Here is a 56,523-nt window from a genome sequence, read left to right as displayed (position 1 = left end):
CGGCGTTCCTGCTGGACGGCCTGAGCGCCATCGACGCGCCGGTGGCCCAGCTGTCCTTCACCACGTCGACCAAGCCGGCGCTGCTCAGCGGCCGCCCGGCGGTGGACGCGGAGGCGGACGAGGCCTACAAGTACCTGATCATGCCGGTGCGCCTGAGCGGCTGAGGCCCGCCCCGGTCGCGGGCGGCGCCCGGCTGTCCACAGGTGTGGAGAAAAACCGCAGGTGAAGGCGTGTGCGGATGAGCGCGTATGCCCACAGATGTGCGTGAGCGTCCGGGTTTAGGCTCGGGGCGGTACGTCAGTGCCGCGGCACACCCGTGCCGCCACGTCACGTCGCAACCTAAGGAACTCATCTGATGGAGCTCGGTCTCGTCGGCCTCGGCAAGATGGGCGGCAACATGCGCGAGCGGATCCGCCGCGCCGGCCACACCGTCTACGGATACGACCGCAACCCGGAACTCGCCGATGTCCACAGCCTCGAGGAGCTTGTGGGCAAGCTCGCCGCCCCGCGGGTGGTGTGGGTGATGGTTCCGGCCGGCGAGCCCACCCAGTCCACCATCGACCGGCTCGGCGAGCTGCTGGAGCCCGGCGACGTCGTGGTGGACGGCGGCAACTCCCGCTGGACGGACGACGAGAGGCACGCCGAGGAGCTGGCCGCCAAGGGCATAGGCTTCGTCGACTGCGGTGTCTCCGGCGGCGTCTGGGGCCTGGAGAACGGCTACGCGCTGATGTACGGCGGCGACAAGGAGAACGTCGCCAAGGTGCAGCCGGTCTTCGACGCGCTCAAGCCGGAGGGCGACTTCGGCTCGGTGCACGCCGGCAAGGTCGGCGCCGGCCACTTCGCGAAGATGGTCCACAACGGCATCGAGTACGCGATGATGCAGGCCTACGCCGAGGGCTGGGAGCTGCTGGAGAAGGCCGGCTCCGTGACGGACGTCCGGGAGGTCTTCCGCTCCTGGCAGGAGGGCACGGTCATCCGCTCCTGGCTGCTCGACCTCGCGGTGAAGGCGCTGGACGAGGACGAGCACCTGGACGGGCTCCGGGGTTATGCACAGGACTCCGGTGAGGGACGCTGGACTGTGGAGGCCGCGATCGACAACGCGGTCCCGCTGCCGGCGATCACCGCCTCGCTGTTCGCGCGGTTCGCCTCGCGTCAGGAGGACTCGCCGCAGATGAAGATGATCGCGGCGCTGCGCAACCAGTTCGGCGGCCACGCGGTCGAGAAGAAGTAACAACACGGCAGGCAGGAAGCAGGCCGTCACCACCGAGGTGACGGAGCGGAAAGCCACCCAGAGGTACCGGGAGGTCGGCGAACGACCATGCACGTCACGCATCTGTCGCTGGCCGACTTCCGCTCCTATCCCCGGGTCGAGTTCCCGCTCGACCCGGGGGTGACGGCGTTCGTCGGCCCGAACGGGCAGGGCAAGACGAACCTGGTCGAGGCGGTCGGCTATCTCGCCACCCTCGGCAGCCACCGGGTCTCCTCCGACGCCCCCCTGGTCCGGATGGGCGCCGACCGCGCGATCATCCGGGCCCAGGTGCGCCAGGGTGACCGGCAGCAGCTGGTGGAGCTGGAGCTGAACCCGGGCCGGGCCAACCGCGCCCGCATCAACCGGTCCGCGCAGGTCAGGCCCCGGGACGTGCTCGGCATCGTGCGCACCGTGCTGTTCGCGCCGGAGGACCTCGCCCTGGTCAAGGGGGACCCCGGCGAGCGGCGCCGGTTCCTGGACGAGCTGATCACCGCCCGCTCCCCGCGCATGGCCGGGGTGCGCTCCGACTACGACCGGGTGCTCAAGCAGCGCAACACCCTGCTGAAGTCGGCCGCGCTGGCCCGCCGGCACGGCGGCCGGACCATGGACCTGTCCACCCTCGACGTCTGGGACCAGCACCTCGCCCGGGCCGGCGCCGAGCTGCTCGCCCAGCGCCTGGACCTGATCGCCGCGGTGCAGCCGCTGGCCGACAAGGCGTACGAGCAGCTGGCGCCCGGCGGCGGACCGGTGGCCCTGGAGTACAAGGCGTCCGCGCCCGGCGAGGCGCACACCCGCGAGGACCTGTTCGAGCAGCTGCTGGCCGCGCTCGCCGAGTCCCGCAAGCAGGAGATCGAGCGGGGCGTCACGCTCGTCGGCCCGCACCGCGACGACCTGCTGCTCAAGCTGGGCCAGCTCCCCGCCAAGGGCTACGCCTCCCACGGCGAGTCCTGGTCCTGCGCCCTGGCGCTGCGCCTGGCCTCCTACGACCTGCTGCGCGCCGAGGGCAACGAGCCGGTGCTGGTGCTCGACGACGTCTTCGCCGAGCTGGACACCCGCCGCCGTGAGCGCCTGGCCGAGCTGGTGGCGCCCGGTGAGCAGGTCCTGGTGACCGCGGCCGTCGACGACGACGTCCCCCATGTGCTGTCCGGGGCGCGCTTCGCCGTGGCCGAGGGGACGGTGGAGCGCGTATGAGCGAGCCCGAGACGCCCCGGAGCGGCACGGACCGCCCGGACGGCACGAAGGACCCCGGCAGAACACCCGAGCCCTCCGGTGTCGACCTCGCGCGGGTGGCCCTGCGCGCGGCCAGGGAGGCGGCGCGCGCCCGGGGAGAGGCGGCACAGCAGAAGCAGCAGGCGCGCCGCGGCGGCGGCCTGCGCTCCGGCGCGCGCACCGACCGGCGCGACCCGATGCCACTGGGCCCGGCGATCAACCGGCTGATCGCGGAGCGCGGCTGGGAGGCACCGGCCGCGGTGGGCGGGGTGATGGGCCGCTGGCCGGAGATCGTCGGCGAGGACGTGGCCAAGCACTGCGAGCCCGAGCGGTACGACGAGGACGAGCGGGTGCTGTTCGTCCGCTGCGACTCCACGGCCTGGGCGACCAACCTGCGGCTGCTCGCCCCCACCCTGGTCGCCCGGCTCAACGAGGACCTGGGCCACGGCACGGTCCGCCTGATCAAGGTCAACGGCCCCAGCGCCCCCACCCGTCGCTACGGCCCCCTCCGCGCCCCGGGCAGCACCGGCCCCGGCGACACGTACGGCTAGGTGTATTGATCACGAAGTACGGCCCCCGGCGCGTGCCCGGGCGGTCCCGCACGCCGGGAGGACCTCGGCAGAACTGGGACGACGCGTTCTGCGGGCCCCCTTTCGCGCCGTTTCGGAACCCCTCGTTCCGGCCCCCGGGCGTCCCTTCGCACACCCCGCCGGTGAGCCGTCGCGGAAGGTTGACGGGCGGAAGCGCTGAGTGCCCTTGTGAGCCCCTTGGAGCCCCCATCCGCATATCGGGAGTCGGCCGAGGGCGGTTCAGGGCGGCATATGAGGGCTCAGGGACCCGCAAAGCCCCATCGATGTCAGCGCTACCGGTAGACTGGAAGACGATCCCGCCCCAAACGTGGGGACCGTCCGGGAGAAGCTGAGCAACGCTGATCAAGGCTTACCGACGCAACATGCCGCAGCCGCTCACGGCGACCGCCGACGAGCCCGGCTCGTGCTGTGCCAGAAAGGGCGCTTCGTGGCCGATTCCGGCAACCCCAACGAGAACATCCCGTCCACCGAGGCCCCGGCCGGAGTCGCCGAGGGCTCAGACGCCGTGTCGTACGACGCCAGTGCCATCACCGTCCTCGAGGGTCTGGACGCGGTCCGCAAGCGACCCGGCATGTACATCGGCTCGACCGGTGAGCGTGGCCTGCACCACCTCGTGTACGAGGTGGTCGACAACTCCGTCGACGAGGCGCTGGCCGGGCACGCGGACACCATCGATGTGACGATCCTCGCCGACGGCGGCGTACGCGTCGTCGACAACGGCCGCGGCATCCCGGTGGGCATCGTGCCCTCCGAGGGCAAGCCGGCCGTCGAGGTCGTGCTGACCGTGCTGCACGCGGGCGGCAAGTTCGGCGGCGGCGGCTACGCGGTCTCCGGTGGTCTGCACGGTGTCGGCGTCTCCGTCGTCAACGCCCTCTCCAGCCGGGTGTCCGTCGAGGTCAAGACCGACGGCTACCGCTGGACGCAGGACTACAAGATGGGCGTGCCCACGGCTCCGCTCCAGCGGCACGAGCCGACGGACGAGACCGGCACCTCCGTCACCTTCTGGGCCGACCCGGACATCTTCGAGACCACCGACTACTCCTTCGAGACGCTCTCGCGGCGTTTCCAGGAGATGGCGTTCCTCAACAAGGGCCTGACCATCCGGCTCACCGACGAGCGGGAGTCGGCCAAGGCCACCGCCGGTGCGGACGAGGCCGGCGCGGACGAGCTGGCCGAGGAGCAGAAGGCCAAGACCGTCACGTACCACTACGAGGGCGGCATCGTCGACTTCGTGAAGTACCTCAACTCCCGCAAGGGAGACGTGGTGCACCCCAGCGTGATCTCCCTCGAGGCGGAGGACAAGGACAAGAGCCTGTCCCTCGAGGTGGCCATGCAGTGGAACACCGGCTACAGCGAGGGCGTCTACTCGTTCGCCAACATCATCCACACCCACGAGGGCGGCACCCACGAGGAGGGCTTCCGCGCGGCGCTCACCTCGCTGATCAACAAGTACGCGCGCGACCGCAAGCTGCTGCGCGAGAAGGACGACAACCTCACGGGTGACGACATCCGCGAGGGCCTGACCGCGATCATCTCGGTCAAGCTGAGCGAGCCGCAGTTCGAGGGCCAGACCAAGACCAAGCTGGGCAACACGGAGGCCAAGACCTTCGTCCAGAAGGCGGTCTACGAGCACCTCAACGACTGGCTGGACCGCAACCCGAACGAGGCGGGGGACATCGTCCGCAAGGGCATCGCCGCGGCCACCGCGCGGGTGGCGGCCCGCAAGGCGCGCGACCTGACCCGCCGCAAGGGCCTGCTGGAGACCGCCTCCCTGCCGGGCAAGCTCTCCGACTGCCAGTCGAACGACCCGACCAAGTGCGAGATCTTCATCGTCGAGGGTGACTCCGCGGGCGGCTCGGCCAAGTCCGGCCGGAACCCGGAGTACCAGGCGATCCTCCCGATCCGCGGCAAGATCCTCAACGTGGAGAAGGCGCGCATCGACCGCATCCTGCAGAACCAGGAGATCCAGGCGATGATCTCCGCGTTCGGCACCGGCGTGCACGAGGACTTCGACATCAGCAAGCTCCGCTATCACAAGATCATCCTGATGGCGGACGCCGACGTCGACGGCCAGCACATCAACACCCTGCTGCTGACCTTCCTGTTCCGCTTCATGCGCCCGCTGGTCGAGGCCGGGCACGTGTACCTCTCCCGTCCGCCGCTCTACAAGATCAAGTGGGGCAAGGACGACTTCGAGTACGCGTACTCCGACCGCGAGCGGGACGCGCTGATCGAGATGGGCCGCCAGGCAGGCAAGCGCATCCGCGAGGACTCGGTGCAGCGCTTCAAGGGTCTCGGTGAGATGAACGCCGAGGAGCTGCGCATCACCACGATGGACCAGGAGCACCGCGTCCTCGGCCAGGTCACGCTCGACGACGCCGCCCAGGCCGACGACCTGTTCTCGGTGCTGATGGGCGAGGACGTCGAGGCCCGCCGCGCGTTCATCCAGCGCAACGCCAAGGACGTCCGTTTCCTCGACATCTGAGTCGGTCTCAGCTGACCGCACCCGGAAGGACTTTCACCAGCAATGACCGACGAGAACACCCCTGTCACCACGCCCGAGGGCGAGACCCTGGCCCTGCGTGTCGAGCCCGTCGGGCTCGAGACGGAGATGCAGCGCTCGTACCTCGACTACGCGATGTCCGTCATCGTCTCGCGTGCGCTGCCGGACGTCCGGGACGGCCTCAAGCCCGTCCACCGGCGCGTGCTGTACGCGATGTACGACGGCGGCTACCGCCCCGAGCGCGGCTTCTACAAGTGCGCCCGTGTCGTCGGCGACGTCATGGGCAACTACCACCCGCACGGCGACTCCTCGATCTACGACGCGCTGGTCCGCCTGGCGCAGCCGTGGGCGATGCGGATGCCGCTGGTGGACTCCAACGGCAACTTCGGCTCCCCGGGCAACGACCCGGCGGCGGCGATGCGCTACACCGAGTGCAAGATGGCGCCGCTGTCGATGGAGATGGTCCGTGACATCGACGAGGAGACCGTCGACTTCACGGACAACTACGACGGCCGCTCCCAGGAGCCGACCGTCCTGCCGGCCCGCTTCCCGAACCTGCTGATCAACGGCTCGGCCGGTATCGCGGTCGGCATGGCGACCAACATCCCGCCGCACAACCTGCGCGAGGTCGCCGCCGGTGCCCAGTGGTACCTGGAGAACCCGGAGGCCTCGCACGAGGAGCTGCTGGACGCGCTGATCGAGCGCATCAAGGGCCCCGACTTCCCGACCGGCGCCCTGGTGGTGGGCCGCAAGGGCATCGAGGAGGCCTACCGCACCGGCCGCGGCTCGATCACCATGCGCGCGGTGGTCGAGGTCGAGGAGATCCAGAACCGCCAGTGCCTGGTCGTCACCGAGCTGCCCTACCAGGTCAACCCGGACAACCTCGCGCAGAAGATCGCCGACCTGGTGAAGGACGGCAAGATCGGCGGCATCGCGGACGTCCGCGACGAGACCTCCTCGCGCACCGGCCAGCGCCTGGTGATCGTGCTCAAGCGGGACGCGGTCGCCAAGGTCGTGCTGAACAACCTGTACAAGCACACCGATCTGCAGACCAACTTCGGCGCCAACATGCTGGCCCTGGTGGACGGCGTGCCGCGCACGCTGTCGCTGGACGCGTTCATCCGCCACTGGGTGAACCACCAGATCGAGGTCATCGTCCGCCGCACCCGCTTCCGGCTGCGCAAGGCCGAGGAGCGCGCCCACATCCTGCGCGGTCTGCTGAAGGCCCTCGACGCCATCGACGAGGTCATCGCGCTGATCCGGGGCAGCGAGACCGTCGAGGTCGCCCGCGGCGGCCTGATGGACCTGCTGGAGATCGACGAGATCCAGGCCAACGCGATCCTGGAGATGCAGCTCCGCCGCCTGGCGGCCCTGGAGCGGCAGAAGATCGTCCAGGAGCACGACGACCTGCAGGCGAAGATCAACGAGTACAACGAGATCCTCGCCTCGCCGGTCCGCCAGCGCGGCATCGTCAGCCAGGAGCTGGCCGCGCTGGTCGAGAAGTACGGCGACGACCGCAAGACGCAGCTGATCCCCTACGAGGGCGACATGTCCATCGAGGACCTGATCGCCGAGGAGGACATCGTCGTCACGGTCACCCGCGGCGGCTACATCAAGCGCACCAGGACCGACGACTACCGCGCCCAGAAGCGCGGCGGCAAGGGCGTGCGCGGGGCGAAGCTCAAGGAAGACGACATCGTCGACCACTTCTTCGTCTCGACCACCCATCACTGGCTGCTGTTCTTCACCAACAAGGGCCGCGTCTACCGGATCAAGGGCTACGAGCTGCCCGACGCCGGACGGGACGCGCGCGGGCAGCACGTGGCCAACCTGCTGGCCTTCCAGCCGGACGAGACGATCGCCGAGATCTTCGCGATCCGCGACTACGAGGCGGCGCCGTATCTGGTCCTGGCCACCAAGGGCGGCCTGGTCAAGAAGACCCCGCTGAAGGACTACGACTCCCCGCGCTCCGGTGGTGTGATCGCGATCAATCTGCGCGAGCGCGAGGACGGAACCGACGACGAACTGATCGGTGCCGAACTGGTCTCGGCCGAGGACGATCTGCTGCTGATCAGCAAGAAGGCGCAGTCGATCAGGTTCACCGCCTCGGACGAGACGCTGCGTCCCATGGGCCGTGCGACCTCGGGCGTCAAGGGCATGAGCTTCCGCGAGGGAGACGAACTGCTCTCGATGAATGTTGTCCGACCCGGTACTTTCGTGTTCACTGCCACGGACGGCGGGTACGCGAAGCGGACCGCCGTCGACGAGTACCGCGTCCAGGGTCGCGGCGGCCTCGGCATCAAGGCCGCCAAGATCGTGGAGGACCGGGGTTCGCTCGTCGGCGCGCTGGTGGTCGAGGAGAACGACGAGATCCTCGCCATCACGCTGTCGGGCGGTGTGATTCGCACGCGAGTCAACGAGATCAGGGAAACCGGCCGTGACACCATGGGCGTTCAACTGATCAACTTGGGCAAGCGCGATGCCGTGGTCGGCATCGCCCGGAACGCCGAGGCGGGACGCGAGGCGGAGGAAGTCGACGGCGAGGCCGGAGACACCGCCGAGGCGACGACCGGCACGGACCAGGGCGGGGAGCCCTCGTTCGAGTAGTACGAGGAGTGAGTCAGCGTGAGCGGAGCCACGGGCACCGGACCGACCGGTACCGGCAGGGGAACGGACGGTGGTGGCCGTGGCTCCGCCGCACAGGCACCCGACCCGCACACGACCAACCTGAAGCCGGTGAGGGTGCCCGCGAACGACTCGTCCTCGCCGAAGCCACAGCCATCCCAGGGGGGAACGGTGACGGACACCCGAGGCCCGCAGCGGGCCGCGCCGGACCAGGGCGCCGCCGCTCAGGCGGCCTCACCGCTGCCCGGGGAGCGGCACCCGCAGCAGCCGGCGGGGCCCTACCACCCGCCGCAGGCCTACCCGGCGCAGCCCGCGGCGGGACCGGCCGGCGCGGTACGGCGCCCGCGCACGGGGGCGACCACCACCCCGCGCGTGCGCAAGGCCAGGCTGCGCGTGGCCAAGGCCGACCCCTGGTCGGTCATGAAGGTCAGCTTCCTGCTCTCCATCGCGCTGGGCATCTGCACGATCGTCGCCTCCGCCGTCCTGTGGATGGTGATGGACGCCATGGGCGTCTTCTCGACCGTCGGCGGCACCATCTCCGAGGCGACCGGCTCCAACGAGTCGAACGGCTTCGACCTGCAGTCCTTCCTGTCGCTGCCGAACGTGCTGCTGTTCACCACGATCATCGCGGTCATCGACGTCGTCCTGGCCACGGCCCTGGCGACGCTCGGCGCCTTCATCTACAACCTCTCCGCGGGCTTCGTGGGCGGCGTCGAGCTGACCCTGGCCGAGGACGAGTAGCCCGCTCCGGCGGGCCCCGGGTAACCGATTTTGGGACTCCCCCTCTCGTGCGCTAATCTTCAGGGGTCAGCGCGCGGGACACACACCGCAGAGCGCGGCGGGGCTATAGCTCAGTTGGTTAGAGCGCATCCCTGATAAGGATGAGGCCACAGGTTCAAATCCTGTTAGCCCCACCAGCGAAAAGACCCCCGGTCCGATTGGGCCGGGGGTCTTTGGCGTCCGGTGCTGTCAGTGCTGCCGGCTGCTGTCCGGATGCGTATCGCAGAGTTCCCCGGCAATGGCCGAGGCCCGCGTCTGGTACGAGTCCCCCGAGTACCAGCAGATCCTCCGCCTGCGGACCGACCGCATCGACGGAGATGTCGTACTCGTCGAGGGCGTAGGCCCGGGGTGCGACCCGCGGGAACGCGCGGAGAAGCTCGGGGCGGAGGCGGCTGAGGAGCGCGCATAAGCGCATAGGGCTTTGCTGGACAGAACTGTGCTGGACAGAACCGTGCTGGACAGAACCGTGCTGGACATGGAAAGGCCCGGCTGCTCCGGGGAGGAGCTGCCGGGCCTGCGTGTGCCGTGGGGCTGTACGCAAGTTCGCCAGGACTTTCAACTGCCGGACGGCACGAGATGGCTGGGGTGCTGGGGGTGGCCGGAGTAGGAGCGGCCGGGGGTCAGCGCTGGAGTGGGGTGTTGCTGGTGGTCGAGGGGCCCGATGGGGAAGCGGCGCCGGACTGGGGTGCGGTGCCGGGCTGGGGTGTGGTGCCGGGCTGGGACGTGGTGTCGGATGGGGCCGCCGTGTCGGGGGCGCACATCAGCAGGTCCGCGTTGGTGCCCATGGCGAGGAGGTGCCGGCAGCGGGGGGATTTGCCGTGGGCCTCGGCGTGGATGCGCTGCTTCATCGTGGGGGGCAAGGCGCTGGGCCGGGGCGAGAACCGCAGGAGCACCGCCGGGGCCGCCGTGGTGTCGGCGGCGCGCTCCGTGTTGCGCGCCGTCTCGGTCTGCGGTACGGCCGCCGAGGCGGTGGTGGTGGACAGGCCGAGCGCCGTGCAGAGCGCGAGGAAGGCGGTGACGATGACGGTCCACAGCTTCATGACCTTGTTCTTGGCCATGGTCCCCTCACTTTCGGGTTGGGCGATTTGCGTACTTTCCTCATGATGTGTATGAGGGCCGCGAAGTGGTGGACCGACGCCCGTGGCGCGTGGATGTTCAGATGAACACCACCCGGATGGACGCAAGGCGGCCGAGAAGAGGAGAAGCACGGAGCAAATCGGCTAAATCAACGGTCCGTGAGGGTGTGATCACCCTCCGATCGGATCGAGGTGATCAGCGGCTAAAGAGCTGCGGCGGGCGGGAGTTGAGGGCCGACATAGGTCACCGATCGGTATCGGTCGGTGTGTATAGTCGGGCGCCAGAGGTCCCCTACGTCAAGGAAAGACGAGGTCGCGCGGTGAAGAAGCTTCTCCTGGTCGCACTGGCCGCCATCGGCGGGCTCCTCGTGTACCGCCAGATCCAGGCGGATCGCGCCGAGCAGGATCTGTGGACGGAGGCGACTGACTCCGTGCCCACGGGTTCGTGAGTACCGACAACCGACTCTGAACAGACCCCGGCCGCGCTTGCGGTCGGGGTTTTGTGTGCGGTGAACCTTGCTCACGGGCCGCCGTCGCGGGGCAGGATGGGCGGCGGCGCGGCGTATGAATGATCACGTACGGGCCGACGCCTAGGCAGAGGGACGCCCCGGCAGGAAGCGAGGAGTGGCGCGTGAGGGGACGGCGGTGCAGGGCGTGGGGGCGGCGCGCACGGCTCGTACAGGGGCGTCCGGTGGCTCGCGGGCGCGCGGGCGTGGCGTTGCTCACGACTGCGCTGCTGCTGGCCCCGGCCGCGGCTCCGGGGTCGGGGCAGCCGGCGCACGCTGCCGCCGGTGGCACGCGGTTCTCCGGGTGGCACAAGGCCGCGAGTGGTGCTCCGAAGACGTTCGGGGCGGCGTTGGGAACGCCGGGGGGCTATGCCTTCGCCGATGACGCTCAGCGCGTCGAGGGTGCCGCGAGCACGGGGGCGGCGCCGACGCTGACGGCGGGCCGGAGTTATCGCAGCACCCTGCCGGCGTCCGGCCCGGTGCACTACGGCGTCCAGCTCGACGGGACGTCGAATGCGTACGTCTCCGTCACCGCCGTTCCGCCGGCGGGCGGCACCGCCGCGGTCTCCGACGGCCTCAAGGTGTCCCTGCGGGACGGCGACGGCCGCTCGTGCGATCTCGACACCGCGACCTTCGGAGCCGGCCGCAGCCCCCGCCCCGTCAGCGCCTGGGCCGCTCGGGAGACCTCGCCGAGAAGATCCCTGTGCCGGGAGGCCGGGACCTACTATGTGTCGGTCGAGCGCGCCGACCCGGACGGCAGAGGAGCCTCCCCCGAGCCCTGGGAGCTGGAGCTCGCCGTCGCCTCCGAGCCGCCGGTGAAGGAGGAGGGGGCGACCGGCGCGCCCGGGACCTGGAACTCCGCGACCCCGGATCCCCTCACGGGAGAGGAGCAGCGGCGGCCGGGCGGGGCGGGATTCGCCGAGGCGGCCCTGATCGGCGAGGGGGTCTGGCGGGACGACATCAGGCCCGGCCGGACGGTGTTCTACCGGGTCCCCGTCGACTGGGGGCAGCAGCTGCACGTCACCGCCGAGCTGGGCGGCTCGGGCTCCGGCCGCTCCGGTTTCGTCCCCTCCGCCCTGGACCTGGACCTCTACAACCCCGTCCGCGGCCACGTCGCCGACCTGGGCATCGGCTACGACGGCAGCCAGAAGACGGAGAGCCTGACTCCCTTGCCGCCCGTGGCCCACGCCAACCGGCAGGCGCCCAACAGCAAGGTGTCGGCCGTGCGCTTCGCCGGTTCCTACTACCTCGTCGCCCACCTCTCGGCGGAGGTGGCGGAGGAGTTCGGTGACGAGCCCGTGCCGTTTGTGCTGCGGGTACGGGTGGGCGGTTCGGCACAGGACGGGCCCGGCTACCAGGGGGATTCCGTGCCGGCGGGCATCTTCACCGTCACGGACGAGGACCGGGAGGCGGCGGCCGAGGGCACGGCGGACGGCGACGGCATCGCGATGCGGGCGCTGGCCGTGGGCGGCATCGGCACGGGGAGCGCGCTTCTGCTGGGGCTCGGGGTGTGGACGGTCGTGGCCCGCAGGCGGGCGACTCCGTAGCGGGCCGACGCTGCGGGCGGGCGGTCAGATCTGGGTGAGGGCCCAGAAACCCACGGCGTAGCAGGCCAGGGCGAGCAGCAGGAGGGGCACGGCCACCTTGGCCGGAGGGCCCGGACGGCGACGCCGGCGGCCGGTCGGTCCGGTCTGTGGAACCGCTGCGTTCGGAGTGGGAACCTGCGCGACCTGGGCGGTGTATTCAGCAGTGAAGGCCTCGGCGGGCTGGTGCCAGGCCGGGGTGGGATACGCCGGTGGATGCGACTGGGGGGAGCGCAGCGGATGAGTGGGGTCGTTGGGGGAGACGGGCACGGCAGGGGCCTGAGGGTGCTGTGCGCCGTGGTGGAGGGCTTGTCCCGGTGGTGGGGGCGTGCTGAGCGGGGTCGGAGCGAACGGTGTGGCGGGGGAGCTGCCCATGGCCGGCGGCGGAGGCAGGTGGAAGCTGCCGGTGTCCGACATACCGGCCGGTTGCTCCGGAGCGGAGGGCTGAGCGGGGGCGGGCGGTTGCTCGGGTGCCTGCGGGTGGCGTGGGCTGCCGCCCGGGGGCGCGAGTCCGGGCGGTGCGGAGGCGGGGGGAGCGGAGTCCGGTGCGGGGGTGGGGGGAGCGGTGTGCTGCCACGGGTCGGCGGTGCCGGGCGACACGGAGCCGGGGCCGGGGTGGCCGACCCCAGTTCCGGTGCCGGTGCCCATGCCGGTGCTGTGACCTGCGGCGATTCCGCTGCCGGGTGCCGAGACCGGCCGCCCGCCCGCAGAAGCGGGCCCGCCTGTGGAACCAGGCCAGCCGGTGTAGCCAGGCCCGGTTGCGGCAGCGGGCCTGCCTGCGGAGACGGGTCGGTTCGCGGCACCGGGTCCGTCTGCGGCACCGGGCCCGTCTGCGGCACCGGGTCCGTCCGTGGAGCTGGGTCCGTCCGTGGAGCCGGGTCCGTCCGTGAAGCCGGGTCCGTCCGTGAAGCCGGGTCCGTCCGTGGAGCTGGGCCCGCCTGTGGAACCGGGTTCGACCGTGAGGCCGGGCCCGCCCACGGAGAAGCCGGCGGAGGTGGCCCCGCTGCCGGAGAACTCGGCCGGGCCACCAGGTTCCCTACCGCCCCCGGACAGATCTGCCGAGCCGGCCCCGCCCCCGGCTCCCGCGCGGCCCACGCCCTCGCCTGCTGCCTCCGGCAAATGGCCCGGTGCTGCCTCCGGCAGATGGCCCGGTGCTGCGGACCCCGCCAGGTGGCCCGGCACCCCGCCTTCCGGCCCCTCACCCGTGCCCGCCCGCCCGGCTCCAGCAGAGATCCGGCCTCCGGCCGCAACCCCCGCTTCCCCCGCCGCGGACTGCCGAGCCCCCGCAGACCGGGACGGCGGAGCGTCGAGGGCGCCCTCGTCCTCCCCGCCGGACGGCGGACGGCCACCGCCCGGGCTCGTCACGCCGGAGGCCCGCCTCACCGGGCCGTCCTCCGCGAACCCCGGTGGCAGCGGCCCGAGTTGGTCGAAGATCTCGATCTGCTCGTCGTCGGGGCCGGGCTCCGGAAGGAGCTCCGCGGCCGCGGCGAGCGCCTTGCGCGCCCCGGTGGCGGTACGGAAGCGCGCCGCCGGATCCGGTTGCAGCAGGGTCGACACGACCTGCCACAGCGGCTCCGGAATGCCCTGGGGCGCTCCGGGCGTCCCATGCTCCGTGAAGTACTGGACGAGGGCCTTGGCGTCCGGCTTGGCGCCCTCCAGCAGATACAGCGCTACGAGGCCCACGGCGAACAGGTCGGCGGGAAAGTCCGGCTCCGAGCCCATCATCTGCTCGGGAGCGATATAGCCGGGCGTGCCGACGACCAGGTTGGTCTCGGTCAGCCGGGGCTCGCCCAGCCGCATGGCGATGCCGAAGTCGGACAGGCGCAGCCGTGGCCTGGCCGTCCCCGTCGCCTCCAGGAGCACGTTGGCGGGCTTGATGTCGCGGTGCACCACGCCCTCGGCGTGCACCGCGGCCAGTCCCGCCAGCAGCTGGTCGAGCAGCGTGCAGACATAGGCGGGTGGCAGCGGCCCGTAGTCGTTCACCAGGTGGACCAGCGAGCCGCCGGCGACGAGGTCCATGGTGAAGAGCACCTTGTCGTCGTCGGCGGCCCAGCTGGTCGGCGCGAGGACATGGGGATGGTCGATGCGCAGGGCCTGCTCGCGCACGAAGCGGAGCAGCGAGTGCGCGTCGCTCTGGAGAAGCACCTTGGCGGCCACATAGCGCCGCCGGCGATGGTCCCAGGCGCGCCAGACGGCACCGACGCCTCCGCGGCCGATCGGGTCGACCAGCTCGTACCGGCCGGCGAACACCTCACCCATGGCTGAACGTCGCTCCTCCCCCAGCGATGGCCCCCGTGACTCCCCCTCTGCCTGCCCCTCGACGGGCGGTACGACTCCCCCGCCCCTCGCTCGATCCCCCGATGTGCTCAACCCCCCAGTGCGTCGGTCCCCCCGATGCCCGGCGGCTGCCGTACCCGCTGCGGCGGCCGGGCGGATGGTCAGCTCTGGTGGGACTGGTAGTGCGCCACCGCGTCGGAGGTGCGGCCGGCGCCGTAGACGCGGAGGAACTCCGCCAACTCGGGGTGCGTGGGGGCGAGGGCGTCCGCGGCCTCGAGAATCTCGCTGGCGGCGGCCACCGAACGCAGCAGGGACTGGATCTCGCGGACCACCCGCTTGACCGTCGGCGCCCCCGAACTGTTCGTCGTCTGCGTGGTGTTGGTGAGTACCGAACCCCCCGACGACTTCTTGATCTCCTCCATCCGCTCGGTCGCCTCGGCCGCGCTGACGCTGCCGTCCACGACCTGGCGGGCCAGGTCCTGCAGCAGCTGCACCCGCTGGACCACGGCCGGATTACCGATCTTCGCCCGCTGGCCGCTCATCAGCTGCGACAGCATCGGCGCCGACAGTCCCAGAACCCCCGCGAGACGAGCCTGGTTGAGACCGAGATCGTCTATCAGCCGGCGGAAGAGCGTCCCCAACGGCTCCCCGTACCAGTTCCGCTGCAGTTCCCGCGCTCTTGCGGTGGCTTCCTGCTGTGCAGCGTCCATTGCGTCTCCCCATCGCTTCCCCTAGAACTGCGGTTCGCTGTAGCGAACCACGCCGAGCATCTTACGGAGAGTGGTTGGTCACGGGGACCCCAATCTTTTTGCGGGATCCCGGGGGTGACCCGGTACTCTGGTCTCCGGCGCCCACCAGGACGGGATTCCCACAGGTGGACGCTTTGCTTCCGGGGCCTTAGCTCAGTTGGTAGAGCGCTGTCTTTGCATGGCAGATGTCAGGGGTTCGACTCCCCTAGGCTCCACCGCAGGTCAAACGCCCTCCGGCACTCCCAGCCGGAGGGCGTTTCCGCGTCAGATTCCACATGAAGTCCACAACCACAAACCCCTCCCACCTGCGGGCACGCGGTGAGAGAGGTCTTTGTCGTCGCGTGGAGATCGTTTCACGTGAAACGGCGCGGCCGTCCAGGAGAGCGTCAACTCTCCCTTCCTGCCGCGCCGTTGCCCAGCCCGTGCTTCCTTCTCACTGCTGGTCGTCGCGCTTGGCGGCCTCCTCCTCGGCCTCCTTGGCCTGGACCTCCGGGTCCAGCGTGGACTGGCCGCTGCCGTCCACCGCGGTGAGCGTGCTGCCCTCCGGGACGTCCGTCGGGGCCGGCGGCTCCACCAGCCAGTCGGGGTTGGCCTGCTTGTCCCACCACTTCCAGGCGGCGAAGGCTCCGCCCGCGACGGCGCCCAGCACCAGCAGCACCCTGGCTGCCTTCCCGGCCTTGGCGCGCCGCTGCTGCTTGCGGACGAGCTTGTTGATCTGCTTGGCCGAGACCTGGCCGCGGAGAGCGGCCAGCACCGCAGCACTGCGCGCCGCTGCCTCGTCTTTGGCCGGTCCGGCGGCGGCCCTCGCCTGTTCGATCTTCGGCTTGGAGAACTCCGCCGCCTGACGCGCGGCCTTGCGCGTCCGGAGGGCTGCTTCTTGGGCGGCCAGGTCGACCTTGGGTGGCACATGCGCCCGGGCCTGCTCCAGATACGGCTGGACGTGTGCTCCGTACTGTGCGCGGGCCTGCCCTGCGGCCTGCGTCACCTTGGGCGCGAGCCGTACGCGTGCCTCGTGTGCGTAGTGCGCGGCCCTGACCTTGGCCGTGTCGGCGTAGGGCGCCACCACTTCCGCGGCGTGCAGCACGCTGTCCTTCGCCGAACCGGTCGCGGCGCGCACGCTGTCGATGCGGGTCACGGGTTCCTCCTCCTCGGTGGCGTACGGTATTTCGACTTTCCACCCTTTTACGGATCATGCCTGCGGGACGGCCGCGGGGCACGCGTGGACGGGCATACGGGTGCCGGTCGAACGTGATCAAGTGCGATCAGGTGCGATATGGAGTGCGATAGGGGGTGAATCCTGGGCAACGGGAGCTTGTCGCCGACAATGCCACGGATCGCCGCCGGGCGCTCCCGCTACGGAGCGACTCGTGCGGATTTCCGCAACCTGTTCGGCCCGGTTGCCCGCCCGTGCACCGAGGCCGGGCGACGAGGGGCCCGGTCCGTGCGAGGATCGGGGTGTCACGGAAAGACAACGGAAGGCACATCGTGGCTGAGCAGCTCTACGCCACCCTCAAGACCAACCACGGCGACATCAAGGTCCGGCTCTTCCCGGACCACGCGCCCAAGACGGTCAAGAACTTCGTCGAGCTCGCCAAGGGCGAGCGGGAGTGGGTCCACCCGCAGACCGGCGCCAAGACCACCGACAAGCTCTACGACGGCACGGTCTTCCACCGGGTGATCAGCGGCTTCATGATCCAGGGCGGTGACCCGCTCGGCAACGGCACCGGTGGCCCCGGCTACCAGTTCGAGGACGAGTTCCACCCGGACCTGCGCTTCGACAAGCCCTACCTGCTGGCCATGGCCAACGCCGGTCCGGGCACCAACGGCTCGCAGTTCTTCATCACCGTGGCCCCCACGGCCTGGCTGAACCGCAAGCACACCATCTTCGGCGAGGTCACCGACGCCGCCGGCCAGAAGGTCGTCGACAGCATCGCCTCCACTCAGACCAACCCGCGCACGGACCGTCCGGTCAAGGACGTCGTGATCGAGACGATCGAGATCACCGAGGGCTGAGAATCCGGCGTTCCGGGGGGCGAAAGCTCCCCGGAGGGAACCAATCGCCCCGCTCATCCGTAAGGATGGGCGGGGCGGGGCTTTTCCACACCACCGAGGGGATGTCATGGACGACCAGGCTGCGAGCAGCCAGCAGGACGCCCACAGCGTCCCTCACTGCTATCGGCACCCGGACCGCGAGACCGGTATCCGCTGCACCCGCTGTGAGCGTCCGATCTGCCCGGAGTGCATGGTCAACGCCTCGGTGGGCTTCCAGTGCCCGGACTGCGTCCGCAGCGGGTCCGGCACCGGACACGCGCCCTCCGCCTCGATGCCCCGCACGCTGGCCGGCGGCACGGTCGCGGCCGACCCCCACCTGATCACCAAGATCCTCATCGGCATCAATCTGGCCGTGTTCATCGCGGTCCAGATCAGCACCCCGCTGCTGAACGACCTGGTGCTGATCGGCCGCTGGCCCCCGGAGCCGTTCCTGCCGACGGAGGGTGTCGCGGACGGCGAGTGGTACCGCCTGCTGACCTCGGTGTTCACCCATGAGCAGATCTGGCACGTCGGCTTCAACATGCTCAGCCTGTGGTGGCTCGGCGGTCCGCTGGAGGCCGTGCTCGGCCGGGCCCGCTATCTGGCGCTCTTCCTGATCTCCGGTCTCGCCGGCAGTGCCCTCGCCTATCTGCTGAGCACGGCCACCACGTCGACGCTCGGCGCGTCCGGGGCCGTCTTCGGACTGTTCGGCGCCACCGCGGTCCTGATGCGGCGGCTCAACCAGGACATGCGGCCGATCGTCGCCCTGCTGGTGATCAACCTGATCTTCACCTTCACCTGGTCCAACATCTCCTGGCAGGCCCACATCGGGGGTCTGGTGGCCGGCCTGGTGGTGGGCTACGCGATGGTGCACGCCCCGCGCGAGAAGCGCTCGCTGGTCCAGTACGGCACCTGTGCGCTGGTGCTCGCTGCCATCGTCGTCCTGGTACTGCTGAGGACGGCCCAGCTCACCTGAGCGGGCTTTGTCCACAGCGAGTGGCGGATCTTGTGCACAGGGTGCGGGAACATCTGTGCCCCCTGTCACCGGCCCGTGTTTTCGCAGGTCAGACAGGGGGCGAACAGGTCTTCGGATACCCGGCGGCCGGTCATACCGGCGTCAACCTCCCGCGAGTTATCCACAGATCGTCTTTCTTTTCCCCATGTGGACAAAGCCTGTGGATAACTCAGTGAACAGCCCTGGGCAGAGCTGAGCCCGGGCCTACTTCCACTGCGTCGAGACGGCGAACCCGGCGGCGATGAAACCGAAGCCCACCACGATGTTCCAGTTGCCCAGAGCATCGATGGGCAGCGAGCCGTCCGTGACGTAGAAAACGACGATCCAGGCCAGGCCGATGAGGAACAGGGCGAGCATCACCGGCGCGACCCAGGCGCTGTTGGTCAGGTTGATCGAAGTCGTCTGCTTCGCCGGGGGCGGCGTGTAGTCGGCCTTCTTGCGGATACGTGACTTCGGCACGAGGGTCTCTCCTGTCGATGCGCTGCGTGGCCGCGCAGGGTTCTGGTCGGGCTCGGGGCAGCGTACAAGGGGACTTAAGCGCTTCCCCAGGCGTCCGTTAGCGTAGTGCTTCCGTGGCGCCGAAGGAGATAAGGGTACGTTGAGCAATTCTGCCGACTTCCCGGGGACGGAATCCAGCCCTGCCCGCAGGCGCCGTTTCCGGCCCGTGCGCGTCCTCACCGTGGGCGTCTTCGCTCTCGCCGGGCTCATCTTCTTCACCAGTTTCAACACGGCCAAGGGCACGGACATCCGCACCGACGCCTCGCTGCTGAAGCTGTCCGACCTGATCCATGAGCGCAGCCGGGAGAACGGCAGGCTGGACGAGTCCAACGGCGCGCTGCGCCGGGAGATAGAGGCGCTGGCCGAGCGGGACGACGGCAGCACCGAGCAGGAGCAGAAGAAGCTCGCCGAGCTGGAGAAGCGCGCCGGCACCCAGAAGCTCACGGGTGAGGCGATCACGGTCACGCTCAACGACGCCCCGCCGGACGCCACCGCCAAGCTTCCCGGCTACCCCGAGCCGCAGCCCGACTACCTGGTGATCCACCAGCAGGACCTCCAGGCTGTGGTGAACGCGCTGTGGCAGGGCGGCGCCAAGGGCATCAAGGTCATGGACCAGCGGCTGATCTCCACCAGCGCGGTGCGCTGCGTCGGCAACACGTTGATCCTCCAGGGCCGGGTCTACTCCCCGCCCTACAAGATCACCGCGGTCGGTGACCCGGAGCGGCTGAAGAAGGCCCTGGCGGCGTCCCCGGCGATCCAGAACTACATGGTCTACGTCAACGTGTACGGCCTCGGCTGGAAAGTCGAGGACAACGGGACGGTGACTCTGCCCGGCTACTCGGGCACAGTGGATCTGCACTACGCGAAGCCTGTGGAGTAGCCAGCGAGGCGGGGGGCCGCCGGTGCGCGTGATCGTCAGGACCGTCAGCGAGCTGTGCATCACCGTCGGCGCCGTGATCGTGCTCTTCGTGGTGTACGTGCTGTTCTGGACCGGGGTGCGGGCCGACAGCGTCATGGACGAGCAGATCGACCGGCTGCGCGCGCAGTGGGAGCGTGAGCGTGCCCGGCCTCTGCCCGGGTCGCCCGCGAGCCCGCGCAAGCAGAGGCCCTACACCGCCGGCCGGCCTTTCGCGATCATGTACATCCCGCGCTTCGGTTTCACGTGGAACAAGCCCGTGCTGGAGGGGACGGACACCGGCACCCTCAAGAAGGGCCTCGGCCACTACGCGGACACCGCGCGCCCCGGCGGGCGAGGAAATTTCGCCGTGGCAGGCCACCGCCGCACCTACGGCGACCCCTTCAAGGACTTCCCCGAGCTCAGACACGGTGACGCGGTGGTGCTGACGGACGGGGCGACCTGGTTCACGTATCGGATCGACAAAGGGCCGTACAAAACTGTGCCCACGGACATCGAGGTGATCGACCCTGTGCCACGTACTTCCGGGTACACGCGTCCGGGCCGCTATCTGACGCTGACGACCTGTGATCCCGAGTGGGGGCACAGCCATCGGCTGATCGTCTGGGCACATCTGGACTCCACCCAGCCTGTGGAGGCCGGGAAACCGGAGGCGTTGCGCCGTTAGTCTGTTGGCGTACGGCGTGGGTCAGGTGCCGTGGCACGACGGAAGGGACGGCATGTACAGCTGGATCTGGCGGCATCTGCCGGGCAATGGGTGGGTCAAGGCCCTCATCTCGCTCGTGCTGATCATCGCCGTGGTCTACATCCTCTTCCAGTACGTCTTCCCCTGGGCCGAGCCACTGCTGCCCTTCAACGATGTGACGGTGGACAACCAGTGAGCGCGCGGATTCTCGTCGTCGACAACTACGACAGCTTCGTCTTCAACCTGGTCCAGTACCTCTACCAGCTGGGTGCCGAGTGCGAGGTGCTGCGCAACGACGAGGTGTCCACCGCGCACGCTCAGGACGGCTTCGACGGTGTGCTGCTGTCCCCGGGCCCCGGCACGCCCGAGGAGGCCGGGGTGTGCGTCGACATGGTCCGGCACTGCGCGTCGACGGGCGTACCGGTCTTCGGTGTGTGCCTGGGGATGCAGTCGATGCAGGTGGCCTACGGCGGTGTGGTGGACCGCGCGCCGGAGCTGCTGCACGGCAAGACGTCACCGGTGGAGCACGAGGGCAAGGGCGTCTTCGCGGGACTGCCGTCGCCGTTCACGGCGACCCGCTACCACTCGCTGGCCGCCGAACCGGCCACGGTTCCGGCGGAGCTGGAGGTGACCGCCCGTACCCGGGACGGCATCGTGATGGGTCTGAGGCACCGTGAACTCCCGGTGGAGGGCGTGCAGTTCCACCCCGAGTCGGTGCTGACCGAGCACGGGCACCGGATGCTGGCCAACTGGCTGGTGGAGTGCGGGGACAAGGACGCGGTGGCGAGGTCTGCGGGGCTCGCCCCGGTGGTGGGCAGGGCCACGGCGTGACGGCGCTGCGCCCCGAGCGCGAGTCCGGCGCCGACGCGTATGGCGGCGCCGGCGGCCAGGGCAGCTCGTACGGCGGCTGGTCGTACGAGGGCTCGGATGCGGTCGGGGAGTGGTACGGCCAGGAGCCATACGCACAGCAGCAGGGCGGGGGATCCTGGGACGCCCACGCCCCCGCCGGTGGGCCGGGGCAGTCCCCATACCCACCGGGGCAGTCCGCCTATGAGCCGGGGCAGGCCGGCCACGGGCCACGCCAGGACCTCTACGAGCCGCGCCAGGACGCCTACGAGCCGCTGCTGGACGACGAGACGGTCGCGTTGCGGGTGCCCGAGCCGCCGCCCGGGCCGAGGCGGGCGGACCGTTCGTCCTCCCCTTCGCCCGAGCACGAGGGGCGCGCGGCCCGCAGGAAGGCCGCCAAGCGCCGTCACGGGCGGCGTGGCGGCTCGCACAAGGCCGGTGAGGGCGCCGCGGTTTCCTCGGAGCCCGAGGCTCCGCTGTCCCGGACGGAGGCACGCCGACGGGCGAAGGCCCGCAAGCCCAGTCCGGCGGTGATGCTGAGCCGGGCCATCGGTGAGGTGTTCATCACCACCGGCGTGCTGATGCTGCTGTTCGTCACCTACCAGCTGTGGTGGACCAATGTGCGGGCGCAGGCGCAGGCCGGCAAGGAGGCCAGCAACCTGCAGAACGAGTGGGCGAGCGGCAAGCGCAACCCGGGGGCGTTCGAGCCCGGCCAGGGCTTCGCGCTGCTGCACATCCCGCGGCTTGACGTGGTGGTGCCGATCGCGGAGGGCATCAGCAGCAAGCGGGTGCTGGACCGGGGCATGGTGGGCCACTACGCCGAGGGCGCGCTGAAGACGGCCATGCCGGACGCCAAGACCGGCAACTTCGGGCTGGCCGGCCACCGCAACACGCACGGCGAGCCGTTCCGGTACATCAACCGGCTGGAGCCGGGCGACCCGATCGTCGTGGAGACGCAGGACACCTTCTACGTCTACAAGATGGCGTCGATGCTGCCGGTGACCTCGCCGAGCAATGTGAGCGTCCTCGACCCCATTCCGAAGGGGTCGGGTTTCACCAAGCCCGGCCGCTACATCACACTGACCACCTGCACACCGGAGTTCACCAGCAAGTACCGGTTGATCGTCTGGGGCAAGATGGTCGAGGAACGGCCGCGCAGCAAGGGCAAGCCGGATGCGCTCGTCAACTAAGGGCAGAGGGAACGTGGCAGCGACCACCGACGACACCGAAGAGCACATCGGCACGCGCGGACGCGCCCCGCGCAGGGGACGCCGCCGCATGGGGCCGCTCGCGATGGCGATCAGCTTCTTCGGGGAGCTACTGATCACGGCGGGCGTGCTGCTCGGCCTGTTCGTCGTCTACTCGCTGTGGTGGACGAACGTGCTGGCCGACCGGGAGGCCGGCAAGCAGGCCGACAAGGTCCGCGACCAGTGGGCCCAGCAGTCCGACGGCGGGGGCCCGGTCTCCTACGACAGCAAGGACGGCATCGGCTTCCTGCACGTGCCCGCGATGAGCGGGGACGAGATCCTCGTCGAGAAGGGCACCTCGATGAAGGTCCTCAACGACGGTGTGGCCGGCTACTACACGGATCCGGTGAAGGCGACGCTGCCCACCTCCGGCAAGAAGGGCAACTTCTCGCTGGCCGCGCACCGGGACGGTCACGGGGCCAAGTTCCACAACATTCACAAGATCGAGAACGGCGACCCGATCGTCTTCGAGACGAAGGACAAGTGGTACGTGTACAAGGTCTTCAACATCCTCCCGGAGACCTCGAAGTTCAACGTCGACGTCCTCGCCAAGGTCCCCAAGGGCTCCGGAAAGACCAAGGCCGGCCACTACATCACGCTGACCACCTGCACCCCCATCTACACGAGCAAGTACCGGTACGTGGTCTGGGGCGAACTCGTCCGCACGGAAAAGGTGGACGACCAGCGGACACCGCCGAAGGAACTGCAGTAGGCCGCAGCGACTGCAGTCGGCCACAGGAACTTGCAGCAGCAGGAACCGCAAGGGCCCCGGTCCCCTCCTGGGAGGGAGCCGGGGCCCTTGCCGTGTGCCGTAGCGGGCCTGTCCGCCCGCGGTCAGTCGTCCTTGTTGCCGGTGGCTCCGCCGAAGAGGCCGCCCGGACCGCCGGGGCCGCCGTTGCCTCCGCCGCCCTGGTCGGTGGTGAACAGGCTCACCGCCGTGCCCTTCTGGACCTGGGTGCCCTGGGGCGGGTTGGAGCCGAAGACGCGGGAGTTGGGGTCCTGCGAGCCGGCGATGTTGCCGACGGCCAGGCCCGCGTCCTGGAGCATCTTCTGGGCGTCCTTGAGGGTCTGCCCGTTGACGTTCGGGACGGCGACCTGCTCGTTCTGCTGCTTGGCCTTGCCGACGACGATCTGCACCGCGGAGTTCTTGTCGACCGAGGAGCCGGCCTCCGGCGTGGTGCGGATCACCTTGCCGACCTGGTTCGGGTTGTCGGTCTCCTCGTCGACGCAGTTGCCCACGAGGTCGTTGTCCGTCATCTGGGCCTTCGCCTCGTCACAGGTCTTGCCGATGACGTCCGGGACCGTGGACTTCGCCTCGGCCTTGGCGATGGTCAGCGTGATGGTGGAGCCCTTCTCGACCTCGGTGCCCGTGGTCGGGTCCTGCTCCAGGACGGTGCCCGCCTCCTCCGGCGACTCGCGGGTCTCCGTCTTGACCTCGAAGGAGTACTTGTCGGCCTCCAGCTTCTCCGTCGCCTCGTCGATGTCCAGGCCGACGACGCTGGGCACGGTCACCTTCGGCGCGCCGGTCGACACGGTGAGGTTGACGACGGAGTCCTTCTTGACCTTGGCCCCGGCGTTCGGGTCCTGGTCGCAGATCTTGCCCTTGCTCTGCTGCTCACACGGCTTGGAGGTGAACTCCAGCTTCAGATTGCCGTTCTCCGCCAGCCGCTCCGCGGTCGACTTCGTCTCGCCGACGAAGTTCGGCACGCTGACCGTGTCGTTGCTCACGCCGCCGCCGCTGAACAGCGAGCGGCCGACCAGGATCGCCCCGATGAGGACCAGGACGCCGGCCGCCACCAGCAATATCGTCGAGGTGTTGGACTTCTTCTGGTTCTGGCGGCGGCGGTCGGGCCGCTCGTCGTAGCCGTAGCCGCCGTCGTCCGGGTTCATGGGCGGCAGCATCGACGTCGGTGCCCCGGTGCCGGAGTCCGAGCGCAGGGCCGTGGTCGGCTGGTCGCTGTTGTAGCCGCCGTAGCCGACGGCGCCCAGCGCGGCGGTGGCCGCGACCGGCTGGCCGTCGAGGCAGGCCTCGATGTCGGCGCGCATCTCGTCGGCCGACTGGTAGCGGTAGTCGGGGTCCTTGACCAGCGCCTTCAGCACGATCGCGTCCATCTCGGGCGTGATCTCGGGGTCGAAGACGCTGGGCGCCTGCGGCTCCTCGCGGACGTGCTGGTAGGCGACCGCGACCGGGGAGTCGCCGACGAAGGGCGGCCGGACGGTGAGCAGCTCGTACAGCAGGCAGCCCGTGGAGTACAGGTCGCTGCGCGCGTCGACCTGCTCGCCCTTGGCCTGCTCCGGGGAGAGGTACTGGGCCGTGCCGATCACCGCGGCGGTCTGGGTCATGGTCATGCCGGAGTCGCCCATGGCGCGGGCGATGCCGAAGTCCATCACCTTGACCTGGCCGTTGCGTGTCAGCATGACGTTGGCCGGCTTGATGTCGCGGTGGACGATGCCGTTGCGGTGGGCGTACTCCAGGCCCTGGAGGATGCCGATGGTCATCTCCATGGCCCGCTCGGGCAGCAGCTTGCGGCCACTGTGCAGAAGCTCACGCAGGGTGGAGCCGTCCACGTACTCCATGACGATGTACGGGATGGACACCCCGTCGATGTAGTCCTCGCCCGTGTCGTAGACCGCGACGATCGCGGGATGGTTGAGCGAGGCGGCCGACTGGGCCTCCCGGCGGAACCGGGCCTGGAAGGACGGGTCGCGAGCGAGGTCCGCGCGCAGCGTCTTCACCGCCACGGTGCGGCCGAGGCGGGTGTCATGCGCGAGGTAGACCTCCGCCATGCCGCCGCGACCGAGCACCTGGCCCAGTTCGTACCGGCCGCCGAGGCGACGCGGCTCTTCCATAGCTACCTACCAGCCCTCTCCGTCGGTCCCTGGTGGCACACCCGTGCCACCGGAGGCTGCCGTCCGGGCCTACCGTACCCGGCTCGCTTTGTGTGACCTGGCCAAGTGCGTCACCCGATACAGGACCGGTACCGCAACGTGCATCGATGTGAAGCAGACGTGACCGGAGTCACTGCTTGCCCTTGATGACCGCCTCCATCACGTCCCTGGCGATCGGTGCGGCCAGGCCGCCACCGGAGATGTCGTCACGCACGGCGTCCTCGTCCTCGATCACCACGGCGACGGCCACGGGGGACTCGCCGTCCGAGGTCTTGGCGTAGGAGATGAACCAGGCGTACGGGTTCTTGCTGTTGTTCTCACCGTGCTGGGCGGTACCGGTCTTGCCGCCGACGGTGACGCCGGGAATCTGCGCGTTGCGGCCGGTGCCGTCCTTGACGACGGTCTCCATCATCGACTGGAGCTTCTGCGCGTTGTCCGCGGACAGCGGACGGCTGTACTCCTCCGGGTCGGTCCGCTCGATCGGCTCGACGTCGCGGGCCTGGAGCATGTCGACCATGTACGGCTTCATCAGCACGCCGTCGTTGGCGACCGCGGAGGCGACCATGGCCATCTGCAGCGGGGTCGCGGCGGTGTTGAACTGGCCGATGGAGGACAGGGCGGTCTGCGACTGGTTCATGTCGTCCGAGAACACCGAGGCGGTGGCGCGGACCGGGGTGAACTGCTCCTCGGTGAAGCCGAACTTCTTGGCCATCTCGAGCATCTTGTCGTTGCCGAGATCGGAGCCGATCTTGCCGAAGACGGTGTTGCAGGACACCTTCAGCGCGTCGCGCAGGGAGGCGTTCTTGCAGGGGATGTTGCCCTCGTTCTTCAGCTCGGTCGTGGTGCCCGGCATGATCCACGGCAGCGGCGTCTCGGTCGGCTCCTCGGGGTCGGTGTAGAGGCCGTTCTCCAGCGCCGCGGCGGCGGTGACGACCTTGAACGTGGAGCCGGGCGGGTAGACCTCGCGCAGCGCCCGGTTCAGCATCGGGTCGTCGGGGTTGTTCTTCTTCTGCAGCTTCTGCCAGGCCTTGGTGTCCGTGGTCGTGGAGTTCCCGGCGAACGACGACGGGTCGTACGACGGGAAGGACGCCAGCGCCAGGATCTTGCCGGTGGACGGCTCCAGGGCGACCACCGCGCCCTTGCCGCCCTGCCGCTTCAGGCCGTTGTAGGCGGCCTTCTGCGCGGCGGCGTTGAGGGTGGTGACGACATTGCCGCCCTGCTTCTTCTTGCCGGTCAGCATGTCGAGCGTGTTGCGGAAGAACAGCCGGTCGTCGTTGCCGGTGAGGATGCCGTCCTCGATGCTCTCCAGCTGGGTGGCCCCGAAGGCCTGGGAGGCGTACCCGGTGACCGGCGCCCACATCGGGCCGTCCTTGTAGGTGCGCTTGTACTTGTAGTCGCTGCCGGAGGTCTCCTTGGAGCCGGTGATGGCCTCACCGCCGACGATGATGTCGCCGCGCGGGGAGGCGTAGCGCTCTATGGCGACGCGGCGGTTGCGGTCGTCGGTCCTCAGCTTGTCCGCCTGGGCGTACTGCAGCCAGTTGTCGCGGATGAGCAGGGCGAGCATCAGAAGGCCGCAGAAGATCGCGATCCGGCGCAGGGGCTTGTTCACGGTCGGACCACCTGGGTCATCTCGGCGTCGGGGTTGGCGGCGGGAGTGGGGGCCGGGCGGCGGGCGGTGTCGCTGATCCGCAGCAGGATGCCGATCAGCGCCCAGTTGGCGATCACCGACGAACCGCCGTAGGCCACGAACGGCAGCGTCATACCGGTCAGCGGGATGAGACCCATCACACCGCCGGCCACCACGAAGACCTGGAGCGCGAAGGCGCCGGACAGGCCGACGGCCAGCAGCTTGCCGAACGGGTCGCGGGCGGCGAGCGAGGTGCGGACGCCGCGCTCGATGATCAAGGCGTAGAGCAGCAGGATCGCCATGACGCCGGCCAGGCCCAGCTCCTCGCCGAAGGTGGCGAGGATGAAGTCGGAGTTGGCGGCGAAGCCGATGAGGTCGGAGTTGCCCTGCCCGAGGCCGGTGCCGAGGGTGCCTCCGGAGCCGAAGGCCCACAGGGCCTGTGCGGCCTGCTCGGAGTGGATGATGCCGTCCTGGACGGCTGCGCGGGAGAGCTCGTACTCGCGCATCGGGTCGAGCCAGGCCTGCACACGGGTCTGGATGTGCGGCTCGAAGCTCGCCACGCCGACGGCGCCGGCCGCGGACATCAGCAGACCGAAGACGATCCAGCTGGTCCGCTCGGTGGCGACGTACAGCATGATCACGAACATCCCGAAGAACAGCAGGGACGTACCGAGGTCGGTCTCGAAGACCAGGATGAGGATCGACAGCGCCCAGACGACCAGGATCGGGCCGAGGTCGCGCCCGCGCGGCAGGTACAGGCCCATGAAGCGGCGGCTGGCCAGGGCCAGGGCGTCCCGCTTCACCATGAGGTAGCCGGCGAAGAACACCGCGAGGACGATCTTGGCGAACTCACCGGGCTGGAGGGTGCCGAGACCCGGGATCTTGATCCAGATCTTGGCGCCGTAGATGTCCGCGCCGAGCCCGGGCACCAGCGGCAGGATCAGCAGGAACAGCGCCCCGGCCATGGAGATGTATGTGTAGCGCTGCAGGACGCGGTGGTCCTTCAGGAAGGCCAGCACGCCCACCAGCAGGGCGAGGCCCATCGCCGAGTACAGCAGCTGCCGTGGGGCCGCCTCCACGAACGTGCGGCTCGCCTGAAGCCGCTCGGACTGGTCCAGCCGCCAGATGACGACCAGGCCGATGCCGTTGAGCAGCGTCGCCAGCGGCAGCAGCAGCGGGTCCGCGTACGGTGCGAACTTCCGCACCGCCACGTGCCCCACTCCCGCCAGCAGCCCGAGCCCCAGCCCGTACGCCAGCAGGCCGGACGGGACGGAGCCGTCGAGGGCCAGGCCGACGTTGGCGTAGGCGAAGACCGGGATGACGACGGCGAAGACCAGCAGGGCCAGCTCGGTGTTACGGCGGCTCGGGGCGCCGATCGCGCCGATCGTGGACGTGTGCTGGGTCGACGGGTTGGAAGTACTGCTCATCGTGTGACAGGGCCTCTCACGGCTTGCCTACTGCTTACCGCACAGCGAGACGACCTTCTGCTCTTCCTCCGAGAGGTTGGGGCCGGGGCTGGGAGTGGGTGCGGTCGTGGACGGGGGCGTGGACTTCTGCGGAGCCTTCGTCGAACCGGAGGGGTTCGGCGTCGGCGAGGCTTTGGACGCGAAGGAGGCGGGAGTGGTTCCCGTGGTGCCTCCTGCCTCGCCCTCACCGGTCTTCGCGTTGTTCTCGCTCTCGGCGGCGCGCCGCTCGGCCTGCTTCTTGCACGCGGAGGCCTGCACGGACAGTTCCTCGATCTTCGCCTGGGCGCCCTTCAGGTCGCCCTCGGCGATCGTCGCCTCCACCAGTTTCTGCTGGTAGGGCGGCAGGTACTTGAGTTCGATCTCGGGGTGGTCCTTGACCACCTCGGACAGCGAGAGCCAGGCCAGGTCCTGGCTGATGCCCCGGTACAGGGCGACATGCTCGTCGTTGACGCCGACGTAGTACTGCGTCTGCGTCCAGCGCCAGCCGCCGTAGGCACCGCCGCCGAGGACGGCGAGCGCCAGCAGGCCGTACAGCGAGCGTTTGAGCCATGTGCGCTTCCTGGGCTTGACGAAGTCCTCGTCGGAGTAGCCGAAGCCGTCGGTGGGGACGTAGCCCGTGACGTCGCCGCTGCCGGGCGGGCCGAACTCGCCCCCGCCGCCCTGGCCGCGATGGCGGCCGAGGCCGGCGGCGCGGCCGGCCGGGGTCTGCATGATCCCGTCGTGGTGCAGCTGGTGCTGGTTCTCGGCGACGGCGCCCACCACGACCGGGGTGTCGGACAGCTGCCCGGCCAGGGTGTCCCCGGTGTCCAGGTCGAGGACGTCGGCGACGATCACCGTGATGTTGTCGGGCCCGCCGCCGCGCAGCGCCAGCTCGATCAGGTTCTGCACGGTCTCCTGGGGGCCCTGGTAGCTGGCCAGGGTGTCTTCCAGGGTCTGGTGGGAGACGACGCTGGACAGGCCGTCGGAGCAGATCAGGTACCGGTCGCCGGCCCGGACCTCGCGGATGGACAGGTCCGGCTCGACGTGCTCGCCGCTGCCGAGGGCCCGCATGAGCAGCGACCGCTGCGGGTGCGTGGTCGCCTCCTCCTCGGTGATGCGGCCCTCGTCGACCAGCCGCTGCACCCAGGTGTGGTCCTGGGTGATCTGGGTCAGGACGCCGTCGCGCAGCAGATAGGCGCGGGAGTCGCCGACGTGCACCATGCCGAGCCGCTGCCCGGTCCACAGCAGGGCGGTGAGCGTGGTGCCCATGCCCTCCAGCTGCGGGTCCTCCTCGACCATCATGCGCAGCTGGTCGTTGGCCCGCTGGACGGCGCTGCCCAGGGAGGTGAGCAGGTCGGAGCCGGGGACGTCGTCGTCGAGGGAGACGATGGTGGAGATGGCCTCCGAGGAGGCGACCTCACCGGCCGCCGCGCCACCCATGCCGTCGGCGATCGCGAGCAGCCGGGGACCGGCGTAACCGGAGTCCTCGTTGCCCTCCCGGATCATGCCCTTGTGTGATCCGGCGGCGAAACGCAGGGAGAGACTCATGCGCACCTCGCCTGTCGGCTCCGGGTACACCCGGTCGTGTCGAGCCACACTGCCCACCCTCCGGTCGGGAGCGCGCCGGGGCCCGGGGTGGGGCCCACCACTGCGTGCTCGCTCCGCTCGCTCATTCTCGTACTACTTCCGCAGCTCGATGACGGTCTTGCCGATGCGGATCGGCGCGCCCAGCGGAATCGGTGTGGGGGTCGTCAGCCGGGTCCGGTCCAGATAGGTGCCGTTCGTGGAGCCCAGGTCCTCGACGATCCACTGGCCGTCGCGGTCCGGGTAGATCCTGGCATGGCGGCTGGAGGCGTAGTCGTCGTCCAGCACGATGGTGCTGTCGTGCGCGCGGCCCAGGGTGATGGTCTGCCCCTGGAGCGCCACGGTGGTGCCGGTGAGCGTGCCCTCGGTCACGACCAGCTTGGTGGGGGCGTTCCGGCCGCGGCGGCCGCCGCCGGACTGCTGGCGCTGCTGCGGCGGCGCCTGACGCGCCGCCTGCTGGGCACGGCCGTCCCGGCGCGCGCCGCGCTGGGTGACCCGCGTACCGAACAGGTCGCTCCGGATGACCTGCACGGCCACGATCACGAACAGCCACAGTACGGCCAGGAATCCCAGCCGCATGACCGTGAGGGTCAGCTCTGACATTGCCCCCGCTTCACCCTTCGGCTTGCCTATAGATAACGGTGGTGCTGCCCACGACGATCCGCGAGCCGTCGCGGAGCGTAGCGCGGGTGGTGTGCTGTCCGTCCACCACGATCCCGTTGGTGGAGCCGAGATCCGTGATCGTCGAGGGCATACCGGTACGGATCTCGCAGTGCCGGCGGCTCACGCCGGGGTCGTCGATCCGCACGTCGGCGTCGGTGCTGCGGCCCAGCACGAGGGACGCGCGGGAGATCTGGTGGCGGGTGCCGTTGATCTCGATCCAGTAGCGGGTGCGTCCGGTGGGCGGCGCGGCGGGGGGCCGTCCGGGAGCCGCGGGCTGCGGGTAGCCGTAACCGCCCGGCCGGCCGCCGGGGGGCGGCGAGGGCGGCATGGGCGGAGCTCCCAGGGGGGCGCCGGGGGCGGCCGCGGGGCCGGCGGGCGGGTAGCCGTAGCCGCCGGGGGCACCGGCTCCCGGGGCGGCCTGGCTGGTGGACGCGGCGAGCGTGCGGCTGCGCACCCGGTACAGGCCGGTGTCGAGGTCGTCCGCCTTCTCCAGGTGCACCTTGATGGGGCCCATGAAGGTGTAGCGCTGCTGCTTGGCGTAGTCGCGGACCATGCCGGCGAGCTCGTCGCCGAGCTGGCCCGAGTAGGGGCTGAGCCGCTCGTAGTCGGGGGTGCTCAGCTCGACGATGAAGTCATTGGGGACGACGGTGCGGTCGCGGTTCCAGATGGTCGCGTTGTTGTCGCACTCGCGCTGAAGCGCGCCCGCGATCTCCACGGGCTGCACCTCGGACTTGAACACCTTGGCGAAGGTGCCGTTGACCAGACCTTCGAGACGCTGCTCGAACTTCTTCAGGACTCCCATGGGGCACCTCCTCCGTCGCTGCCGTCCTGTCTACTGCCCCGTGTGCGTGCCGTGCACCGCTTTGTGCACCGCTCACCCGGTACTGCTTGGTACTGCTTGCTGATCGTATCCACGCGCCGGTCGATCGGCTGGTTCCCCCTGTCCGCCGGGCCGACCGGTGGAGACGCCTGACGAAGTTCCCTGCCGGGCTCTCCTTCGAACTCCTGCGGGCCGTGCTTCGCGGGTGTCGTCCTGCCATGGATCGTAGAGGTGGACGCAAACCAGTGTCCCGCACCCGGCTGAGGACTCCGTCCGCTCCTGGGGAGACCCGGGGGTACCGGTACGAGGTTGATACGAGAAACAGTTCTCGCCGCGACATGGGCGCGGCGGGCGGCGCTCGCCGCGGCAGGGCGCGGTTGCGGGCGCCTGGCAGCGTGGGCGCGGGCGGGGCGGTGTACGGCGCCCCCGGCGTTCCCGGTGGGCGTTCTCGGCGTTTCCCGGCGGCGGGTGAGCCGGGGGGCGTACCGGGCGGGCGGGACGGGGTGCGCGCCGGCGGGTGCCCCGCGGGGCTGGTGGGCAGCGGCGCTGCTCAGAGGCGGCGGGTGCGGGGGCCGGGGAAGGGATGTGAATCCACCCCGACCAGCGTGCTAATGTTCTGGGTGTCGGAAGGCGCCGACCGCACAGGACGGAGCCCGAGGACACACACCCAGATGCGCGGGTGGCGGAATAGGCAGACGCGCTGGATTCAGGTTCCAGTGCCCGCAAGGGCGTGGGGGTTCAACTCCCCCCTCGCGCACCAGGCCAGTAGGCAACGGGCGGCATCGCATGGCGATGCCGCCCGGTTCTGTTTGCCCTGGGTGCCCTCTGTTAGCCCTGTTACCGGTAGCTGTGACGTTCATCTCCGGCGCTGGCTCTCCCGGCCTCTCTCTGTCTGAGGAGCCCTGTGTGAGGAAGCTCTCAGGGTGTCGCAGGGGTGTCACCCCCCGGCGGCTGTGCACCGTGGCGAGCCGGTCCTCCGGCTCGCTGATCACCAGGATCTCCAGGCTGGAGGCGTGCGCCGTCCGTTGTGGACTCCTCGGGGGAGGAGATCCTTGCCGACTTCTGAAGTGGCCTAATCTGTAAGGGCGTTGACGCGGGGGAAGCCGTGGCGGTCAGGCGTGCACGTCGAGTACGTACTTGCCGGTCGAGGCGCGGGTCTCCAGCAGTTCGTGGGCGTGGGCGACGTCGTTGAGCGGCAGGAGCCGGACGTCCACGCGGACCGTGCCGTCGGCGACCTTCGCCAGCGCCTGCTCCAGGTGGGCGCGGAGGAGGTGCGGGGCACGTCCGGCTACGCCGCCGAGGTTGTAGCCGGCCAGCGACGTGCTGGTGTACCAGGGGTGGTTGCCCTCGAAGGTGACGTCCTCGGCCGCCGCGTTGCCGAAGATGACATGCCGGCCGAAGGGTGCGAGCAGTCCGGTCACGGACGAGCGGAATGCGCCGCCGACCGAGTCCAGGACCAGGTCGGCACGACCGGCGCCGCCGGTCCGCTCGGCCACCTCGCGCTCCAGGTCGTCGTAGGAGACCACGCTGTCGTAGCCGAAGCCGCGGGCGTACCCGGCCTTGGCGGGGCTGCTGGTCACGCCGATGACCGTGGCCGCGCCCAGCGTCCGGGCCAGCTGGGCGGCCGCCGTGCCGACGCCGGCCGCCGCGGCGAGGACGACCACGCTCTCGCCCTCGGCGAGCCGCCCGGCGGAGGTGAGCACCCCGATCGCGGTGGTGACGTTGCACAGGGCGCCGGCCGCGAGGGCGCTGTCCAGGCCGGCTAGCGGGCCGTCCAGGCGCACGGCGTGCTCCGCGCCCACGGCGACCACCTCGGCGTTTCCGCCGCCGCCCAGGGTGAGAGCGGCCACGCGGTCGCCGATACGGAAGCCGGTGACGCCGTCGCCGACCGCGCGGACGGTGCCGACCGCCTCGAGGCCGGGGAAGTGCGGCAGGTCGACGGGGAACTGGCCGCGCCGGAACATCACTTCGGCGAAGTTGACTGAGGTCCGCGTTGCCGCGGTATGGTGCGCGCCGCCATACCGCGCGGACGGTTTGTGCGTGTGCGGTTTGTGGGCGTGCGGCCGGCGCGCGTGTGGCTTGTGCGCGTGTGGCTTGTGCGCGTGTGGCTTGTGCGCGTGTGGTCGTGGCGTCGTCAGCGGCTGGCCAGGTAGGAGCGGTACCAGGGGGCTGCCTGGGGGAAGGAGCGGGGGAAGCCCTTGCCCGGGGAGCAGTCCACTGACTTCCAGAAGTCGTCGTCGGTGAACCAGTGGTCCACGGTGAGCATGCCGAGGTGGTGCCGGGCCATGGGTGAGCCGGCGGCGCGGGTGCGGGCGGTGGGGACGTCGATGGCGGCTCCGGCCGGTGGGCGCTCGACCTGGGTGGCGACGGCGGCGAGCAGGTCCGTCGCGGTGACCGGGTCCGGGTGGTTGACGTAGTGGGAGCCGGGGGCGAGGGACGAGGAGAGGGCCGCGGCGACGACCGCGCGGCCCAGGGTGTCGACGTCGATCATCGAGTGCAGCGTCGCGCAGTCGGTGAGCGTGGCCGACAACTCCCGTAGCAGGCCCACCAGTCCGGGGATCACCCAGCGGTCTCCGGTGCCGTAGACCAGGTGGGGGCGCAGGACCAGGCCGCCCGCGTCGAGGACGTGCCGTTCGGCCGCGGCACGGGTGGCGCTGGTGGCGGAGGCCGGGGCGATCGGTGCCTCGCCGGGGCGTACGCCGCGGAAGGGTCCTCTGCCGTGGACGGCGGCCGTGCTCACGTAGACGACGCGGCGGACACCCGCGCGTACCGCCTCCTCCATCAGTGCTTTGGTTCCTTGGTCGTTGACCGCTGCGACGGCTTCCGGGGTGCCCGTGATGAGGGAGCCGCAGTGGACGAGGACGTCGACGCCGGTGCAACTGCCGTGCAGGGAGCGGGGGTCGGCGAGGTCGCCGGGGACGGTGGCCGGGGTGGCCGTGGTTGTGGCCGTGGCCATGGCCGTGGTCGTGGTCGTGGTCGTGGTTTGTGCCGTGGTGGGGACGGGTGCGGCGTGGCGGGTCAGGAGGCTGACGCGTACGTCTGGGCGGCGGTGGGCCGCGGCGGCGACTCGGCTGCCGATGAAGCCGGTTGCGCCGGTGACGAGGAGATGCACGGTCATCGCTGCGGCTGCGCTCCGGGTCCGGGGCCGGGGTCGGCGAGTCGGGAGGCGCCGGAGGTGAGGACCGCGGTGAAGACGGTCTGGTTGTCCTGGTGGCCGTGGACGCGGACCGTGGTCTCGTCCTCGCCCTTCTCGAGGACCTCGGCCTCGATCAGGCAGGGGCTGTGCAGTTCGGCGTAGTGGTTGAAGGAGGCCGACATGTCACTGGGGAGGAAGGGGCGCTTGCCGGTGGCCGCGGTGGCCGCCTGACGGGCCGCCTCGAACAGAACCATGCCGGGGACGTGGTCGTTGGGGCGGGGGAAAAGGACCGGGTGGGCGGTGTTGACGCGCAGCAGCCAGGTGGCGGTTCGGCCGCCGTGGTGTGCGGCGCGATGCGGCTGGGGTGCATCGAGCGGGGCGAGGACGACGTCCTGGTCGTGGGTGCGGCCGGCCTCGTCGGGGGAGACCGCGGGCGGGAGCGGTACGGGTTTCTCCCGCGCGGCCAACCGGTCGCCGCGCAGGCGGCGGTAGGCGGCCGGTGAGGTGCAGCCCGTGCTGCCGGTGCCGCGTGCGACCAGGCGGCCCGCGCGACGGAACTCCATCGTCGTCCGCATGCTGCTCAGGCCGCGGCCCCGGCGGCGTATCTCGGAGCAGACGACGTCCACCGTGACCGGCTCGGCCGCGTCCGCCCGGCGCAGGGCCTGCGGGTCCGTGGCGACATCCAGGTCCCACATGACGAAATGGGTGTCCGCTGGGACGTCGAACGCCGCGTGCGCCAGGGCCAGGGAGGTCTGGCGTATGGTCTCGCCCACGATCATCGGATCCTGGTGGCGGTCGTCGACGGGGCCGAAGAACGGGTGGTCGTCGGGCCAGTGGGCGGTCACCCGGAAGCGGGTGTCGGAGAGCCGGGTCCATTCGGCCGGGAAGACGTCCGATGCGCGGGGCCGGTGGGCGAGTTCGGGGGTGATGCGAGTGCTGGTTCCACCGTCTCCGCCTGCCGCGTTTGCGGCCATGCCCTGCTGTCCGGTCTGATCCTCCCTGGGCGCGCTCGAGGCGCGTTTCTTCGGCATGCGGGAACCCCCGGGATCTACGAGCTGGCACCGGTGGACGTCGAACTAAGATACGGACGGGACGGTTTTTTTCCAAGGGTGATCCACTTCGCCGGGACGAGCGACGGACGAGCGCACCCACGCCGCGCCCGCAGAGCGCCAGCGGAACGCAGCACGGGCATCACCGCACCGCAATGGCGCCACGATGAGGCAGCACGACCTCGCGGCGGTCTATGCGATCGACGGCGCGAGAGCAGAGATCCACGGAGATCAGGAGGCACCCGATGGCGCGACAGGAGCGCGCGATCCGAACACGGCGGACCATCCTGGAGGCGGCGGCGGCCGTCTTCGACGAACGCGGCTACACCTCGGCGACCATCGGGGAGATCCTGGAACGGGCCGGTGTGACCAAGGGGGCGCTGTACTTCCACTTCGGGTCGAAGGAAGAGCTGGCGCTCGGCATCTTCGAGGAGCAGCTGGCGGTCTCCCTGCCGCCGCAGCCCAGCAAACTGCAGGAGCTGGTGGACTCCGGTCTGGTGCTGGCGCTGCGACTGCGGACCGAGCCGCTGGTGCGGGCCAGCGTCGGACTCGCCCTGGACCAGGGCGCGCTGGGCCTGGACCGCACCCCGGCCTTCGGCATGTGGATCGACCAGACCGAGCGCCTGCTGAACGAGGCGAAGGCCGGCGGCGAGCTGCTGCCGCACGTCGACCCGGCGGAGACGGCGGAACTGCTGGTGGCCAGCTTCTCGGGGGTGCAGCTGCTGTCCCAGCTGCGCTGCCAGCGGGAGGATCTGGAACGCCGGGTGGTGATTCTCTTCCATCACCTGCTGCCGGGGATCGCGGTGCCTGCTGTGCTGGCGCGGCTGGACATCGCGGAGAACCGCGCGGCCGGGCTGGTGGCGCAGGGGCGGATGGAGCCGGTCGCGGAGGCCGGGTAGCGGCTTGCGGAGGTCGGGAAGGGGGCCCGCCTGCGGTATTCGTTGATTGCGGAGGTCGGGAAGGCGGCCCGCCCGCGGTATTCGTTGATTGCGGAGGCGGGTTGGGGGTCCGCTGGCGGTGTTCGCCGGGTGCGGAGGCGGGGTGGGGCTGTCGGCGGTGTTCGCCGGGCGCGTCTCGCCGGATCCGCTGGGTTTTCCACAACTGCTGAGTTGTCCACAGGGTCTGACGCCGTTCCGTTGCCGGTTGTACGGTCTCCATCGATCGAAGATTCCGACGCTTCGCCGTGAAGCGCGGACGGACCTGACCTGCGGACGGGGGAGGCGGTTGCTGTGAGCGAGGTCGTTGCCGGGGTGGAGGGGACGCGCACGGTGGGGCGGCAGGGCGGACCGAAGGCGGACGAGTCCGCCTCGGGTGCCGATGGGAGCCCCGGCGCCGGGCGGCGGCTGCCGCGCGTGCCGGGCTTCGCCGAGTGGCCGGCCCCGGGGTCGCCCAAGGCGGACGGCAAGGCCCTGCGCCGGGTGGTGCCGCGCAGCGCCCACGCCAGGCTCGAGCTGGACGCGTCCCGCCCCGATGCGGTGACCGCCGTCGAGGAGTCCGGCCGTGGCCGGCTGCCCGAGCTCACCCCGATACGTGTGGGCCGGATGGCGGCGACGCCGTTCGCCTTCCTGCGCGGCTCGGCCGGCCTCATGGCCTACGACCTGGCCCGCACGCCCATCACCAGGATCCGCGCCCAGATATGCGGCGACGCCCACGCCGCCAACTTCGGCCTGTACGGCGACGCACGCGGCCGCCTGGTCATCGACCTCAACGACTTCGACGAGACCGTGCACGGCCCCTGGGAGTGGGACCTCAAGCGGCTCGCCGCCTCGCTGGTGCTCGCAGGCCGGGAGGCCGGCGCGGACGAGGCCGTGTGCCAGGAGGCGGCCTACGACGCGGTGGGCGCCTACCGCCGCACCATGCGCCTGCTGTCGAAGCTTCCCGCGCTGGACGCGTGGAACGCCATCGCCGACGAGGAGCTGGTCTCCCACACCGACGCCCACGACCTTCTCGGCACGCTGGAGCGGGTCGCGGAGAAGGCCCGCGCCAACACCAGCGGCCGCTTCGCCGCCAAGTCCACCGAGGCGACGGCGGACGGCGGGCGCCGGTTCGTCGACGCACCGCCGGTGCTGCGCCGAGTCCCGGACGAGGAGGCGAGGGCCGTGGCCGCCTCCCTGGAGCAGTACCTCACCACGCTGCCCGAGGACCGCCTCCCGCTGCTGGCCCGGCACGCGGTGCACGACGTGGCGTTCCGTGTCGTCGGCACGGGCAGCGTGGGCACGCGCTCCTACGTCGTCCTGCTCCTGGACCACCGGGGCAAGCCGCTGGTGCTCCAGGTGAAGGAGGCCCGCCCGTCGGCGCTGGTGCCGCATCTGGAGACGGCCGGCTTCGAGGTGCCCGACACCGAGCACGAGGGCAAGCGGGTCGTGCTCGGCCAGAAACGGATGCAGGTGGTCAGCGACAGCCTGCTGGGCTGGACGACGGTCGAGGGGCGGCCCTATCAGGTGCGGCAGTTCCGCAACCGCAAGGGAAGCGTGGACCCGGCGGCGCTGGCGGCCGACCAGATCGACGACTACGCGCGCATGACCGGCGCCCTGCTCGCCCGCGCCCACTCCCACAGCGCCGACCCGCGCCTGATCGCCGGCTACTGCGGCAAGAACGACGAGCTGGACACGGCGATAGCCGCGTTCGCCGTCGCCTACGCCGACCGCACGGAGGCCGACCACGCCGACCTGCTGAGCGCGGTGCGCTCGGGGCGGATCGCGGCGGAGCTGGGGGTCTGACGGGGGGCGGGTGCGCGTGGGACCTGCTACCTAGCTACCTGCTGCTTTAGGGGATCGTGCGGGCGTCTGCGTCGTTGGGGCGTCTGCGTGAGGCGGTCGTGCGGTCGTGCCGGTGCCCCATGCCTGTGCGGGTGTGGGTGCGGTGTGCGTGCCCGGGTGCAGGGTGCAGGGTGCGGGCGTGGACGCGCTGACTCCGGCGTGGGTGAGTGCTGCGGACTGACTGAGTGGCTTGACCGGTGAGGGGGAGGGGTGGGGGAGGGGGAGGCCCCCCGGAGGTCCCGGAAGGACGAGGATCCGTGCTCCGAGTGCCCGTGCCCTACGCTGGGCGGGTGATGGAGTCGGAAGGTGTGCAGGGTGGTGCTGCCGGGGCGGAGCAGGCCCCCGGTGGAGAGAAGGCTGCGCGGGCCGAGGAGCGGCTGGAGCAGGCCGTCCGGGCCGCGGAGAAGGCGCTGATCGAGTTCGAGATCGCCGTGGAGACCTTTCGCATCGAGGTCGAGAACTTCTCCCGGCTGCATGAGCAGAAGCTCGGACCGATGTACGCCCGTCTCGAGGAGCTGGACGCCCGGATCCTGCAGGCCCGTGCCGACCGCACCGGCGACCCCGAGGACCTGCGCCGTGCCGAGGAGGCGCGCGCCCGGCTGGCGCCCATACCCGGCGTGGAAGAGCTGATGAACGGCTGGATGGATGACCAGGGGCTCTTCCCCGAGGCCGTCGCCATGCTCACCGACCAGCCGGTGAAGCCCCCGCAGCGGGTGAGGCCCAGCGAGGAGGCCCGCAAGCTGTACCGCGAGCTGGTGCGCAAGGCCCACCCGGACCTGGCGCAGGAGGAATCCGAGCGTGGGCGCCGTGAGGAGTTCATCACCCGCGTCAACGCCGCCTACGCGCGTGGCAGCGTGGACGAGCTGAAGGAGCTGGCGGAGGAGTGGGCCGCGGGGCCGCAGCTGAAGCGTGCCCGGAGCGCCGCCGAGGAGCTGTACGCCCGCCTCGAATGGCTTTCCCAGCGCAAGGAGATGCTCACCGTGCTCGCCAAGGAGCTGGAGGAGAGCGCGATCGGCTCCATGCTCCGGCTGGCCCCGGACGACCCCGACGGCCTGCTCGACGAGATCGCCGAGCAGCTGCGCGCCCAGCTGGCCGAACGTGAGGCGGAGCTGGCCTCGCTGCTGGCGTGAGCCCCGCTGCCGTCTCTTCGGGTAGCGTCTCAGACATGAGTTTCGGAGCTGCTGTGCCCACGGTCGGGGTCGCGGACGTCAAGGACGGCGACTTCCTGCTGGACGTCCGTGAGGACGACGAGTGGAAGGCCGGTCATGCGGCCGGCGCGCTGCACATCCCGATCAGTGAGTTCGTGGCCCGCTACGGCGAGCTGACCGAGGCGGCGCCGCAGGACGGCCGGGTGCATGTGATCTGCCGTTCCGGCGGGCGTTCCGCCCAGGTCACGATGTATCTGGTGCAGCAGGGCATCGACGCCGTGAATGTGGACGGCGGTATGCAGGAGTGGGAGGCTGCCGGGCGTCCGGTCGTCACGGACGACGGACAGACGGGGCACGTGCTGTAGTTCTCGAGTAGTTCTCGAGTAGCTCTCGATTCCTCGGGCTGTCGCCGGCGGTTCCGTCGCAGGACGGGGCGCACCCGTGTCCCGTCGCCTTCCCGTCGTCCGCCCCCGTCAGGTCGGTGGATGGGCCGCCAGCAGGTCCCCCAGGGTCTCCTCGTGGGCGGCTGCCGGGCCGAGGGTGAGTTCCAGGTGCTTGGCCCAGGCGTGGTAGCGGTGCAGTGGGTAGTCCACGTCGGCTCCGAAGCCTCCGTGCAGGTGCTGGGCGGTCTGCACGACCCGGCGCACCCCTTCCGCCGCCCAGATCTTGGCGACGGCGATGTCCGCGGCGGCGGGCAGCGCGCCCGGTGTTCCGGAGGCGATGCGCCAGGCGGCCTGCCAGAGGGTGACCTCCATGGCCCGCAGGTCGATGAAGCGGTCGGCGGCCTGCATGGCGACGGCCTGGAAGGTCGCCAGCGGATGCCCGAACTGTTCTCGTTTCCCGGTGTAGTCGCTGGTCATGCGCAGGACCTGCTCGCCGAGGCCGAGGGCCAGGGCGCAGGTCCCGGTGGTCAGCAGATGGCGCAGCCAGTCCCAGGCGCCGTGCGCGTCGATGAGGTCGCGGTCGGTGATGCGCACGGAGTCAAGGCGCAGCTCGCCCAGCCGCTCGCCGCTGGTGGAGAACTGCTCGGCGAGGGCGACCCCGTCCTGTCCCCCGCGCACCAGCGCGAGGACGGTCCGGTCGGTTTCGGTGTGGGCGGGGACGAGGACAATGTCCGCGTCGTACGCCCACGGCACTGCCGTCTGTGTGCCGTCGAGCACCCAGTCGGTGACGTCGCGGTGGGCGGTGACGGCGCGTTCGGCCGGGTCGTGGCCGGTCCGGCCGTGCGGGGCTACGGTCAGGACGATCTCGCCGCGGCCGGCGGGGACGAGCAGCTCGGACCTGGCCTCGGGGCTGCCGTAGGCCTGGACGGCCGCGGCGGCGGCGCTGTGTTCCAGGAGCGGTACGCGGGCCAGTACCTTCGCGGATTCGCGCAGCACCAGGCACAGGGCGATCGCGTCCAGGCCGGATCCGCCGTGTTCCGGGGCGAGCAGCAGGCTCAGCAGGTCGGCCTCGGCGAGCCGGGTCCACAGCGCGCGGTCGCAGCCGTCGGCGACGGCGCCCGGGGTGAGGGCGGGGCTGGGCACGGTGTCCGGGGCGACGGAGGCGAAGACGCCCCGTGCTGCTTCGGCGGCCGCCTGCTGCTCCTCGGTGAAGGTGAAGTCCACGGTCCCTGTCCTCTCACGACGCAGCGCACGGGTGCGCCGGTCCGACGCCGACCTGACGGGGCGTCAAGATAGAACAGGTTTCAGTAGAAGAGAAGGTCCGTGTGGCTCCGGGTGAGTCCGGGTGTGCGCCGCGGACCTTCTCTGCGGATTCTGCGGATTCTGCGGATTCTCCCCCTCCGGCCCTACCGGTCGAAGTCCAGCTCCACCTTCTCGGTCAGCGGGTGCGACTGGCATGCCAGGACGTAGCCCGCCTCGGTCTCCTCCGCCTCCAGGGCGAAGTTGCGGTCCATCCGCACCTCGCCGGAGACCAGGAAGGCGCGGCAGGTCCCGCACACGCCGCCCTTGCAGGCGTAGGGGGCGTCGGGGCGGTTGCGCAGCACCGTGTCGAGCAGGGACTCGCCGTCCTGGACGGGCCAGGTGCCGCCGCGTCCGTCGAGCAGGGCGGTGACCGTGCTGTGGGCGGGGGCCGTGGCCGGCCGGGCGGGGGCGGGGCTCGCGTCCACGTGGAAGATCTCCTCGTGGATGCGGGCGCGGGGCACGCCCAGGGACCTCAGGGTCCGCTCGGCGCCCTCGACCAGCCCGTAGGGGCCGCACAGGAACCAGCCGTCCACGTGCTCCACGGGCAGGAGCGCTGGCAGCAGCCCGGTCAGCCGCTCCTGGTCGAGCCGGCCGGACGGCAGCCCGGCCTGCTGCTCCTCGCGGGAGAGCACGGTGACCAGCTGGAACCGGTCGGGGTAGCGGTCCTTCAGGTCGGCGACCTCCTCCAGGAACATCGTGGAGGCGGCGGTGCGGTCGCTGCGTATCAGGCAGAACCGCGCCCGGGGCTCGCGCGCGAGCAGGGTGGAGACGATGGACAGCACCGGGGTGATGCCGCTGCCGCCGACGATCGCCGCGTACTGGCCGGGCGCCGGCTGGAGGGTGAAGCGTCCGGCCGGGGTCATGACCTCCAGTTCGTCGCCGAGATTGATCTCCTTCAGGGCGTAGGTGGAGAAGGCGCCGCCCTCGACCAGGCGCACGCCGACGCGCAGGGTACTCGGTCCCTCGCCGCCGGGCGCGGGGGAGCAGATGGAGTAGGTGCGCCGTATCTCCTGGCCGTCGACCGTGCGGCGCAGCGCCAGGTGCTGGCCGGGCAGGTACCGGTACTCCTCGCGCAGCTCGGGCGGGACGGCGAAGGTGAGGGCGATGGAGTCGTCGGTGAGCCGGTCGACCGCGGCCACCCGGAGCCGGTGGAAGCGGGCCATCACAACTCCTTGAAGTGGTCGAACGGTTCGCGGCAGGCCAGGCAGCGGCGCAGCGCCTTGCACGCGGTGGACGAGAAGCGGCTGAGCAGCTCGGTGTCGGCGGATCCGCAGTGCGGGCAGCGGACGGCCTCCAGCTCGTCGGGGCCGGCGGCGGACGGGCCGTCGTCCCGGGTGCGGGTGGGGCCGAGGGCGACGGGGACCGGGCCGGAGGCCTCGCGCACGCGCGGCGGCGCGATGCCGAACTCGCGCAGCTTGCGCCGCCCCTCCTCGGTGATGTCGTCGGTGGACCAGGCGGGCGCCAGCACCGTGCGGACGGTGACCTCGCGTATGCCGTGCTCGTGCAGCACGCGCTCTATGTCGAGGGACATCGCCTCGATGGCCGGGCAGCCGGTGTAGGTCGGGGTCAGCTCGACCTCGACGCTGTCCGCCCCTCGGGCGTGCACCGCGCGGACGACGCCCAGCTCGCGCAGGGTCAGCACGGGCAGCTCCGGGTCGGGGACCGACCCGGCCAGCTCGAGCAGTTCCTCCTCCAGCGGAGTCGTGGTGGTCACCATGACGCCCCCGGGTGGCTGCGGTGCAGATGCTGCATCTCGGCGAGCATGCGGCCGAACGGCTCGGTGTGCAGGCCCTGCCGGCCCGCGCCGGCCGACCAGGCTCCCGCGCGCGGCCCTTCGGGCACCGAGAGGGTGGCCCGGCGCAGCACGTCCTCGATCTGCTCCAGCCAGGCGGTCTCCAGGACCTTCCAGTCGACGTCCAGGCCTTCGACGGGCTGGAACATCTCGCCGGTGTAGCGCCACAGCGCGTTCACGGCCTGCTGCATCCGGTAGTGGCTGACCTCGGTGCCGTCGCCGAGGCGCAGGGTCCACTGCTCGGCGTGGTCGCGGTGGTAGGCGGTCTCCTTGACGGCCTTGGCCGCCAGCGCGGCGAACGGCCCGTCGCCGCCGGCCAGTTCGGTGTGCAGCAGGTGCTGGTAGACGGAGAAGTACAGCTGGCGGGCGATGGTGTGGGCGAAGTCGCCGTTGGGCTGCTCCACCAGCTGGAGGTTGCGGAAGGCGCGCTCCTCGCGGAGGAAGGCCAGCTCGTCCTCGTCGCCGACCATCGACAGCAGCACCCGCGCCTGGCCGAGCAGGTCGAGCGCGATGTTGGCGAGGGCGACCTCCTCCTCCAGCACCGGGGCATTGCCGGCCCACTCGCCGAGGCGGTGGGAGAGCACCAGGGCGTCGTCGCCGAGGGCCAGCGCGGCCGGGGCGAGGGCGGGATCCTTGACGGGGGTCGTGGTCACAGGTGCTGCACCCCCTCGGGGATCTCGTAGAAGGTGGGGTGCCGGTAGGGCTTGTCGGCGGCCGGCTCGAAGAACGGGTCCTTCTCGTCGGGCGAGGAGGCGGTGATCGCGGACGACGGCACGACCCAGATGGAGACGCCCTCGCCGCGCCGGGTGTACAGGTCGCGTGCGTTGCGCAGGGCGAGCTCCGCGTCCGGCGCGTGGAGGCTGCCGGCGTGGGTGTGGGACAGGCCCCGGCGCGAGCGCACGAAGACCTCCCACAGGGGCCAGTCGGTGGTGGTCATGCTCGCTTCGCTCCTGTCTCGCCGTTCACGTTCTCGCCGTTCACGTTGTCGCCGTTCACATTCGTCCCGCCGCTCGCACCGGTGGTGCCGCCCGGGCCCGGTCGGCCGCTGGTGCCGGACCCGCCGCTGCTGTGCTTGGCCGCGTAGGCCGCTGCCGCCTCCCGGACCCAGGCGCCCTCCTCGTGGGCCCGCCTGCGCCGGGACAGCCGCTGCTCGTTGCACGGCCCGTTGCCCTTGAGGACCTCCCAGAACTCCGACCAGTCGATCGGGCCGAAGTCGTAGTGCCCGCGCTCCTCGTTCCACTTCAGGTCCGGATCGGGGAGGGTGAGGCCGAGGGACTCGGCCTGGGGGACGCAGATGTCGACGAAGCGCTGGCGCAGCTCGTCGTTGGAGTGCCGCTTGATCTTCCAGGCCATCGACTGTGCGGAGTGCTGCGACTCGTCGTCGGGCGGGCCGAACATCATCAGCGACGGCCACCACCAGCGGTTGACCGCGTCCTGGGCCATCTCGTGCTGCTCCGGGGTGCCCTTGCTCAGGGCGAGCAGCAGCTCGTAGCCCTGGCGCTGGTGGAAGGACTCCTCCTTGCAGATGCGGACCATCGCCCGCGCATACGGGCCGTAGGAGCAGCGGCACAGGGGGACCTGGTTGGTGATCGCGGCGCCGTCCACCAGCCAGCCGATCGCGCCGACGTCCGCCCAGGTCAGCGTCGGGTAGTTGAAGATCGAGGAGTACTTCTGGCGGCCGGAGTGCAGCTTGTCGAGCAGCTCGTCGCGGCTGGTGCCGAGGGTCTCGGCAGCGCTGTACAGGTACAGGCCGTGGCCGGCCTCGTCCTGCACCTTGGCCATCAGGATCGCCTTGCGGCGCAGGGAGGGCGCGCGGGTGATCCAGTTGGCCTCCGGCTGCATGCCGATGATCTCGGAGTGTGCGTGCTGGGCGATCTGCCGGATCAGCGTGGCCCGGTATCCGTCGGGCATCCAGTCGCGCGGCTCGATCCGCTCGTCGGCGGCCACCGCCGCGTCGAAGGCGCGCTGGAACTCCGCGGTGCTGTCGTCGGCGCCTTCCGGTGCGCCGGACGGCTGGCTGCGGGCCGTCTCGTGGGCGGCTGCTGTCGCCATGAGGTCCCCCTCGACCTGGGTGCTTCTCGGAGCACGCTCCCGACCGATCGTTCGGTTCGTGCGATTCCATGGTGGGTCGGGGGCCGCACGGTGTCAACCGCTGTGGATAACCTGCGGGGGGCTGCCTGTGGACGAGCGGTGGGAGCGGGCCCGGACGGGAGCACGGCACCTGAGCGCTGCGATGTGGTCACGGCCACGGCACGGACCGGCCGCACGGACTGGGCTCGGGTGGCCGGGGCTGAGTACCGTTCCGTGCGATGCGGAGGAGCGGAACCCAGAGGAACCCAGAGGACCGCAGAGGATCAGCGAGGATGTTGCGCCACCGCCGGGCCTCGCGGCTGATCGGCCGCCGGACGGTGGCGGCGAGGGAACGAGACCGTGGGACGGGGCGGAATGGACGCGTACGACGAAGGCTCGGACGCCCGGCGCGGGCCGGCCGAGCCCAGCGGTCCGGACGCGCGCCGTGGCCGGCCGGAAACCGCACCGGAATCGGCCTCCGCTTCCGGCACCGCGTCCCGGATACCGCCGGGGCAGCAGGCCCCGCAGCAGTCGGCCTCTCCGCAGCAGGCCGCCCGGCGACAGACCTCCCAGCCGCCGGTCTCCGAACAGCCGGTCGCCCAGCCGCCGGTCTCCGAGCAGCCCGTCTCCGGCGAGGCGCCGGCCGACCACGTCGACACGCCGGCCGTGCCGGACGAGGGACCGGCGGACCGGGCCGACGCCCACCGGACGGTGGCCGGCGACGACGGCCCGACCACTCCGACCGCCACGGACGACAGGGTGCCGGCTCCCACGCACGGCGACGGCGGCGGCATGAGCGAGGCGGACGCCCCCGGCAGCGAGGCCGCCGCACCACACGACTCCGTCGACAACGGCCCCGGTGCCGTCGCGCCCCCAGCAGCGCAGGTGGCCACACCCGCACCCCCGCCCTACTCCCCCACCCCCGGCTGGCCCCTCGTCACCCCCCACCCCGTCTCCGACTCCTCCCGCAAACCCTCACCCCCACCCCCACCACTCCCGGCCCCACCGCCCGACCCCCCTACCGGCATAGCCGCCCTGTCGCTCCGCTACCGGATCGCCGCCGCCGTGGCGCTGGCCGCCGTCGCCGTCACCGTCTGCGCGCATCTCGGGATGACGTTCCTGCACGTGGCTCCGCCCAACACGGTCAGCAAGGAGCACGGCGAGGTGATCGAGGAGTGGATCTACCCCGAGTTCGAGCAGAACTGGAAGCTCTTCGCGCCGAACCCGCTGCAGCAGAACATCGGCGTCCAGGTCCGCGCCGAGATAGGCACCCCGGACGGGGGAGTGCGCACCACCCGCTGGTACGACCTGTCCGCCCAGGACGGGCGGGCCATCGACGGCAATCCGCTGCCCAGTCACACCCAGCAGAACGAGCTGCGCCGCGCCTGGGACTTCTTCGTCGCGACCCATGACGAGAAGAACCGTCCGGTGGGCCTGCGCGGTGCGCTCTCCGAGTCCTATCTGCGCCGGATCGCGGTGCTCCGCCTGGACCGGGCGGACGTGGCCGGCGACGGCGGTGTGATCCAGCAGGTGCAGATCCGCTCCCGCACCGCGAACGTCCCGCCTCCCGAGTGGAGTGACGAGAAGATCTCCACGGCGCCGGTGTACCGCACCCTGCCCTGGTGGTCGGTTCCGAAGGACGCCGGAGACGCCGGGGACGCCGAGAACGCCGAGGGAGCCGGAAACACCGAGAACACCGAAAACACCGGGGACGGCGAGAACACCGAGGACACGGCACGGGGAGGTGCCGGATGAACCGCTTCTCGCTGGCCGTGTCCGGCCTGATCGCGCGCGTGGCCGACTCCGCCCTCGGCCCCTTCCAGACCGCCGTGCTCCGCATCGGCTTCAGCCTGACCTGGCTGCTGTTCCTGCTGCGGGAGTTCCCGCACCGCCATGAGCTGTACGGGCCCGAGGGCCCCTGGAGCTCGGACCTGGCCGAGCAGCTGGTCGGCTCGAACGGCGCGTTCACCGCGCTGCTGTGGTTCGACGGCCGGGGCTGGTTCGAGCTCCTCTACGCGCTGGCGATGCTGTGGAGCGTGCTGCTGCTGCTCGGCTGGCGCACCCGCACCATGTCGGTGCTGTTCATGGTGGGCGTGCTGTCGCTGCAGAACCGCAGCATCTTCATGGGCGACGGCGGCGACAACGTGCTGCACCTGATGGCGGTGTACCTCGTGTTCACGCGCTGCGGCCAGGTGTGGTCCCTGGACGCCCGGCGCGCCCGCCGTGCGGCGGAGGCCCTGGCGCGCGGTGACCGGGTGCGGGACCGGGCCGGCCCGGCGCTGTGGGCGGTGTCCGGCGTTCTGCTGCTCGCCATGACGCTGGCGGGCCGGATGGACGACGGCGAACGCCTGATCCCCGTTCTGCTGTGGACGGTCTGGGCCGCGCAGGCCCTGTGGTGGCTGGCCGGGCGCCTCGGCCGGAGCCCGCAGCCGCGGATCCTGCTGGACGTCGTCGCCAACATCGTGCACAACGGCGCCCTGCTGGTGATCATGGCCGAGGCGTGTCTGATCTACGCCACGGCCGGCTGGTACAAGGTCCAGGGCTCCCGCTGGCAGGACGGCACGGCCGTCTACTACCCGCTGCAACTGGAGTACTTCTCCCCCTGGCCGGGCCTCGCCGGCCTGCTGGCCGCCAGCGGCACCCTGGTGATGCTGATGACCTACGGCACGGTCATCGTGCAGGTCGCCTTCCCGTTCACGCTGTTCAACCGGCGGGTGAAGAACGTCCTGCTGGCGCTGATGATCACCGAGCACGCGGTGATCGCGGTCGTGCTGGGGCTGCCGTTCTTCTCGCTGGCGATGATCGCGGTGGACATGGTCTTCCTGCCGACGTCGTTCCTGCGCCGCCTGGGCGACGGCGCGGCACGCGCACGGGCCCGGCTGCTCGGGCGCGGCCCCACGGGCGTCTTGTCCCTCCCCCGGCAGCGGCTCCCGAAGCAACGGCTCGCGGAACGAGGCTCCCCGGAGCAACGTCTCGCAGAGCGAGTCTCCCCGATGCAAGGACAGCCCCTGAGGCCCCCTCTTCCGCCGCAACGGCTCCCGGACGATCCCGCTCGGAAGGCGCAGGAGACCCGGAACGCCCAGGCCTCCGCCCCCGAGCCCTCCCCTGGCGCACCCGGAGGAGGCCCGCGTCCGCGCACGTAGGCTGCTGGGCATGACCGACTCTCAGGGCACGCCCCGCAAGGGCGAGCCTCCGGCCACCGCGCCGGACGCCGTGGCCGCCTGGCGCCGGCTGGTCGACGGTGCCGTCCTGCTCGACGGCTTCCACGCCCTCAAGCACGCGCTGCGCTTCGGCGCCGAGGTCCCCGTCGCGGTCGCCGCCGACAAGGCCGCCGCGCTCGCCCTGGCCGACGATCTGGCACCGGACGTCCGGGACACGTTGGCCGGGCTGCTGACCGAGGTGCCGCAGGAGACGTACGCCTCGCTGGTCCCGCGCCCGCATCCCACCGCCGTGGCCGCTCTGGCCGTACGGCCGTCCCGAGCGGGCAATCTGGAGCGGCTGACCCGGACTCCGCGCACCGCGCCGGTCGTGGTCCTCGACCAGCCGCGCAACCTGGGCAACGCCGGGGCCGTGATCCGGCTGGCCGCCGGTTTCGGGGCGACCGGGGTCGTCACCACCGGCACGCTCGACCCCTGGCACCCCACCGTGGTGCGCGGCGGGGCGGGGCTGCACTTCGCGACCGCCGTGGAGCGGCTGGCCGTGGACGAGCTGCCGGCGGGCCCGCTGTTCGCGCTGGACCCGGAGGGCGAGGACATCCGCTCGCTGAAACTGCCCGACGACGCGCTGCTCGCCTTCGGCTCCGAGCGCACCGGGCTCACGCCCGAGCTGCGGGCGCGGGCCGACCATCTGGTGGCGCTGCCGATGCGCCCCCAGGTCTCCAGCTACAACCTCGCCACCAGTGTGGCGATGACGCTGTACCACTGGAGCGCCTTCGGGGGCGCACCCGACTGAGCCCGGACCTCAGGCAATGAGGCTCAGGCTCACGCCTCCCGGCGCACCTCGACCACGCGGAAGCGGTTGGCGACGAACGCGCCGTCGCACAGCGCCGCGTTGGCGGCCGGGTTGCCGCCGGAGCCGTGGAAGTCGGAGAAGGCGGCCGTCTGGTTGACGTACACCCCGCCGGTGAGGTTGAGGGAGAGCTGGGCGGCCTCCTCCAGGCAGACCTCGCGCACGCCGTCCTCGACCTCCGGGGAGGTGGTGTAGGCGCCGACGGTCATCGCGCCCTTCTCGCGGATGGTGCGCCGCAGCAGCTCCAGCGCGTCGCCGGCGGAGTCGACCGCGACCGCGAAGGAGACCGGGCCGAAGCACTCGCTCAGGTAGGCGGCCTCGGCGTCGGGCTTGGAGCCGTCCAGTTTCACGATCACCGGGGTGCGCACCACCGCGCCCGGGAACTCCGGGTTGGTGATCTCGCGGGAGGCGAGGGCGACCTCGCCGAGGCCGGCGGCGGCCTCCAGGCGGGCCTTGACGTCCGGGTTGACGATCGCGCCGAGGAGGGCGTTGGCGCGGGCGTCGTCCCCGAGCAGGCCGTCGACGGCCTTGGCCAGGTCGGCGACGACCTCGTCGTAGGACTTGGGGCCCTGGTCGGTGGTGATGCCCTCGCGGGGGATCAGCAGGTTCTGCGGGGTGGTGCACATCTGGCCGCTGTACAGGGACAGCGAGAACGCCAGGTTGGAGAGCATGCCCTTGTAGTTGTCGGTGGACTCGACGAGCACCGTGTTGACGCCGGCCTTCTCGGTGTAGACCTGCGCCTGGCGGGCGTTGGCCTCCAGCCAGTCGCCGAATTCGGTGGAGCCGGTGTAGTCGATGATCCGGATCTCCGGGCGGGTGGCCAGGGCCTTGGCGATGCCCTCGCCGGGTCGCTCGGCGGCGAGCGCGACCAGATTGGGGTCGAAGCCGGCCTCGGCGAGCACCTCGCGCGCCACCTGCACGGTGAGGGCGAGCGGCAGCACCGCCCGCGGGTGCGGCTTGACCAGGACGGCGTTGCCGGTGGCGAGGGAGGCGAACAGGCCCGGGTAGCCGTTCCACGTCGGGAAGGTGTTGCAGCCGATGACCAGGCCGATGCCGCGCGGGACGGGGATGAACTGCTTGGTCAGCGCGAGCGGGTCGCGCTTGCCCTGGGGCTTGGTCCACTCCGCGGTGTCAGGGGTGCGCACCTGCTCCACGTAGGCGTAGGCCACCGCCTCCAGGCCGCGGTCCTGGGCGTGCGGGCCGCCCGCCTGGAACGCCATCATGAACGCCTGGCCGGAGGTGTGCATGACCGCGTGCGCGAACTCGTGCGTGCGGTTGCTGATCCGCTTGAGGATCTCCAGACAGACCACCGCGCGCACCTCCGCGCCGGCGTCGCGCCAGGCGCGCATCCCCGCCTTCATGGCGGGCAGCAGCACGTCGAGGTCGGCGTGCGGGTAGCTCACGCCCAGCTCGATGCCGTACGGGGAGATCTCGCCGTCGACCCAGCCGTCGGTGCCGGGCTGGCCGAGGTCGAGGCGGGTGCCGAGCAGGGCGTCGAAGGCGGCCTTGCCCGCGGCCAGGTCCAGGCTGCCGTTCTCCCCGCAGGCCTTGGGGTGCTCGGGGTGGGGGGACCAGTACGCGCGGGTGCGGATCGCTTCGAGCGCCTGGTCCAGGGTGGGCCGGTGCCGGGCGATCAGCTCGTGCGCGGTCAGTTCGGCGGCCATACGGGACCAACTCCTCGTCTTCAGAACTCTTCGTCGAGTTCCTGACCTGGCAGAAAGGTGGGCAGGAATGCGCGGTCAGAGCTAGAGTAACCGAACGATCGGTCGGGACAAGGGGGTCCGCCGCATCTGTGGAAAACCCGTGCGGGAGGATCGCGCTCATGACAGCACTCGACCTCAGCAGCTCCGTGGCCGTCGTCGGCACCGGCACCATGGGCCAGGGAATCGCCCAGGTCGCGCTGGTCGCGGGCCACACCGTGCGGCTCTACGACGCCGCACCCGGCCGGGCCCGGGAGGCGGCCGAAGCGATAGGCGCCCGCCTCGACCGGCTCGTCGACAAGGAACGGCTCACCCCCGCCGACCGGGACGCCGCCCGCGCCCGGCTGACGCCCGTCGACGACCTCGCCGCACTCGCCGGCTGCACGCTGGTGGTGGAGGCCGTCCTGGAGCGTCTCGACGTCAAGCAGGAGCTGTTCCGGGCGCTGGAGGACATCGTCGACGACGACTGCCTCCTCGCCACCAACACCTCCTCCCTGTCCGTCACCGCCATCGGCGGCGCCCTGCGCGTGCCCGGCCGCTTCGTCGGCCTGCACTTCTTCAACCCGGCGCCGCTCATGCCGCTGGTGGAGGTGGTCTCCGGCTTCGCCACCGACGCCGGATGCGCCGAGCGCGCCCACGAGACCGCCCGCGCCTGGGGCAAGACCCCGGTGGCCTGCGCCGACACCCCCGGCTTCATCGTCAACCGCATCGCCCGGCCCTTCTACGCCGAGGCCTTCGCCGTGTACGAGTCCCAGGGCGCCGACCCGGCCACCATCGACGCGGTGCTGCGCGAGTCCGGGGGCTTCCGGATGGGCGCCTTCGAGCTGACCGACCTCATCGGGCAGGACGTCAACGAGTCCGTCACCCACTCGGTGTGGCAGTCGTTCTTCCAGGACGCGCGGTTCACCCCCTCGCTGGCCCAGCGCCGCCTGGTCGAGTCCGGCAGGCTCGGCCGCAAGAGCGGCCACGGCTGGTACGACTACCGCGACGGCGCCGAGCGCCCCGAGCCGCACACGGCGCCGCAGGCCCCGGCGCCCGCGCAGGTGACCGCCGAGGGCGATCTCGGCCCGGCCGCCGAGCTGCTCACCCTGATCCGCGAGGCGGGCATCGAGGTGCGCGAGCAGAAGCCGGCCGGGGGCGACGGCGGCCGCGCCGGTCTGGTGCTGCCCGGCGGCGGGCGGCTGGCCCTCGCCGACGGACGGACCACGGTCGAGTCCGGCGACCTCGTCCACTTCGACCTCGCCCTCGACTACCGCAAGGCCACGCGCATCGCCCTGGCGCACGACCGGGACACCCCCGAGCGGACCGTCGCCGAGGCCACCGGGCTGTTCCAGGCGCTGGGCAAGAAGGTCAGCGTCATCGGCGACGCCCCCGGCATGATCGTCGCGCGGACGGTGGCGCGGATCATCGACCTGGCGTACGACGCCGTCGCCAAGGGCGTGGCCACCGAGGAGGACATCGACACCGCGATGCGTCTCGGCGTCAACTACCCTCTGGGGCCCTTCGAGTGGGACCGCAAGCTCGGCCGCACATGGGCCTGCTCCCTCCTCGACGAGCTGCACCGGCGCGATGCCTGCGGCCGCTACGCGCCGTCGCTCGCGCTGTACCGGCACGCCTATGCCACCGAGAAGCGGGAGGGCACCCCATGACCACCGCCAAGCGCGACATCAACACCAACGCCAAGCGGGACACGTACACCCCGGAGACCCTGCTGTCCGTGGCCGTGCAGGTGTTCAACGAGCGCGGCTACGACGGCACCTCCATGGAGCATCTGTCCAAGGCGGCCGGGATCTCCAAGTCGTCGATATACCACCACGTCTCCGGCAAGGAGGAGCTGCTGCGGCGGGCGGTGAGCCGGGCGCTGGACGAGCTGTTCGGCATCCTCGAGGAGGAACAGGCACGCCTGGGGCGCCCCGCCGAGCGGCTGGAGTACGTGGTGCGGCGCATGGTCGAGGTGCTGATCGCCGAACTGCCGTACGTGACGCTGCTGCTGAGGGTGCGCGGCAACACCGGCACCGAGCGGTGGGCGCTGGACCGGCGGCGCGAGTTCGACCACCGGGTGGCCCAGATGGTGAAGGAGGCGGCGGCCGACGGGGACGTGCGCGGCGACATCGACGCGGGCCTGGTGACCCGGCTGGTCTTCGGCATGATCAACTCGATCGTCGAGTGGTACCGGCCCGATGTGCGCGGCATGAGCGAGCGCGAGGTGGCCGACGCGGTGGCACAGCTCGCCTTCGGGGGACTGCGCAGGGCGGCTGACGGGCGCGGGTGAGTTCCGCCGGCACGTGGAGCGGCCTGCCCATCGGGGGCCGCGGAGTCGGGACGGCGCCGCTCGACGCGGAGGCACTGGCCAGGACCGGGCCGCGACTGGACGCCGCCGCCGAACGCTGGGCTGCCGTGCCCGTCGGCGGCGAGCTGCTCTGGCGCTGGGGAGTGGACCGCTGACCTTTTGACAGCGGACCGCTGACCGGCCAACAAGGGCCGCCCTCTCCCCCTCACCCCTGCGGTTCCAGATCCTCCTCCTCGAACACCAGCAGGGTGCGGGTGCTGAGCACCTCCGGGATCGCCTGGAGGCGGGTGAGGACCAGCTCGCGCAGCGCCCGGTTGTCGGGGGTGTGCACCAGCAGCAGGACGTCGAAGTCCCCGCCCACCAGGGCGATGTGCGAGGCGCCGGGGAGCTGCCGCAGCTGCTCGCGGACCGTGCGCCAGGAGTTCTGGACGATCTTCAGGGTGATGTAGGCGGAGGTGCCGTGGCCGGCGCGCTCGTGGTCGACGCGGGCGCCGAAGCCGCGGATGACGCCGTCCTCGACGAGCCGGTTGATCCGTGCGTAGGCGTTGGCGCGTGAGACGTGGACGCGTTCGGCGACCGACCGTATCGAGGCGCGGCCGTCCGCCTGCAGGATGCGCAGGATGTCCTGATCGATCGAGTCCAGCGGCCGCGGCGGCGGCAGCTGACCCGTCCCCTCCGACACCCCGGCCATTTGTTCAGAAGTCACCCGCCCCCGCCTCTCTCATGTGGACGTCCTGCATTTATCTCAGGTCCTGAGGAACCGTTTGTCCACAGCCTGACGCCACCCGTAGCCAAAATGTGCCGGCGACCGAACAATCGGTTGGTGAGGCGCGTCACAGGCGACGCGCCTGGCCGAGTTGCTCCCACGAGGAGGTGCCGTCATGACGGTCATGGAGCAGCGGGGTGCCTACCGGCCGACCCCGCCGCCCGCCTGGCAGCCCCGCACGGACCCCGCGCCGCTGCTGCCCGACGCGGAGCCCTACCGGGTGCTGGGCACCGAGGCGGCGGCCAAGGCCGATCCGGAGCTGCTGCGCCGGCTCTACGCCGAGCTGGTGAAGGGCCGCCGCTACAACGCGCAGGCCACCGCCCTCACCAAGCAGGGCCGTCTCGCGGTCTACCCCTCCAGCACCGGCCAGGAGGCCTGCGAGGTCGCCGCCGCGCTCGTGCTGCAGGAGCGCGACTGGCTCTTCCCCAGCTACCGCGACACTCTCGCCGTGGTCGCCCGCGGCGTGGACCCGGTGGAGGCGCTCACGCTGCTGCGCGGCGACTGGCACACCGGCTACGACCCCTACGAGCACCGGGTGGCCCCGCTGAGCACTCCGCTCGCCACCCAGCTGCCGCACGCGGTGGGCCTCGCGCACGCCGCCCGCCTCAAGGGCGACGACGTGGTGGCGCTCGCCATGGTCGGTGACGGCGGCACCAGCGAGGGCGACTTCCACGAGGCGCTGAACTTCGCCGCCGTCTGGCAGGCCCCGGTGGTCTTCCTCGTCCAGAACAACGGCTTCGCCATCTCCGTCCCGCTCGCCAAGCAGACCGCCGCGCCGTCCCTGGCGCACAAGGCGGTCGGCTACGGCATGCCGGGCCGCCTGGTCGACGGCAACGACGCCGCCGCCGTGCACGAGGTGCTCGGCGACGCCGTGCGGCACGCCCGCTCCGGCGGCGGCCCGGTCCTGGTGGAGGCCATCACCTACCGGGTGGAGGCGCACACCAACGCCGACGACGCCACCCGCTACCGCGGCGACGCCGAGGTGGAGACCTGGAAGCAGCACGACCCGATCCAGTTGCTGGAGCGCGAGCTGACCGCGCGCGGCCTGCTCGACGAGGACGGCATCGCCGCCGCCCGCCAGGACGCCGAGACCATGGCGGCCTCGCTGCGCGAGCGGATGAACCAGGACCCCGCCCTCGACCCCATGGAACTCTTCGCCCACGTCTACGCCGAGCCCACCCCGCAGCTGCGGGAGCAGCAGGCCCAGCTCAGGGCCGAGCTCGAGGCCGAGGCCGAGTCGGAAGGGACCCAGCGATGACGACTGTCGCCGTCAAGCCGGCCACCATGGCGCAGGCCCTCACGCGCGCCCTGCGCGACGCCATGGCCGACGACCCGTCCGTGCACGTCATGGGCGAGGACGTCGGCACCCTCGGCGGCGTCTTCCGGATCACCGACGGCCTGGCCAAGGAGTTCGGCGAGGACCGCTGCACGGACACCCCGCTGGCCGAGGCGGGCATCCTCGGCACGGCGGTCGGCATGGCGATGTACGGGCTGCGGCCGGTGGTGGAGATGCAGTTCGACGCCTTCGCCTACCCGGCGTTCGAGCAGCTGGTCAGCCATGTCGCCCGCATGCGCAACCGCACCCGCGGCAGGATGCCGCTGCCCATCACCGTCCGCGTCCCCTACGGCGGCGGCATCGGCGGCGTGGAGCACCACAGCGACTCCTCCGAGGCGTACTACATGGCCACGCCCGGCCTGCATGTCGTCACCCCCGCCACCGTCGCCGACGCCTACGGGCTGCTGCGCGCCGCCATCGCCTCCGACGACCCGGTGGTCTTCCTGGAGCCGAAGCGGCTGTATTGGTCGAAGGACTCCTGGAACCCGGAGGAGCCGGCGCCCGTCGAGCCGATCGGCCGTGCCGTGGTGCGGCGGCAGGGACGCAGCGCCACACTCATCACGTACGGGCCGTCCGTGCCGGTCTGCCTGGAAGCGGCGGAGGCGGCTCGGGCCGAGGGCTGGGACCTCGAGGTCGTCGACCTGCGCTCGCTGGTGCCGTTCGACGACGAGACGGTGGCCGCCTCGGTGCGGCGCACCGGGCGCGCGGTCGTGGTCCACGAGTCGGGCGGCTTCGGCGGCCCGGGCGGGGAGATCGCCGCGCGGGTCACCGAGCGCTGCTTCCACTACCTGGAGGCGCCGGTGCTGCGCGTGGCCGGGTTCGACATCCCGTACCCGCCGCCGATGCTGGAGCGCCATCACCTGCCGGGAGTGGACCGGATCCTGGACGCCGTGGGGCGTCTGCAATGGGAGGCCGAGGGCTGATGGCACAGGTGCTGGAGTTCAAGCTCCCCGACCTCGGTGAGGGGCTCACCGAGGCGGAGATCGTGCGCTGGCTGGTCGAGGTCGGTGACGTGGTCACCGTGGACCAGCCCGTCGTCGAGGTCGAGACGGCCAAGGCGATGGTCGAGGTGCCCTGCCCCTACGGCGGTGTGGTCACCGCCCGCTTCGGCGAGGAGGGCACCGAACTGCCCGTCGGCGCGCCGCTGCTGACGGTCGCGGTGGGGGAGACGTCCGAGGGCGGCCCCGCCGGCCGGCAGGGCGAGCCGGGCGCCGCGGCCGAGGGCACCCGCACGCAGGGCGAGGGCTCCCGCTCGGAAGGCCCCCGTTCGGAAGGTTCCCGTTCGGAGGGCTCGGGCAATGTCCTCGTCGGCTACGGCACCTCCGAGGCGCCGGCCCGCCGCCGCAGGGTGCGGCCCGGCCGGCCCGCGCC

Annotated in this window: 53 protein-coding genes and 3 tRNA genes (1 of these 56 only partly in view); 34 read left to right on the top strand and 22 right to left on the bottom strand. The window is 71.1% G+C overall.

Annotated elements, in window-relative coordinates; all coding sequences use genetic code 11:
- From dnaN to ABD198_RS09885, 9 genes are all read left to right on the top strand, one after another.
- Positions 1-164 carry the 3' portion of a DNA polymerase III subunit beta gene (gene dnaN / locus ABD198_RS09925; RefSeq protein ID WP_343999553.1) on the top strand. The gene continues 967 nt to the left of window position 1, outside the view, so the window shows 164 of its 1,131 coding nt (coding positions 968-1,131); its start codon lies beyond the left edge, outside the window; its stop codon occupies positions 162-164.
- Between the two features lie 191 nt (positions 165-355).
- The gene (gene gnd / locus ABD198_RS09920) at positions 356-1,231 is read left to right on the top strand and encodes a phosphogluconate dehydrogenase (NAD(+)-dependent, decarboxylating) (RefSeq protein ID WP_343999465.1); all 876 of its coding nucleotides are present in this window, start codon (positions 356-358) and stop codon (positions 1,229-1,231) included.
- Positions 1,232-1,318: 87 nt separating this feature from the next.
- Entirely contained in the window at positions 1,319-2,440 is a 1,122-nt protein-coding gene (recF, locus tag ABD198_RS09915) for a DNA replication/repair protein RecF (protein WP_343999463.1), read from the top strand.
- Entirely contained in the window at positions 2,437-3,009 is a 573-nt protein-coding gene (locus ABD198_RS09910) for a DciA family protein (RefSeq protein WP_343999461.1), read from the top strand. Before recF ends, ABD198_RS09910 begins: the two co-directional genes overlap by 4 nt.
- Positions 3,010-3,451: 442 nt before the next feature.
- A complete protein-coding gene (gene gyrB, locus ABD198_RS09905) occupies positions 3,452-5,533 on the top strand; it encodes a DNA topoisomerase (ATP-hydrolyzing) subunit B (protein ID WP_343999459.1) in 2,082 nt (693 codons plus the stop codon).
- A gap of 42 nt (positions 5,534-5,575) precedes the next feature.
- On the top strand, positions 5,576-8,158 hold the full coding sequence (gene gyrA / locus ABD198_RS09900) for a DNA gyrase subunit A (RefSeq protein ID WP_343999457.1): 2,583 nt from the start codon (positions 5,576-5,578) through the stop codon (positions 8,156-8,158).
- 18 nt (positions 8,159-8,176) lie between these two features.
- A complete protein-coding gene (locus ABD198_RS09895; protein WP_343999455.1) occupies positions 8,177-8,917 on the top strand; it encodes a DUF3566 domain-containing protein in 741 nt (246 codons plus the stop codon).
- Between the two features lie 99 nt (positions 8,918-9,016).
- Positions 9,017-9,093 (top strand) — tRNA-Ile (locus tag ABD198_RS09890).
- 101 nt (positions 9,094-9,194) lie between these two features.
- The gene (locus tag ABD198_RS09885; protein ID WP_343999453.1) at positions 9,195-9,365 is read left to right on the top strand and encodes a DUF1330 domain-containing protein; all 171 of its coding nucleotides are present in this window, start codon (positions 9,195-9,197) and stop codon (positions 9,363-9,365) included.
- Positions 9,366-9,576: 211 nt separating this feature from the next.
- Here the strand turns inward: ABD198_RS09885 and ABD198_RS09880 are convergent, their stop codons facing one another.
- Positions 9,577-10,014, bottom strand: a complete 438-nt coding sequence (locus tag ABD198_RS09880; protein WP_343999451.1) for a DUF6344 domain-containing protein — start codon at positions 10,012-10,014, stop codon at positions 9,577-9,579.
- A 338-nt stretch (positions 10,015-10,352) separates the two neighbouring features.
- Here ABD198_RS09880 and ABD198_RS09875 point away from each other — a divergent pair, with 338 nt between their 5' ends.
- Together ABD198_RS09875 and ABD198_RS09870 are read left to right on the top strand one after the other, a co-directional pair.
- Positions 10,353-10,481, top strand: a complete 129-nt coding sequence (locus ABD198_RS09875) for a DLW-39 family protein (RefSeq protein ID WP_003999697.1) — start codon at positions 10,353-10,355, stop codon at positions 10,479-10,481.
- Positions 10,482-10,888: 407 nt separating this feature from the next.
- Positions 10,889-12,085: a hypothetical protein gene (locus tag ABD198_RS09870; RefSeq protein WP_343999445.1), complete on the top strand. Its 1,197-nt coding sequence runs from the start codon at positions 10,889-10,891 to the stop codon at positions 12,083-12,085.
- A 24-nt stretch (positions 12,086-12,109) separates the two neighbouring features.
- Here the strand turns inward: ABD198_RS09870 and ABD198_RS09865 are convergent, their stop codons facing one another.
- A complete protein-coding gene (locus ABD198_RS09865) occupies positions 12,110-14,380 on the bottom strand; it encodes a protein kinase domain-containing protein (RefSeq protein ID WP_425580446.1) in 2,271 nt (756 codons plus the stop codon).
- A 179-nt stretch (positions 14,381-14,559) separates the two neighbouring features.
- Positions 14,560-15,108 (bottom strand): helix-turn-helix domain-containing protein, encoded by a 549-nt coding sequence (locus ABD198_RS09860; protein ID WP_343999443.1) that lies wholly within the window; start codon positions 15,106-15,108, stop codon positions 14,560-14,562.
- A gap of 181 nt (positions 15,109-15,289) precedes the next feature.
- On the opposite strand from ABD198_RS09860, the gene ABD198_RS09855 reads away from it, so the two are divergent.
- Positions 15,290-15,362 (top strand) — tRNA-Ala (locus ABD198_RS09855).
- A 218-nt stretch (positions 15,363-15,580) separates the two neighbouring features.
- Here ABD198_RS09855 and ABD198_RS09850 read toward each other — a convergent pair.
- Positions 15,581-16,282 (bottom strand): DUF5324 family protein, encoded by a 702-nt coding sequence (locus ABD198_RS09850; protein ID WP_343999441.1) that lies wholly within the window; start codon positions 16,280-16,282, stop codon positions 15,581-15,583.
- A 350-nt stretch (positions 16,283-16,632) separates the two neighbouring features.
- Here ABD198_RS09850 and ABD198_RS09845 point away from each other — a divergent pair, with 350 nt between their 5' ends.
- Both ABD198_RS09845 and ABD198_RS09840 read left to right on the top strand, forming a co-directional pair.
- Positions 16,633-17,160: a peptidylprolyl isomerase gene (locus ABD198_RS09845; RefSeq protein ID WP_343999439.1), complete on the top strand. Its 528-nt coding sequence runs from the start codon at positions 16,633-16,635 to the stop codon at positions 17,158-17,160.
- A gap of 106 nt (positions 17,161-17,266) precedes the next feature.
- The gene (locus ABD198_RS09840; RefSeq protein ID WP_343999436.1) at positions 17,267-18,154 is read left to right on the top strand and encodes a rhomboid family intramembrane serine protease; all 888 of its coding nucleotides are present in this window, start codon (positions 17,267-17,269) and stop codon (positions 18,152-18,154) included.
- Between the two features lie 243 nt (positions 18,155-18,397).
- On the opposite strand, the gene crgA is transcribed toward ABD198_RS09840, so the two are convergent.
- On the bottom strand, positions 18,398-18,652 hold the full coding sequence (gene crgA, locus ABD198_RS09835) for a cell division protein CrgA (RefSeq protein ID WP_167995042.1): 255 nt from the start codon (positions 18,650-18,652) through the stop codon (positions 18,398-18,400).
- A gap of 139 nt (positions 18,653-18,791) precedes the next feature.
- Here crgA and ABD198_RS09830 point away from each other — a divergent pair, with 139 nt between their 5' ends.
- From ABD198_RS09830 to ABD198_RS09805, 6 genes are read left to right on the top strand one after another with little or no spacing between them, the layout of a single operon-like run.
- Positions 18,792-19,571 carry a DUF881 domain-containing protein gene (locus ABD198_RS09830; protein ID WP_343999433.1) on the top strand — a complete coding sequence of 260 codons (780 nt, stop codon included), beginning with the start codon at positions 18,792-18,794 and terminating at the stop codon, positions 19,569-19,571.
- A gap of 22 nt (positions 19,572-19,593) precedes the next feature.
- A complete protein-coding gene (locus tag ABD198_RS09825) occupies positions 19,594-20,274 on the top strand; it encodes a class E sortase (protein ID WP_343999431.1) in 681 nt (226 codons plus the stop codon).
- Positions 20,275-20,326: 52 nt separating this feature from the next.
- A complete protein-coding gene (locus tag ABD198_RS09820; RefSeq protein ID WP_206317402.1) occupies positions 20,327-20,488 on the top strand; it encodes a hypothetical protein in 162 nt (53 codons plus the stop codon).
- Positions 20,485-21,123, top strand: coding sequence for an aminodeoxychorismate/anthranilate synthase component II (locus ABD198_RS09815; RefSeq protein ID WP_343999427.1), 639 nt, complete (start codon positions 20,485-20,487; stop codon positions 21,121-21,123). The genes ABD198_RS09820 and ABD198_RS09815 overlap by 4 nt, the downstream gene beginning before the upstream one ends.
- The gene (locus ABD198_RS09810) at positions 21,120-22,328 is read left to right on the top strand and encodes a class E sortase (RefSeq protein ID WP_343999425.1); all 1,209 of its coding nucleotides are present in this window, start codon (positions 21,120-21,122) and stop codon (positions 22,326-22,328) included. Before ABD198_RS09815 ends, ABD198_RS09810 begins: the two co-directional genes overlap by 4 nt.
- A 13-nt stretch (positions 22,329-22,341) precedes the next feature.
- Entirely contained in the window at positions 22,342-23,097 is a 756-nt protein-coding gene (locus tag ABD198_RS09805) for a class E sortase (protein WP_343999423.1), read from the top strand.
- A 122-nt stretch (positions 23,098-23,219) separates the two neighbouring features.
- Here the strand turns inward: ABD198_RS09805 and pknB are convergent, their stop codons facing one another.
- The 6 genes from pknB to ABD198_RS09775 all read right to left on the bottom strand — a co-directional run bounded on the left by pknB (position 23,220) and on the right by ABD198_RS09775 (position 31,395).
- The gene (pknB, locus tag ABD198_RS09800; RefSeq protein ID WP_343999421.1) at positions 23,220-25,235 is read right to left on the bottom strand and encodes a Stk1 family PASTA domain-containing Ser/Thr kinase; all 2,016 of its coding nucleotides are present in this window, start codon (positions 25,233-25,235) and stop codon (positions 23,220-23,222) included.
- Between the two features lie 169 nt (positions 25,236-25,404).
- On the bottom strand, positions 25,405-26,883 hold the full coding sequence (locus tag ABD198_RS09795; protein ID WP_343999419.1) for a peptidoglycan D,D-transpeptidase FtsI family protein: 1,479 nt from the start codon (positions 26,881-26,883) through the stop codon (positions 25,405-25,407).
- Complete coding sequence (locus tag ABD198_RS09790; RefSeq protein ID WP_343999417.1) at positions 26,880-28,328, bottom strand: FtsW/RodA/SpoVE family cell cycle protein; 1,449 nt, start codon at positions 28,326-28,328, stop codon at positions 26,880-26,882. Before ABD198_RS09790 ends, ABD198_RS09795 begins: the two co-directional genes overlap by 4 nt.
- Before the next feature lie 27 nt (positions 28,329-28,355).
- The gene (locus ABD198_RS09785) at positions 28,356-29,894 is read right to left on the bottom strand and encodes a Stp1/IreP family PP2C-type Ser/Thr phosphatase (RefSeq protein ID WP_343999416.1); all 1,539 of its coding nucleotides are present in this window, start codon (positions 29,892-29,894) and stop codon (positions 28,356-28,358) included.
- 132 nt (positions 29,895-30,026) lie between these two features.
- Positions 30,027-30,533, bottom strand: a complete 507-nt coding sequence (locus ABD198_RS09780; protein ID WP_167995022.1) for an FHA domain-containing protein FhaB/FipA — start codon at positions 30,531-30,533, stop codon at positions 30,027-30,029.
- Between the two features lie 10 nt (positions 30,534-30,543).
- A complete protein-coding gene (locus ABD198_RS09775) occupies positions 30,544-31,395 on the bottom strand; it encodes an FHA domain-containing protein (RefSeq protein ID WP_343999413.1) in 852 nt (283 codons plus the stop codon).
- 691 nt (positions 31,396-32,086) lie between these two features.
- Between ABD198_RS09775 and ABD198_RS09770 the strand changes: the two genes are divergently transcribed.
- A tRNA-Leu gene (locus tag ABD198_RS09770) sits at positions 32,087-32,173 on the top strand.
- Positions 32,174-32,525: 352 nt separating this feature from the next.
- Here ABD198_RS09770 and ABD198_RS09765 read toward each other — a convergent pair.
- From ABD198_RS09765 to ABD198_RS09755, 3 genes are read right to left on the bottom strand one after another with little or no spacing between them, the layout of a single operon-like run.
- Positions 32,526-33,551, bottom strand: coding sequence for a quinone oxidoreductase family protein (locus tag ABD198_RS09765; RefSeq protein WP_343999551.1), 1,026 nt, complete (start codon positions 33,549-33,551; stop codon positions 32,526-32,528).
- The gene (locus ABD198_RS09760) at positions 33,548-34,531 is read right to left on the bottom strand and encodes an NAD-dependent epimerase/dehydratase family protein (protein WP_343999412.1); all 984 of its coding nucleotides are present in this window, start codon (positions 34,529-34,531) and stop codon (positions 33,548-33,550) included. Before ABD198_RS09760 ends, ABD198_RS09765 begins: the two co-directional genes overlap by 4 nt.
- Positions 34,528-35,523, bottom strand: coding sequence for a ScbA/BarX family gamma-butyrolactone biosynthesis protein (locus ABD198_RS09755; protein ID WP_343999409.1), 996 nt, complete (start codon positions 35,521-35,523; stop codon positions 34,528-34,530). The genes ABD198_RS09760 and ABD198_RS09755 overlap by 4 nt, the downstream gene beginning before the upstream one ends.
- A 320-nt stretch (positions 35,524-35,843) precedes the next feature.
- Between ABD198_RS09755 and ABD198_RS09750 the strand changes: the two genes are divergently transcribed.
- The 4 genes from ABD198_RS09750 (at position 35,844) to ABD198_RS09735 (ending at position 39,870) form a co-directional block, all read left to right on the top strand.
- Entirely contained in the window at positions 35,844-36,497 is a 654-nt protein-coding gene (locus ABD198_RS09750; RefSeq protein ID WP_343999407.1) for a ScbR family autoregulator-binding transcription factor, read from the top strand.
- A 330-nt stretch (positions 36,498-36,827) separates the two neighbouring features.
- Positions 36,828-38,318: a DUF2252 domain-containing protein gene (locus tag ABD198_RS09745; protein ID WP_343999405.1), complete on the top strand. Its 1,491-nt coding sequence runs from the start codon at positions 36,828-36,830 to the stop codon at positions 38,316-38,318.
- Positions 38,319-38,650: 332 nt separating this feature from the next.
- Positions 38,651-39,487 carry a hypothetical protein gene (locus ABD198_RS09740; protein ID WP_343999548.1) on the top strand — a complete coding sequence of 279 codons (837 nt, stop codon included), beginning with the start codon at positions 38,651-38,653 and terminating at the stop codon, positions 39,485-39,487.
- A 53-nt stretch (positions 39,488-39,540) separates the two neighbouring features.
- Positions 39,541-39,870, top strand: a complete 330-nt coding sequence (locus ABD198_RS09735) for a rhodanese-like domain-containing protein (RefSeq protein WP_343999546.1) — start codon at positions 39,541-39,543, stop codon at positions 39,868-39,870.
- Between the two features lie 108 nt (positions 39,871-39,978).
- On the opposite strand, the gene ABD198_RS09730 is transcribed toward ABD198_RS09735, so the two are convergent.
- The 6 genes from ABD198_RS09730 to paaA all read right to left on the bottom strand — a co-directional run bounded on the left by ABD198_RS09730 (position 39,979) and on the right by paaA (position 45,034).
- A complete protein-coding gene (locus ABD198_RS09730; RefSeq protein ID WP_343999403.1) occupies positions 39,979-41,112 on the bottom strand; it encodes an acyl-CoA dehydrogenase family protein in 1,134 nt (377 codons plus the stop codon).
- A gap of 182 nt (positions 41,113-41,294) precedes the next feature.
- Positions 41,295-42,353, bottom strand: coding sequence for a 1,2-phenylacetyl-CoA epoxidase subunit PaaE (paaE, locus tag ABD198_RS09725; protein WP_343999401.1), 1,059 nt, complete (start codon positions 42,351-42,353; stop codon positions 41,295-41,297).
- Positions 42,353-42,904, bottom strand: coding sequence for a 1,2-phenylacetyl-CoA epoxidase subunit PaaD (gene paaD, locus ABD198_RS09720; RefSeq protein WP_343999544.1), 552 nt, complete (start codon positions 42,902-42,904; stop codon positions 42,353-42,355). The genes paaE and paaD overlap by 1 nt, the downstream gene beginning before the upstream one ends.
- Complete coding sequence (gene paaC, locus ABD198_RS09715; RefSeq protein ID WP_343999400.1) at positions 42,901-43,635, bottom strand: 1,2-phenylacetyl-CoA epoxidase subunit PaaC; 735 nt, start codon at positions 43,633-43,635, stop codon at positions 42,901-42,903. Before paaC ends, paaD begins: the two co-directional genes overlap by 4 nt.
- Positions 43,632-43,919 carry a 1,2-phenylacetyl-CoA epoxidase subunit PaaB gene (gene paaB, locus ABD198_RS09710; protein ID WP_260826068.1) on the bottom strand — a complete coding sequence of 96 codons (288 nt, stop codon included), beginning with the start codon at positions 43,917-43,919 and terminating at the stop codon, positions 43,632-43,634. Before paaB ends, paaC begins: the two co-directional genes overlap by 4 nt.
- On the bottom strand, positions 43,916-45,034 hold the full coding sequence (gene paaA / locus ABD198_RS09705) for a 1,2-phenylacetyl-CoA epoxidase subunit PaaA (protein WP_343999396.1): 1,119 nt from the start codon (positions 45,032-45,034) through the stop codon (positions 43,916-43,918). The genes paaB and paaA overlap by 4 nt, the downstream gene beginning before the upstream one ends.
- A gap of 378 nt (positions 45,035-45,412) precedes the next feature.
- On the opposite strand from paaA, the gene ABD198_RS30690 reads away from it, so the two are divergent.
- The 3 genes from ABD198_RS30690 to ABD198_RS09690 are packed head-to-tail and all read left to right on the top strand — an operon-like array spanning position 45,413 to position 49,003.
- Entirely contained in the window at positions 45,413-46,807 is a 1,395-nt protein-coding gene (locus tag ABD198_RS30690; RefSeq protein ID WP_425580445.1) for a DUF5819 family protein, read from the top strand.
- On the top strand, positions 46,804-48,195 hold the full coding sequence (locus ABD198_RS09695) for an HTTM domain-containing protein (protein WP_343999394.1): 1,392 nt from the start codon (positions 46,804-46,806) through the stop codon (positions 48,193-48,195). Before ABD198_RS30690 ends, ABD198_RS09695 begins: the two co-directional genes overlap by 4 nt.
- Positions 48,196-48,205: 10 nt before the next feature.
- A complete protein-coding gene (locus tag ABD198_RS09690; RefSeq protein WP_343999392.1) occupies positions 48,206-49,003 on the top strand; it encodes a TrmH family RNA methyltransferase in 798 nt (265 codons plus the stop codon).
- A 29-nt stretch (positions 49,004-49,032) separates the two neighbouring features.
- Here ABD198_RS09690 and paaN read toward each other — a convergent pair whose 3' ends face one another.
- Positions 49,033-50,724 carry a phenylacetic acid degradation protein PaaN gene (gene paaN / locus ABD198_RS09685; RefSeq protein ID WP_343999390.1) on the bottom strand — a complete coding sequence of 564 codons (1,692 nt, stop codon included), beginning with the start codon at positions 50,722-50,724 and terminating at the stop codon, positions 49,033-49,035.
- Between the two features lie 158 nt (positions 50,725-50,882).
- Here paaN and ABD198_RS09680 point away from each other — a divergent pair, with 158 nt between their 5' ends.
- The 3 genes from ABD198_RS09680 to ABD198_RS09670 are packed head-to-tail and all read left to right on the top strand — an operon-like array spanning position 50,883 to position 53,205.
- The gene (locus ABD198_RS09680) at positions 50,883-52,409 is read left to right on the top strand and encodes a 3-hydroxyacyl-CoA dehydrogenase (protein WP_343999388.1); all 1,527 of its coding nucleotides are present in this window, start codon (positions 50,883-50,885) and stop codon (positions 52,407-52,409) included.
- Entirely contained in the window at positions 52,406-53,032 is a 627-nt protein-coding gene (locus ABD198_RS09675; protein ID WP_343999386.1) for a TetR/AcrR family transcriptional regulator, read from the top strand. Before ABD198_RS09680 ends, ABD198_RS09675 begins: the two co-directional genes overlap by 4 nt.
- The gene (locus tag ABD198_RS09670; RefSeq protein ID WP_343999383.1) at positions 53,029-53,205 is read left to right on the top strand and encodes a hypothetical protein; all 177 of its coding nucleotides are present in this window, start codon (positions 53,029-53,031) and stop codon (positions 53,203-53,205) included. The genes ABD198_RS09675 and ABD198_RS09670 overlap by 4 nt, the downstream gene beginning before the upstream one ends.
- Before the next feature lie 50 nt (positions 53,206-53,255).
- Here ABD198_RS09670 and ABD198_RS09665 read toward each other — a convergent pair whose 3' ends face one another.
- On the bottom strand, positions 53,256-53,741 hold the full coding sequence (locus tag ABD198_RS09665; protein ID WP_343999539.1) for an Lrp/AsnC family transcriptional regulator: 486 nt from the start codon (positions 53,739-53,741) through the stop codon (positions 53,256-53,258).
- A 190-nt stretch (positions 53,742-53,931) separates the two neighbouring features.
- Here ABD198_RS09665 and pdhA point away from each other — a divergent pair, with 190 nt between their 5' ends.
- From pdhA to ABD198_RS09650, 3 genes are all read left to right on the top strand, one after another.
- Positions 53,932-55,074, top strand: coding sequence for a pyruvate dehydrogenase (acetyl-transferring) E1 component subunit alpha (pdhA, locus tag ABD198_RS09660; protein WP_343999381.1), 1,143 nt, complete (start codon positions 53,932-53,934; stop codon positions 55,072-55,074).
- Positions 55,071-56,075, top strand: coding sequence for an alpha-ketoacid dehydrogenase subunit beta (locus ABD198_RS09655; protein ID WP_343999379.1), 1,005 nt, complete (start codon positions 55,071-55,073; stop codon positions 56,073-56,075). The genes pdhA and ABD198_RS09655 overlap by 4 nt, the downstream gene beginning before the upstream one ends.
- Positions 56,075-56,523: biotin/lipoyl-containing protein (locus ABD198_RS09650; RefSeq protein ID WP_343999377.1), on the top strand; the 449-nt coding region annotated here is incomplete at its 3' end. The genes ABD198_RS09655 and ABD198_RS09650, both read left to right, overlap by 1 nt.

The organism is Streptomyces thermocarboxydovorans (assembly GCF_039524635.1).
GTDB classification, from domain to species: domain Bacteria; phylum Actinomycetota; class Actinomycetes; order Streptomycetales; family Streptomycetaceae; genus Streptomyces; species Streptomyces thermocarboxydovorans.
Note: the sequence above shows the minus strand (reverse complement) of the source record. Positions and strands in the feature narration are given on the sequence as shown.

Coding starts and splice junctions, on each gene's coding strand:
- gnd (WP_343999465.1), top strand. CDS start 356: ATGGAGCTCGGTCTCGTCGGCCTCGGCAAGATGGGCGGCAACATGCGC.
- recF (WP_343999463.1), top strand. CDS start 1,319: ATGCACGTCACGCATCTGTCGCTGGCCGACTTCCGCTCCTATCCCCGG.
- ABD198_RS09910 (WP_343999461.1), top strand. CDS start 2,437: ATGAGCGAGCCCGAGACGCCCCGGAGCGGCACGGACCGCCCGGACGGC.
- gyrA (WP_343999457.1), top strand. CDS start 5,576: ATGACCGACGAGAACACCCCTGTCACCACGCCCGAGGGCGAGACCCTG.
- ABD198_RS09885 (WP_343999453.1), top strand. CDS start 9,195: ATGGCCGAGGCCCGCGTCTGGTACGAGTCCCCCGAGTACCAGCAGATC.
- ABD198_RS09880 (WP_343999451.1), bottom strand. CDS start 10,014: ATGGCCAAGAACAAGGTCATGAAGCTGTGGACCGTCATCGTCACCGCC.
- ABD198_RS09865 (WP_425580446.1), bottom strand. CDS start 14,380: ATGGGTGAGGTGTTCGCCGGCCGGTACGAGCTGGTCGACCCGATCGGC.
- ABD198_RS09860 (WP_343999443.1), bottom strand. CDS start 15,108: ATGGACGCTGCACAGCAGGAAGCCACCGCAAGAGCGCGGGAACTGCAG.
- ABD198_RS09840 (WP_343999436.1), top strand. CDS start 17,267: ATGGACGACCAGGCTGCGAGCAGCCAGCAGGACGCCCACAGCGTCCCT.
- ABD198_RS09820 (WP_206317402.1), top strand. CDS start 20,327: ATGTACAGCTGGATCTGGCGGCATCTGCCGGGCAATGGGTGGGTCAAG.
- pknB (WP_343999421.1), bottom strand. CDS start 25,235: ATGGAAGAGCCGCGTCGCCTCGGCGGCCGGTACGAACTGGGCCAGGTG.
- ABD198_RS09790 (WP_343999417.1), bottom strand. CDS start 28,328: ATGAGCAGTACTTCCAACCCGTCGACCCAGCACACGTCCACGATCGGC.
- ABD198_RS09785 (WP_343999416.1), bottom strand. CDS start 29,894: ATGAGTCTCTCCCTGCGTTTCGCCGCCGGATCACACAAGGGCATGATC.
- ABD198_RS09780 (WP_167995022.1), bottom strand. CDS start 30,533: ATGTCAGAGCTGACCCTCACGGTCATGCGGCTGGGATTCCTGGCCGTA.
- ABD198_RS09775 (WP_343999413.1), bottom strand. CDS start 31,395: ATGGGAGTCCTGAAGAAGTTCGAGCAGCGTCTCGAAGGTCTGGTCAAC.
- ABD198_RS09760 (WP_343999412.1), bottom strand. CDS start 34,531: ATGACCGTGCATCTCCTCGTCACCGGCGCAACCGGCTTCATCGGCAGC.
- ABD198_RS09755 (WP_343999409.1), bottom strand. CDS start 35,523: ATGGCCGCAAACGCGGCAGGCGGAGACGGTGGAACCAGCACTCGCATC.
- ABD198_RS09750 (WP_343999407.1), top strand. CDS start 35,844: ATGGCGCGACAGGAGCGCGCGATCCGAACACGGCGGACCATCCTGGAG.
- ABD198_RS09740 (WP_343999548.1), top strand. CDS start 38,651: ATGGAGTCGGAAGGTGTGCAGGGTGGTGCTGCCGGGGCGGAGCAGGCC.
- paaE (WP_343999401.1), bottom strand. CDS start 42,353: ATGGCCCGCTTCCACCGGCTCCGGGTGGCCGCGGTCGACCGGCTCACC.
- paaB (WP_260826068.1), bottom strand. CDS start 43,919: ATGACCACCACCGACTGGCCCCTGTGGGAGGTCTTCGTGCGCTCGCGC.
- paaA (WP_343999396.1), bottom strand. CDS start 45,034: ATGGCGACAGCAGCCGCCCACGAGACGGCCCGCAGCCAGCCGTCCGGC.
- ABD198_RS09695 (WP_343999394.1), top strand. CDS start 46,804: ATGAACCGCTTCTCGCTGGCCGTGTCCGGCCTGATCGCGCGCGTGGCC.
- ABD198_RS09690 (WP_343999392.1), top strand. CDS start 48,206: ATGACCGACTCTCAGGGCACGCCCCGCAAGGGCGAGCCTCCGGCCACC.
- paaN (WP_343999390.1), bottom strand. CDS start 50,724: ATGGCCGCCGAACTGACCGCGCACGAGCTGATCGCCCGGCACCGGCCC.
- ABD198_RS09680 (WP_343999388.1), top strand. CDS start 50,883: ATGACAGCACTCGACCTCAGCAGCTCCGTGGCCGTCGTCGGCACCGGC.
- ABD198_RS09675 (WP_343999386.1), top strand. CDS start 52,406: ATGACCACCGCCAAGCGCGACATCAACACCAACGCCAAGCGGGACACG.
- ABD198_RS09665 (WP_343999539.1), bottom strand. CDS start 53,741: ATGGCCGGGGTGTCGGAGGGGACGGGTCAGCTGCCGCCGCCGCGGCCG.
- pdhA (WP_343999381.1), top strand. CDS start 53,932: ATGACGGTCATGGAGCAGCGGGGTGCCTACCGGCCGACCCCGCCGCCC.
- ABD198_RS09655 (WP_343999379.1), top strand. CDS start 55,071: ATGACGACTGTCGCCGTCAAGCCGGCCACCATGGCGCAGGCCCTCACG.